This window comes from Qipengyuania sp. 902 (assembly GCF_051195295.1).
Taxonomy (GTDB): Bacteria; Pseudomonadota; Alphaproteobacteria; order Sphingomonadales; family Sphingomonadaceae; genus Qipengyuania.
Genome location: NZ_JBNJLJ010000005.1, coordinates 1 through 57,671 on the forward strand (window position 1 = coordinate 1; position 57,671 = coordinate 57,671).

Genomic DNA, 57,671 nt, shown 5'->3' on the forward strand with positions numbered 1-57,671 from the left:
CTTGCTGGCGATACAGCCCGTGCTGCTACCACCGACGAGGTAAAGGATCTGCGCCGTGAAGCGCGCGATCTGAAGGAATGCGTGGCGGACCTGACGCTGGAGAACCGTCTGCTCAAAAAAAGCATGATCGCGGATGGGGAAGACGACGAATGAGGTATCCCGCATCCGAAAAGCTCGAGATCATCCGGATCGTCGAGCAGTCGCACCTGCCCGCCAAACGCACGCTGGACCAACTCGGTGTGGCACGGCGAACCTTCTACCGCTGGTATGACCGCTACCTCGAAGGTGGGCCGGAGGCGCTTCAGGACCGCCCTTCAGCGCCGAGCAGGGTGTGGAACCGCATCGGAAACGATATCCAGGACCAGATCGTCGAGATGGCGCTGGAGCAGACCGATCTATCCCCGCGCGAGCTGGCAGTGCGCTTCACGGACGAGAAGCGCTACTTCGTGTCCGAAGCCACGGTCTATCGCCTCCTGAAGGCCCACGATCTGATCACCAGCCCGGCCTACACAGTGATCAAGGCCGCCGAGGCGTTCCACACGCAGACCACCCGCCCCAACGAGATGTGGCAGACCGACTTTACCTACTTCAAGATTATCGGATGGGGCTGGGTCTATCTCTCAACCGTGCTCGACGATTACTCGCGCTACATCATCGCATGGAAGTTGTGCACTACGATGAAGGCCGAGGACGTCACCGACACGCTGGACATGGCGCTGGCCGCCTCAGGCTGCGACCACGCCAATGTGCTGCACAAGCCGCGCCTGCTCAGCGACAATGGCCCCAGCTACATCGCCGGAGAACTGGCCGAATACATCGAGGCCAACAGGATGAGCCACGTGCGCGGTGCACCCTTCCATCCGCAGACCCAGGGCAAGATAGAACGCTGGCACCAGACGCTCAAGAACCGCGTCCTTCTGGAGAATTACTTCCTGCCCGGCGATCTCGAGACCCAGATCGAAGCCTTCGTCGAGCATTACAACCACCAGCGCTACCACGAGAGCCTCGACAACGTCACGCCCGCCGATGCCTACTTCGGCAGGGCTGCCGCCATCAACAAACGAAGAGAAAGGATCAAGCGAAAGACACTCGAACATCGGCGCTTGCAACACTGTAAGCTCGCCGCCTAAACATCAATCCGAGACGAGGCCCACACTCCGCTGATCTACGCCGCGAGTTGTGCCAAATGTTCTGACGACGGACACAGGACTCGGGTTCTGTTTCATCGCCGCGTTCACCAGAACGCGGACCTGCCCAAGTCGCAAGAAACGGAATTACCGAATGAAAATTGCCTATACCTTATCGCTTTTCGCGATCGGCCTTGGCTTCACGATCACCGCGCCCGTCGCCGCACAACAGAAAACCGGGGAACCCCGCCGTACACGCATAGCGTTGGGTCCGCAGCTGGTTCCCAGCTATCCTGGTTCCGACACAATCGCCATTCGGTCATTGATCGATGTCTCACGAGCGGATGTTGGAGAGGATTTCAAGTTCGAGGCACCTGACGAGAGCTTCGGTTTCGCGGTTATTCGCGTTAGCAATTTGTCGCTGGGCCCGTCGCTCGGCTTCGAGGGAGAGCGATCTTCCGACGATGTGGGAGGGCTGCCGGAAATAGATTTTTCGTTCGAACTGGGCGGCTTCGCGCAACTGGAAATAGGCGAGAACCTTCGCTTCCGCGCAGAGGCACGCCAAGGGGGCACCGGCCATGATGGCTTCATCTCCGTGCTGAGTGCGGACTACGTCTTGCGCGATAGCGACAGGCAGTTGCTGTCTTTTGGCCCTCGCGTGACGATCACCGACACCAATTATCAGAACGCGTATTTCGGTATTCGTCCTGGGGATTCTTCGTCTGGCCTGCCGGCGTTCGATGCGGATGGAGGAGTGCAATCGGTCGGTGCCACACTCGGGTACATCCAGCAATTCAGCCCGCGATGGGGCATCTACAGCTACGCGAAATACGATCGGCTCATCGGCGATCCGGCAGGTTCTCCGGTAGTCGCTGCGTTCGGTTCGGGCGATCAGTTCGCCGGCGGAATTGCCCTGACCTATACTTTTGGTAGAGGCATCGAATGAGCGCCAAACCCGTAACTCTCACGCCTGCCGAAGTCGATTTTATCGAACGGATGGGGATGAACGCCGAGGCGGACGGCCAGGCCCGCATTACCGGTCGCATATGGGGCTTGCTGATGGTAATGGGCCGGATGCTCACCTCGGCTGAAATCGCCGAGACGCTCCAAGTGAGCCGGGGCAGTGTCAGCACCAATCTTCGCCTGCTGGAAGGCCTCGAGATCATCGAGCGTCGGTCGAAGCCGGGCGAGCGCGAAATCTATTTCGCCATGTGCCCGAACCCCTACACATCTCTCACGAGACAGTTCGCGAAGCGGTTCGCAAACCACCGGCGCATGGTGGTCGACGCCGCGGCCAATATCGACCGGCAGGAAGGCCAGCAAAACCTCGCCAATCTGGCGCGCTTTTACGAGCTTATGGAACAGTGCCATCGTGCCCTGCTCCGCGAAATGGACGACAACGAATGAAGGCTGGGCTGGCTCTTATCCGGTTCCTGATCGCTATGATCGCGCTTGCCCTTGCATCTCTTGCAGGGGCCCAAACGCTGCCGGGAACCGAACCACTCCCAGCAGACACCGCCACAGCTCCTGCGCCCGATCCGTTCGGGCGCGAAACTCCTCGTGGAGCAATTACCGGATTGCTTCGGGCCTTGGCCGATGGGGATTACCTGCGCGCAGCTCAATATTTCCCGGCCGAGGAAAGTCCTGAGGCGGAAACAGGGAGCGAAACTTCGGATGACGGCACAGACGCCTTGGCCGCAGATGCAGATTCGCAACCGGACGTGGACCGAAGGGCAGAACTGGCGCGGAAACTGCAGATCGCGCTTGATAGCGGCGGAAGCCTCTTGGCGTTCCCGCTCCTGTCGAACGAGGCGGCAGGCGTCGTGGATGATGGTTTGGCCCAAAATCTCGAACAGGTCGGCACGCTTTCCAGTGAAGAAAACGCCGCTCCGATACTGTTGCAGCAGATCACCGCTACAGATGGCAGCATGCAGTGGCGCATAGCGCTCGAGACGGCCGAAGAAATAGCCGACTTCGTTCCGGCCGAGGCAGTTGAAGAAACCATCACGGACGAGGACATCGCAGTCGCAGGTGCGCCGCTGATCGACTGGCTGAAGCTCATCGCCCTGGCTCTGCTCGCCTTTGCCGCCTTCCGGTTGCTGACTGCGCTGCTGATGGCTTTGCTACGGCGGGCAATTGCCGAGCACGATACAAGTCCCGTTTACCGCTTTCTGCACGCGGCCATGCCGCCGCTGTCGCTCTATCTGGCCGTGCTGACCTTCTACGCAACTGCCGGCGACCTCGGCGTGTCGATCGTCGCGCGACAGACATTGCTGCGCTACGCCGCCATCGTCGCCTGGATAGCTCTGGCCTGGTTCGCGCTGCGGCTCGTCGATGCCATCGCCCGCGTCGTGACGGGGCAGATGCACCGGGCCGAACGTCGTCAGGCTGTCACGATCGTCAGCTTCCTACGCCGCGGCGCGAAGGTGTTCTTGCTGGCGATCGCGTTCGTAGCCGTACTCGATACAGTCGGGTTGGATGTGACAACCGGGATCGCAGCACTCGGCATTGGCGGCCTTGCATTGGCGCTGGGAGCGCAGAAGACGATCGAGAACCTGGTTGGTTCGGTCACGCTGATCGCCGACAAGCCCGTGCAGGTGGGTGACGCTGCTCAGATCGGCGAGGTGTTCGGGACGGTCGAGGATATCGGCATGCGTTCCACACTCGTGCGCACGCTGAATCGCACGCTTGTGTCCATTCCCAATGGGTACCTCGCCTCGGAACGGATCGAGAATTACGCGCTGCGAGACCGCTTCCTTTTTCATCAGACCATAGGTGTCACCTATGATACCGACGCCAAACAGATGGAGCGATTGCTCGGGGAGTTGCGGACCATCATCGCCGATGACGGCCACATTCTCGACGACGATGCCCGCGTGCGTTTTCACGGTTTCGGAGACAGCGCACTGCAGATCGAGATATTCGCCTACTTCAATACCCGCTCCTACCCGGAATCATTGGCGATGCAGGAAACGTTGCTCTTCGCCATCATGCGCAAGCTGGACGAACTCGGGATCGCTTTCGCATTCCCAACGCAGACTATCCATCTACAAAACGACATTGTCGGTTGACCGGATGGTTCTGCCGATATCGCGTCGCGTTTACACGCGGATCTCCAGCAGTGCATTAGCCAACACCGGATTTTCGACGCTGGGGTTGGGCGTGTCGCAGAGAATTTCCGAGCACCCCGGCATGAGCGGCATCGAATTGCTCGAGGATGGCATCGATGCGTTCGCAATCCGCAAGGTGTTGCTGGAAAATGCAGAGCGGTCGATCGATCTGCAGTATTACATCTGGCACGATGATCTGACGGGCAACCTCATGCTCGAACAGGTCCGCGCGGCTGCGGCCCGCGGGGTTCGGGTTCGGATGCTCTTGGACGATAACGGTATCGCGGGATTGGATGACGCACTCCGCTGGATGGCCGACTTGCCGAACATCGAAGTTCGGCTCTTCAATCCCTTCCGCTGCCGCCGCTTCAAGCCGCTCGATTTCCTATTCCGTTTCCACCGAGCCAACCGGCGGATGCATTCGAAAAGTTTCACGGTCGATAACCAGGTCACGATTGTGGACGGGCGCAACATCGGCGACGAATATTTCGCCGCCAAGCGCGAGGGCGTGTTTGCCGATCTCGATGCCGTCTGCATCGGTCCGGTGGTGCAGGACGTGTCAGACTGCTTCGACCGGTTCTGGAACTCGCCTCTCGCGGCGCCGCTAAAAGAGCTAATGCCCCCGATTGTCGGGGAGACGGAGCGTGAACTGACCAGTCGCAGCTCCCGGCGAAGCAGCGGGCTGGAATCCGTCAGCTACGTCGACGCAGTTGCGAAAGCTCCGCTGCTCGGGCGCATCGAGCGTGGCGAGATTGAATTAACCTGGGCGCCGGTTCAACTGGTCAGCGATCCCCCTGATAAGGTGGTTGGAACGCGTGAGGAAGGTGGTCCTCTCCTCGACGCGCTCTCTGAAATCATCGGAGAACCGGCGTCGGAATTGCTTATTGTGTCGGCTTACTTCGTCCCAACCGATAGCGGAGCTGATGCTTTGGCGGGAATGGCGCAGCGTGGCGTGGACGTTCGGGTGCTAACAAATTCCTATGCGTCCACGGACGTGGGGGCTGTCCACGCTGGGTACGCCAAGCATCGCACGAAGCTCGTGAGGGCCGGGGTGTCCCTGTTCGAAGTTCCAGCGCCCGACGACGACCCGAAAACTGCACGCAAGTTCGTGCGCACCGGTTCGCGGGAAAGAGACGGCAGCCCAGGTTCGACCTTGCATGCCAAAGCCTTTTCCGTGGATGGGGTCCGGCTGTTCGTGGGCTCGCTAAATTTCGACCCACGGTCTTTCTCGCTCAATACCGAGTTGGGCATTGTGATCGACAGCGTCGCGTTGGCGAAACAAATGCGCGAGGCTTTTGACACCACTGTTGCGCGCAACACATATCGCGTCGTTCTGGACGATGGCGAGATTGGCTGGATCGACGCGCGCGATGATGATCCGGTGATCGAGCGGATAGAACCAGGCACGACTTTCTCGTCGCGACTGCTTGTCCGGGCATTGGAACGCTTCCCGATCGATTGGCTGTTATGACCTTCGGTTAAAGCGCACCGAATGTCTTCTTTTGGGGAACAGCCTTTTGTAGCGGAATGACCGGGATGAGGGCGCAAAGCCGTCATCATTAGACGAGAGGGGAGGGAGCTTTTGCTTTTCCTGAACCGGGACATGTCCGTCTCGGCGATCAGGAGAACTCCCATGACCAAGTCCCGCCGCACTGCTTCGACTTCGCCTGCCCAGCGCATCACCGCTGCCATCATCGAAAAGCTCGAGCAAGGCACAAAGCCCTGGGTCAAGCCGTGGCGCGGTGTGCCCGTCTCGCGGCCCTTGCGCTCCTGCGGGACGCCCTATCGCGGCATGAACACCTTCTGGTTGTGGATGGTGGCCGACGGCTGTGGCTACGCCTCGCCCTACTGGATGACCTATCGCCAGTGCCAGAAGCTCGGCGGACAGGTCCGCAAGGGTGAGAAATCGACCATCGCGATCTTCTACAAGAGCTACACCAACGAAGTCGAAAATCCAGAAGGGGAAGCGGACTCCAAGAATCGGCGCGTGCTCAAGGCCTATGCGGTGTTCAACGCCGACCAGTGCGATGGTCTCCCTGCATTTTATCATCCCAAGCCACTGGTTGCCGCGCTTGAGCCCGAAGGGCGCGAAGACCGGCTCGATGCCTTCTTTGCCCATATCGGCGCAGACCTCCGCCATCGTGGTGCCCAGGCCTATTACGAACCGCTGCGCGACCGCGTCACCATGCCGCCAGCCGAGCTCTTCGAAGCTTATGACCACTACTATGCGACACTCGCGCACGAGCTGTCGCACTGGACGGGGCATTCCTCGCGGCTCGATCGCGATCTCAAGAACCGCTTCGGCAGCGAAGCCTATGCTGCCGAGGAACTCATCGCCGAGCTGTCCTCGGCCATTCTCGGGGCCGAACTAGGTCTTCCGGTCACCCACCTCGACCATCACGCCAGCTACATCGCGTCCTGGCTCAAGATCCTCAGATCCGACGAGCGCGCGATCCTGACGGCTGCAGCAAAGGCCGAGGAAGCGGCCAGCCTGTTGCTCGAACTGGGTGGCCAGCAATCTAGCGAAGGCGAGACCGACATCGATCTCGCTGATGCAGCCTGAGGAGCAGTGAGATGGGACGTTCCGTCAGCTATCCAAGCGGCTCCGTGGTAGCCTTTCGCCTGCTTGATGAGGGCGAAGACGAAGATATCGACTGGGTCTACGAGTGCCTCGTTGACGAGGTCATCGATATCACGAAGGCGACCTTTCCTTCGTTCGAGCGCTTCGATGGATGGCGCGGCCGCGAGGATCGCATCCTCCTGCGCAACGCCTTCGCCGATTGCGGCATATCGATATATTGCGGCCTTGCCGCGATCTGGCTCGCCGAGCGCGATGACGCTCGCTACTGGGAGGCGGATTTCTACAACCCACGAACGGCAAGGGCACGGCACTGGCTCGGCCAGGTGTCGGGTAGGTTCATCGACCTGTTTGGTGAGATGCGCCTGGTCGGGCGATTCTCGAATGGTGAAGCGATCTTCGAGCGCTCCCGATCCACTTGCTACACCAGGTCCTGATCCTGCCTCATCCCAGTCCGCCGGGAGAAGCCCTTGGGCCGGTCGGGGCGCGTCGCAACCTGCGGCCCGTCGGCCCGTGTTGCCCGCGCCAGCCTAGGGCCGCAGGTTTCCCGCTACGCGGTGCCTCACGCCCCTTGTCCCGGCCCTGATCGGGCTCCGGCGGACAGGACCGAGGCAATGGTGCCTCCTCTCCTTGTCCCCCGATCAGGAGACACCCCATGTACGACAGCTTCATCGACCAGTTGAGCGGCCTCGACCTCTCAGGCTTCAGCATCCGGCCAGCCCCCTTCAACGAGACCGACTTTCCCTGCGAGGACGCGATCGAGCAGACGCTTGGCGCAGTCTGGTCCGATCTCTTCGCGATGTTCTCCGATACTGCCCTGGAAGCCGATGCAGAGGACATTGCCTGGGGCATGGTCAATCTCTTCCACCGCGCAGCCAGCCGGAAGTCCGCTCAACTTGACCGGGCCATCGACGAAATCCGGGTCCTCCTCGCATCAGCCGATGGCTCCGAAGTGCATTCGAGCAATCTAGAAGAGCAGCTCGAGCGCGCGCAGGCTGCCGAAGCCAGCATGCTGGCCTTCGAGCAGATGCGCGAGGCTGCAGCAGCACTCTACCGCGACGAGACCGGTTCCTCTTGGAAGCCCGTGTCCGGCTCGCGAACGAACCATTCGCGAAAGCTCACATCGGCCGTGATCGATGCCCGCGATTTCCTACGCGCACGCGCCGAGAACCGGCGCCATGCCCTGATCCCGGAAGGAACTCCGGTCGTCTTTGCCGGTGGTCGCCAGAGCTTCGAGAGCGCCGAGGATGCGAAGCGATATGCCGACAATATCTGGGCAACGCTGGACAAGGTGCGCGATGTGGTTCCCGATCTCTTCCTGGTCCATGGCGGCGACGGCAAGGGTGCCGATCGCCTGGCAGCAAGCTGGGCCGAACGCCGCGAAGTCCAGCAACTGACCTATTCGCTCGATCGTCGGCTTGGCGCCCGCGCCGGGTTCAAGCGCAACGAGCAAATGCTCTCGCTAAAGCCGCGTTACGTCGTCGCCTTTCCGGGCAATGGCGTGACCGAACGGCTTGTCATCGATGCCAAGGCTCGCCGGATCACCGTGGTCGATCGCCGCGGTCCCTTGGGCACCTTCCCCGGGTCCTGAGGGGGCCTTCACAATCTGCATCTACATTGCCCGGATGTGCATTCGGCGCCGACCCGGCTATGGACCGGTCATGCAACTTGACGATCTGCTGCAGCGCTACTTTGCCACCACCGACATCTCAGGGGTTGCTCCCGATACCTTTGCAGCCGGCATCGAGCATTGCCGGGTCGATCTCGGCCTTGAGGAGGACCGGGGCAAGCGCTTTGCACTGTGGTCGTTCCTGCACATGTTCGGGTCCGCCCCCGACCTCGATGTGGCGTTCGAGAACGAGGAAGACCGGGAAGCAGCCCGCAACCTCATGGATCTCCTGGCGGCATCGGAGGGCGATGGAGCAAGCTGATTACAGCAGGGTCACGTGAGCCTGCAGACCCGCACCCGATACCCATCCGGCTTTCTTCGCGAACAGTCCTGAACCAGGTCAGCTGAGGACAGCAACCCGTTCCTTTCCGGCCGTGTTGGCAGCTGCGCTGCCTGCCCGCACCACCCGTCATGAACAGGTTCCCCTTCGGCCTTCCAGGCCTGCGGTGCAGTCCTCCCATGCCCTGCTTCTTCTGGATGTTCGCAAGCCGGAGATGGTCTCCGGTTTGAGGAACTGAAGGACTACCATCATGACCAATATCGCAATCCTCACCGGCCGCATCGCTCGCGATCCCGATACCCGTGAGACCAAGGGCGGCACCAATGTTACCGGAATCACCGTTGTCACCGATCGCCCTGCACGGGACAAGGACGGCAAGACCTACAAGGACGAGAACGGCTACACCGCCAAGGAAAGCGAGTTCCACCGGGTGACCTGCTTCAACGGCCTCGCCAAGACCGTCGGCCAGTACTGCTCCAAGGGCCAGCTGGTATCGGTCCAGGGCCGTATCCACTACACCCAGTGGGAGGACAAGGATGGGGTCACCCGCTACGGCACCGAGATCCTCGCCGACAAGGTCGACTTCCTCTCCCGCGGCAACGGCTCGAGCGACGACAACGACAACACCGACGCTCCCGATATCGACTGACCTCGATGCCGGTCGTCCGCCTTACGAAGAGGCTCTGCCGCAAGCGGCAGGGCCTCTTCTTCTGTGGTTACTGGGTTCCCGGCGCAGCATTCGAAGCACGGGTTGCACCGCGCCCCGTCAGCCTCTCGATCGCAGCATCCTCGCCGAGCTTCCCGAGTTCTTCGGCAACCTTCCTCAAACCCTTCTTCGAGAAGCTCTCGAGGCCGCTTCCCAAAATGATTTCGCCGAGCTCTCTGGCCGCTTGCACTTCAAGTTCGCGTTGTTTGGAGTCGAGCGCCTCGCGGTCCGCTTCGAGTTTTTGCAGGGCTGCAATCGCGCTCCTGTTTCGGGGCATGTTACTTATCCTTTTGTCCCCCTCAGATCTGCTCCCCGGTTGTTTCGATGCCCGCGTCATCGGGGTGTAGGAAAGGCAATTCGCACCCAGCAGGCGTTCGATATTGGGGCGGAGGTGGTGGGTTCTTGCTCACGGTTCTCCCAGCATGATGGCCTTGCGCCTCCCGCCTCAAGGACGGCGGGGCCCCACCATTTTGCCCGCCACCGGATTGCATCCGGCAGCGAACAAAATCGTTACCCCCACCGCCGCTATTGCGGTCGCCCATCCGGGCGATCCCTGACCCGGGATGCACAAGACCATCGCGCGCACCTCCTGTCGTCTCACGACAGAAATCAGGAGGATAATCATGGCTAAATCGGATCATTGCCCCGTTGCGTCCCGGAGCTATTTCGAGGCTCTGGAAACAGCCGAGAAGAGAGCGCTGCACAGCTTCTTCGATCAGCACGTTATCGAGGATGACGAACTCGGGTACTTTGCCCTCGACGAGGGTGACTACAACATCTTGCCAGCACATCTCGCAGCGCGGGTGGTCCACACGGTCCACGGCGGCATGCTCGACGAGTTCTGAGACTACCGACAGGGCGGGAACCGGGGACGGTTCCTGCCCTTTTTTCTTGTTCGCCGGGTAGTCCAATCAAGCACAAGAACCCGGTTCGGTCGGTCGCTCTGACGGCCGCCCACCGCACTGCGGCGGCACCCGATAAGTGGAGCGGGGCTGTGGACGCACTCTGTCCCGCGCATCTTGCGATGCGCTCCTGAGGGTGCGGCGTAATTTGTTCTTGGGCCCCGCGCGCACTTGCGAACCGGCAACGGGTCGGGCGGCGGGAAGCTAGGGCACGCGACAGGTCCCGCTTGCCTTGCTTCCCACGCGCCCTTGGCCGCTGCCTCTTTCGCAGGTGCTGTCTTCGGCTGGAGGCGTTGAACTGCTTTCTATCTGCATGCTGTGAGCTGCCAGGCCTGGTTGCTCGCGCTCCAACATGGAGATCGGGAAAAGTCGTCCTTGATCAATCCCCCTCATTGCCTGGACCACCTCGCGCACTTGGGAACGAAGGAGCACACCCTACCCCGCGATTTCGGGATTTATCTTTCTGTTATTGCTAAAGAATGTGGTTTTGGGCGAAATCAACCCGTCTGCGAGTAGAGCGGCTTTGCGCCGATCCGCTGACAACTCACATCCATCTATCACTTTGAAATATCGTCAGAATCTTTAGATTGACTGCGAGTTGTTCACGATTTATTCTCATCGGCACCTTCCGCAAGGTGAGCCAGGTTCCGTCGGCCCGACAAGGAACCTGTTTCATGACCCGACAAGATCGGCTTCAGACATTCGTGTCTCTCTCCGTTGGTAACTGGGTTCGCCAGTGTGCCGCGGACCATGGCGTCAGTGTCAGCGTCTTTATTCGTGACCTAATCGTCGCAGCGTGGCAGCGCGATAACGAGGCGAAGGACAGGCCCGCAGGGCTCGATCCCGCGCGACAGGCAATCTTCATTTCGGTGGCGCTCGATGCGCTTCTGGCCAGCCATTCTGACGCGAGTTTGCGCGACCGTACTCACGAGGCGTACCGGCGACGCCTGGAGCGTCTTGGCCTCCCCGTCAACGCAAACATGGGAGGCCAATCCCATGAAGCATAATCTCCTGAACTTCACCCGCGGGAGCCAGTTGCTCGGCCACTTTGGTTTCATGTTTGCAGCCGGCCTGAAGGGCCCCTTGATTGTCACCGGCCTGGTAGCGGTCGGCACCTGCTATTGGGAAGTGCGGTCGGCTCTGAGTGATCACCAGATCTACCTGGTCTGGATGCATATCTACGCCAGTCTCTATGCCTTCATGGAGTTCGATCCGGCCAAGCTGGTCAACCTTGAACTGCTTGACGGCGAAAGGGTCGGCCTCCCGTTTGGCATCGTTCGTGAGTTCCCGCCGATGCGCGAGGCGGTCGAGGCGTTTCGTACGGCAGTGAAGCAGGGATTGCTGGTCTCAGCGGTACTGCTGATCCCGGCCTTCGTGTTCTTCTGGTGGTTCGCCGAGCGCTTTGGCGGGCGGTCGAAGGAGCGCAAGCACGAGCGCGGCGCGATGCTGGTTTCGCTCGACGAACTCGAAGAAGAAATCGAGCGTCACAACAAGGCATTCCGGGCCGAAGAACTGGGACGCAAGTTTGGCTGGAAGTGGCGGCTTGCGAGCTCGTCGGCGCTTGCTGAAGCGGGCCATTACCAACCGGCACATCTCGCCGGTGTGAGCTGGCCGTGGCGGCTCGAGCAGAGCCACGCCATGCTTATTGGCACGACCGGAACCGGCAAGACCGTGGCGCTCACCGAACTCGTTGCCGAAGCGCGCGAGCGCGGCCAGCGCGCGGTCATTTTCGACCTGACCGGCGCATTTATCGAAACCTTTTACGACCCCGCGCGCGACATCATTCTCAATCCTGTCGATGTTCGGTGTCCGCTGTGGAGCGTGTTCAACGACTGCACGACGGAAGCCGAGTTTCACGCCGCTGCTGAAGCGCTCGTGCCCCATGACGGGGGTGGTTCCGAACAATTCTGGGTGCTTGCGGCGCGCATGCTGTTCGTCGAGATGTGTCTCCATCTTGCCCGTACCGGCGCTACAACCAACGAGGCTTTGGCACGGCGGCTGATGACCGCTGACCTGTCCGAAGTGCATAAGCTGATGCGCGGTACCATGGCCGATCCGCTGACCGCTCCGGAAGCGGCCCGCATGGCGGAATCGATCCGCGCTGTGTTCAATGCGAATGCGAAAGTGCTCAAGCTTTTGCCCTCATCCGGACCGCGCTTTTCGGTCCGCCACTGGGTCAAAGGCGACTGCCAGGCGGGCTCGATCCTGTTCCTCTCTGCCCGCTATGTCGACATGAGCATCTCCTCGCAGTTGCTGACGCTGTGGCTCGACACGGCGATGAATACGCTCATGACGCTCGAGCGCACACAGGACCTGCGGATGTGGTTTCTGATCGACGAACTCGGAGCCCTTCACCGACTACCGGCGCTTGAAAAGGGACTGCAAACCGCGCGCAATTTTGGCGGTGCGATCGTCACCGGGGTACATGCGTTTGCCAAGCTCAAGGAAGTCTACGGCGAGAACATGGCCATGACACTTTCCTCGCTTGCGCGAACCAAGCTCATTCTGGCGACGGCCGATCGAGAGACAGCGACCTGGTGCTCCGATTTCATCGGCCACCGGCAGGTGCGCGACATGGAAGAAGGCTACAGCTACGGGTACAACAATGCGCGCGATGCAGTCAGCCTGACGCCCAGGCGGCAGATCGAGCCGTTGCTTCTGCCCGACCAGTTCATGAACCTTCCGCGGCTGTCGGCCTACATCAAATTTCCTGATGGATTCCCCGCTGCGCCGGTTTCGCTCATTCCGCGGACGCGTGGCCGTATTGCCGAAGGTTTCATCGCCCGCGAGAAACCGCTCATAAAGCCTGGCCAGGGTCCTGCGGCAATGACGCCCCAAGCAAAACCGGGTTCGAAACCGAATGACGAGCATCCCGCTTCGAACGATGACGGTGCTGGTAAGCCTGTCGATACAAAGCAGCTCAAACTTGACTTGGAGGGGCAGCGCCGTGTCGCCGATGAACCGCAGGATCGGCAGGAGCCTGTGCCGCTTGAAAAGCTCAATGCAGGGCGCGCGGCTGGTGATCTCGGTGCGGAAACCCGGTCCGATACGCATCTGGATGCAGGTCCAACGCTACCTCTCGCCGCAGTGCAAACCGGTGAGGATGCACCAGCAATGGGCGCGGAACAGCATCCGTCCGAACCAGGAACCGCCGGCGATGACGCAGCTGGAAAGGGCGGTTCGACGCCCCAAGCTCGCGCGGTGACCAGTGGGCACCAATCTCTCACGCCGGTCGAGAAAGACCTGCGTGAAGGTGCGGTCGCAGATCCTCCGGAAAAGGATTTCGGCGAGTTCGAGCCCGACATGTGAAAGGCAAATGGGGAGGGATTACTCGGCCACGAGGGGAGCCGTGACGAGGACCAAACTGGATGCTTTCCGTCGCCAATGTGCGCTCCCCTTCGGCTGCCGCGAGCTATTTCGCGGCAGACAATTACTACACCGGCGCCGATGCCGATCGTTCCGGAACATGGGTCGGGAAGGGAGCGGAACGACTTGGCCTTGAGGGCCGCGTCAATGCCGAGCAGTTCGATGCCTTGCTGCGGGGAGAACTTCCCGATGGTATCCAGGTCGGCAATGCGGGCCAAGCCCACAGGCCGGGAACCGACCTCACATTCTCACTGCCCAAAAGCTGGTCGTTGCTTGCGCTGGTGGGCGGCGACCAGCGGATAATCGATGCCTATCGCGAGGCCGTCATCGAGACCTTGCGCTGGGCAGAAAAGAACGCGGCGCAGACCCGGATGGGCAGTCAGGCTGGCTACGGGAAGGTTGCGACCGATAACCTGACGATTGGTCTTTTCCAGCACGACACCAACCGCAACCAAGAGCCGAACCTGCATTTTCATGCGGTCGTGGCAAATGTCACGCAAGGCAGCGACGGGAAGTGGCGCGCGCTTCGCAATGACAAGCTTTGGTCGTTCAACACCCTGCTCAACTCGATGACCATGGCGCGCTTTCGTCTGGCGGTCGAGAAAATGGGCTACGAAGCAGAGCCGGTTGGAAAGCATGGCAATTTCGAAGCAGCGGGCATCGCCCGCGAGCAGGTCATGGCTTTTTCCACGCGGCGCGAAGAAGTCCTCGACGCGGTACGCCAGCTGGGCGAGAACACCCCGAAAACCCGCGACATTGCTGTGCTCGATACGAGGAAAAGCAAGGCGCCCGTCAGGGACCGGGAAGGCCTTCTCGATGCGTGGCGGCAGAAAGCCCAAGAAGTCGGAATTGACCTTGCCCGCTTGATCGATGCGTCGCAGATGCGGGCTGCAACGAAGGACATTCCCAGATCGAAAGAAGGGAGCCTTCTTCAGCGTGGAATTGCGAAGCTGAGAGAGTTCGCGCAGCGGATCAAGGGCGATCCGACTGATCCACTGATCCCTGCCCATGTCCTCAAGCAGGATGCACCGACCATCGCGGCCGCGCAGGCTGTTGCTTCCGCGGTGCGTCATCTCTCGCAGCGCGAGGCAGCCTTTCCCCGTGAGGGATTGCTGAAAGCGGCGCTCGATTTTGGGCTACCGACGACGGTGGATCACGTCGAAACCCGTGTGAACGCATTGGTCAGAAGCGGCGCACTTGAGCCCGGCAAAGGCGAACACAAAGGCTGGTTGGCGAGCCGCGAGGCGCTTGACCTTGAAAGCACCATTCTCGCGAACGTCGACCAGGGACGAGGTGCGGTGTTGCCCATCCTGAATCGGCCGGACGCCGCAGAACGGGTTCAGGCAGTTGCCGCGATCAACCACGGAATTTCGCTCAACGAAGGGCAGGAGGATGCGGCTGCCCTTGTCCTTTCGTCGCGGGACAGGATTGTAGCGATCCAGGGCATTGCCGGGGCGGGCAAGAGCAGCGTGATGAAGCCGGTCGCCCAATTGCTCCGCGAGGAAGGCAAGCAGGTGCTGGGACTCGCGGTGCAGAATACGCTCGTCCAGATGCTCGAGCGCGACACCGGCATCCGTTCGATGACCATCGCCCGCTTTCTCGCCCAATGGGGCAGGCTTCTACACGAGCCGGGAAATGCCTCCCTGCTTGGCGAGGCTCGGAGCGTGCTCGCAGACCATGTCCTGGTTCTAGACGAGGCGTCGATGGTGTCGAACGAGGACAAGGCCAAGCTGGTACGGCTGGCGAACCTAGCCGAAGTCCATCGTCTGGTTCTCGTCGGCGACAAGCGACAGCTAGGCGCCGTCGACGCCGGTAAGCCCTTCGACCTCGTCCAACAGGCCGGGATCGAGCGCGCCACCATGGATGTGAATTTGCGCGGCCGCGATCCCGTCCTGCGGCGAGCCCAGGCCGCCGCGCAGGAGGGACGCATCGACGATGCGCTCCAGGCTCTTGCGCCTTCAACCATCGAGGCTCGCGGGGACAGTGCGATTGTTGCTGCCGAAAAGTGGCTTTCGCTCAGCCCGGCGGATCGGGATCGGACGTCGATCTACGCGTCGGGACGGGCCTTACGGTCTGCGGTTAACGAGGCTGTCCAGCGCGGACTCAATGCCAACGGGGAGCTCGGCCCACGATCGGGCCGGCTGACCGTTCATTCTCGGGTGAATGTGACGCACGAGGAGTTGCGATACCTTCGCACATACCAACCGGGCATGGTTCTCAACTTCCGCTCGCGCGACAGCACCCAGAAACTCTCCAAAGGCGACTACACCGTCAAGACCATCGACCATGCCCGCAAGCAGCTCGTGCTTGAGGACAGGAAGGGGCGTCTTAGGAAGTTCAATCCCGCGCGATTGCGGCCGGGCGCAGACGATAGCCGGCTGTCGCTCTTCGAACGCAAATCGCTGTCCATCATCGAGGGAGACAAGATCCGTTGGACCGACAACGACCACAAGCGCGGGCTGTTCAACGCCGACCAGGCCAGGATCGTGGCCATCGACACAAAGGGCGTCTTAGTGGAGACATCAGCGGGCAAGGAGCTCCGCCTGAGCCGCGGCGACCCCATGCTCAAACGCATGGACCTCGCCTATGCGCTCAATGCGCATATGGCGCAGGGACTGACCTCGGATCGCGGGATCGCGGTGATGGACAGCCGCGAGCGCAATCTCGCCAATCGGCAGACCTTCCTGGTCACGGTCACCCGGCTTCGCGACGGGCTTACGCTGATTGCAGACAATGCCGAGAAACTCGGCCGGGCCATAAAGTCCAACAGCGGCGAGAAAACGTCGGCCCTCGAAGTAACGCAAAGGCTCAAGGCGGCAGCTGCCAAGGGCGTTTCGCAAGACAAGGATGTCGGCAGCGCTTCGCCCACAAGTGACAAGCCAGAACTGACAAAGGAAAGGGTAAAACCTTTCGAAATCGGGATCTGAGCCGACGAGAGCTCTCTATACCGCCCGCCCAAACCAGATGACACGGCCGACCACCTGGATCTCGGACCGGTCGACATCGTCCCAGCTGGGATAGGCCGAATTATCGCTGCTGATGGTGATCTTGCGGCCACCGGGCTTGAGCGTCACGCGCTTGACCACCAGCGCATCGTCGGCGCGCAGGACGTAAATACCGTCGCGTAGCCGCGAGCCCTGGTCCGACGCATCGACGAGCACTTCGTCGCCATCGCTGAGTGTCGGCTCCATGGAGTCGCCCAGGACGTGGATGATCGAAAGGCTGGCACTCTTTGCCCGGGTCAACCGGCCAAGCCAGCGTTCGTCGAAACCGAAGCGGGTATGGGCGGTCTCGCTTTCGGCAATCGCTCCGAAGCCCGCCGACGCATCGACATTGAGCACGGGAATCTCGATCAACCCGTCACGCATTGGCGCGGGCGGTCCGCCAAGCACTTGCTCGTCGACCCCGAAGAAGCTGGCAAGCGTGCGCCGGTCATCGTCATCCAGCTTTCGCGGCGAGCCGCGCTTGATGAACTGCTGAATGTAGGACGAGTTTCGTCCGATCATCCGCGAGATCGAGGAATATCCGATCCGTCGCTGCTGGATCAGGCGATCGAGCTCCTCTCTGACGTGTTCCATCGTGTCGTTCCTTCTGGCGGTCTGAGGAGAGAAGGAAATCTCCTAGACTCGATGGAACCTTCCTACTAAGAACAAAACAGGAACACAAGTGCTGACTGAGTCGAGGAAGGCCATGAAATTGCTGGATCGCATTGAGCGTCATTTGAAGGAATCGCACATGTCGGCGACGCGGTTCGGTCGTCGGGCGGTTGGCGATCCGCGCTTCGTGCTTGACCTACGAGCTGGTCGCAGGCCGCGTAGAAGGACTATCGAGAAGGTGGAGCGCTATCTTTCACATGGTCCAAGATTGAAGAAGCAGCCTGATTAGCCCTTTGTCGCGATCATTGGGCCAATCCTCTTTTGGTTCAACAGGATGTGGCGATGATGCTTTGATTTTTGTGTTTGGCTCTGGAAGAAGTGAGAGCCATGAGCACTGGATCAGAACCTGCCCGTTACAATCCATGGCTCTCTCAGGCATGGGCCCCGGCATTGAGAACGCGAACTCTGGCGGCCTTGGACCGGAGCACCAGCGAGTGTGATCGGCTTGCATTGCTTCGGACGTTGGCATGGCTGAGTGGTGGAAGATTTGAATCTGACGATCACGAGTTTTCTAGATTCAGCGATGAGGGTCTTGCACGATTTGGTCTCGCTAGGATCGGTCCAAGCGCGATCCGAATACGTGACGAGAACGGACCGTCCTGGTGGCCTCAGATCCACGTCGATTCCCAGAGTCGACGCTATCTTGAGGAAGGTGTCGGCGATGGCATTCTGCGTCGTCTGACCAGTCTTCCCGGCTATCGATCGCTTTCCCAAAAGGCCGCGGTCCGGGCTCTCTTTACTGCCCCTGCTGGATCGGGATTGCTTGTGTCGCTCCCGACAGGCGCTGGCAAAAGCTTGATGTTTCAGTTGGCAGCCCTTCACGGAAGGGAATCGCACGTGGGTTCGTGCGTAGTCGTTGTGACACCGACAATAGCGCTAGCGCTCGACCATGAGCGAACTTTGCGGGGAATCCCGGGTTTGGAGGGTAGCCGCGCGTTGATCGGAGATCTCGGCAGTGAAGGTATCCGAGATGTGGTCGATGCATTCAGGCGCGGAGAAATCCCTATCTTGCTGCTGGGGCCAGAGCTTGCACTCCGCTCAGATATTGTCAGTCGATTAGTAGAGGTCGCTTCGCCTGAAGCCGCCGCATTTGGACTTAACGGCCGCCTTACCCACTTATTTGTCGATGAAGCGCATATAATTGAGAGTTGGGGCAGAAGCTTTCGTCCCGACTTCCAACGCCTTCCCGGATTGCTCGCGGAGCTTCGTCGATCCAGCCCCGAGTTACGTGCGGTGCTGCTGTCCGCGACCATGCCACCTTCAGCACGGGCAATCCTGCGGCGCGATTGGTCGCTAACCGGCGACTGGCTGGAGATCGACGCCAGGGTCCCGCGCTACGAACATGATATTGTTGTTAGCCAGTGCAGTTCAGACGAGGAAAGGCAGGAAGCGCTGTCGTTCGTGGTCGATCGTGCCCCTCGCCCTGCAATTATTTACACGACCGAAGTGGTCGACGCAGAACGCATTTTCAAATGGTTGTCCGATAATCGAGGCTACCAAAAGATGGCTCTCTTCACGGGTGACACGGGTTCGGCAGATAGACGGCGGATCATCGAGGATTGGTCAAACAATCACTACGATCTGATCGTTGCAACGTCTGCTTTTGGTATCGGCATCGACAAGGCCGATGTCCGTTCCGTCATTCATGCGTGCCTGCCGGAGAGCGCGGCACGCTGGTATCAGGAAATTGGTCGCGCCGCGCGCGATGGTGGGCAAGCATTCGCCGCCTTGCTGTTTACTGGCTCTAGAGAAGGCGGAGATGATGTTTCAACGGCTCGACGGATGGCCGTTGGCGGCTGGTTGACGCGCGAGTTGGCCGAGAAGCGATGGGCGGCGATGCGATCCTCAGCAACGGACCAAGGCTGGGTGGGCGGCAAATGGCACATGAGCGTCGACCTCAACGCGATCAGAGAGGGCCTTCGGCCAGAATCGACAGACTATAATCGAAATTGGAACATGGCGTTGCTCACGCTTCTTCAGCGCGCTCAGGCCATTTCAATCAAAGCCGTGAAGCCAAAGGGCGGTGACGAAGCGCGCGTATGGGAGATCGAAATCAGTGACGGCGGCCTTCTGTCGGATGACCCTACATCGGCCTGGGACAAGATTTATGAGCATCGCGATCGAGAAGTGGCCAACGCACGAGACGAATTAACACCCTGGCTCAATCTCGTCCGCAAGCCGCTTGATGCATGCATGGTGAGGACAGCCTTCGAGCTCATCGAGCCCAATACCTGCCTGCCGAGTTGCGGTCGTTGTCCTCACTGCAGAGATCAGATGATCAGGCCCCCGCGGCATGTTGAGGCCATGGGCCTGGAGGCGGCCTGGCAGGACACGCCGCCCTTCGAAAACTCGAAGATCTCTCATGGCGTGCATTTGGTCGAACCCGTGGATCGTACTCTTGAGACCAATTTGCCAGCGCTGGTCCACACAATCACGAGCATCGGGATCCAGCAATTTGTGGTCGATGCAGAACTCGCCGAGGGGATTGCGGATGCCCTTGGTCAAGATCCTAAAGTGCTCGGACTTATTCTTACACTGGATGAATGGACCGAAGGCCGCAAACTTGCCAATCTGCCGACCGCATTGCTCGCCTCTCCTGATGAAAGAAACGGGTGGCACGTAGAACGCTTTGTTCAATGGGCTAAGGATGCGGCATTTACCTCTATTGTCGTTGCAAGGCGGGACAGGCAGTATCGTGGGCGTAGATTTGACCAGTGGGTTTCCCATCACGCACCAATCTCACAAGAATTTCTCATGTCTTTGGCAGGGGGCTGAGTTCTAGGAATGAGTATTCTCTCTAACCCTCAAGGTACGCCAGAGCGTGTCTGGTCTTTGATTGCGGGACTAGGCGCTCTGGGTGGGAGACTTCCGCGCGGTGAATTTTCTTCCATCTTAAACCCTGGCTATTCCGCTGGAGGGCAGCAGGTCGCGGCTCAGGCGACCAATGCCGCAAACGGAACAGGGGCCGCGACAGCGCTGGAACTGGTCGAACGCAATGGAGACGAGATCCAATTGCACGATGTGGGCGAGCTAAAGACACCGGCGCAGTTGGCGGACTACGTCCACGATTTTCTTTGCAGTCGAGATGAAGGCAATATCGAAGCGGTCATCGCCGAAGCCTATGCGTGGCTGGTGGTCGAAAGCCATTCCCGGCGTGATTTGGGCTGGCTCTATGAGTTGGGGGCTGCTGAATTCGCCGATCTCGTGGATGCTGGATTGGTCGGCGAGGACGAGGACGGGCGGCTAATGAATCCGACCAAAGTCCCTGCGTGGAGACGTTGGCTGCTCTTCATGGGACTGAGCGTCAAGATGCCTGACGCTAGGCTGGTGGATTATCCTTTGCCGGCGAGGCGGATCGAGATTGAGATGCGGAGAGCCGGCGTCGAAGAGCAAACTTCCATGCCGGCCGGAGCCTTTGTTGACCTCTTGGCGAACCGGTGTCCTTACTTGGATAGGGGGCGACTGTTTAGGCAGGCATGCGCAAGGAAAGGCTACACCGCAGACACCAGGACGCTTTCAGCGGTTTTGAGCAACGCTCTGCGGGACCTGAGTTCGGAAGGGAAGATCTCGCTCAAGCTGTCGCGGGATACCGCCGATGCAATCTCGCTTTGCCCGGATCCGACCACGCGCAGCGTAAGCTTCGATGAGGTCGAAATCTGGCCCGAGGTGAAGCACTGATGAGTGAACATCCTTTCCGCGTTTGCTGGACCGCACAACAAACGCGCTCGATGCTGGTTACAGAAGCCCTTGAGGGCGATGATGCAGTCTTTCTCGCGACACATACGCCAATCCATGGTTTCGAGGTCAGTGGCACCAGCGCGGCGGACTTGGAGGGGGCAGATGAGCAGGCGGTACTCACTTCCCTATCCGATCCCGATAGAGAGCATGCTTTTTGTGTGGTTCAGGGTGAGCCGGGATCAGGTAAGTCACACCTGATACGATGGCTCTCGGTCAATTGGCCGAAAGGTAAAGACGTAAAGCTCCTTCTGAGACGCGCAGACGGGAGTCTCGAAGGAGCTCTGCGACAGTTAAAGGACCGTCTCCCTGAAGAATTTCACGAGCATTTCGAAGGGCTCGGCACGCCCCAGCGAGCGACCCTGCAGGGGCGAGCCAATATCTTTCTGAACACGCTTTCTGCGATGATGGCCCCAGGGCATTTCGAGGAAGAGATGCCTGACGAACGGTGGTGCGAGCGCTATCGCCCAGATGAATTGCTCGGGAACAGCCAGATACGGAGCCAATGGTCTGCTCCCTCTCGGATACTGACATTGCTGGACGGAGCCGATGGCAACCGTGATCAGCAAAGCGCCTCCTTCAATGTATTCGACGTCGCTGAACTTGGAGACATCGCCTACAAATATGCGTCACAACTCCTAGGTGGAGCCAAGAAACTCGGTAGTGCTCTCGCGACCGAATCCGACAAGATCAAGAGCCTAAAGCGCGACAACTGGCTTCCCGACGAAATCGCCAGTGAAATTGCGGACGAAATTCCTACTACACTGGAGTTGATCGCGTCGCTGAATCGCCGAAGAAACGATGCAATCCAGAATGTCCTTGGCGTTTCTGCACAGGGTCTCAAGACCCTTTTCCGAAAGGTCCGACAGGCGTTGGCAACCCGGGATATGCGTCTCGTCCTTCTGCTAGAGGATATTACAAGTTGGGAAGGCCTCGATGACAGCCTGATCGACGTGCTGGTTTTCAACACTACGGCACGAGGAGACGAGGCGGAGCAGGACGTTTGTCCATTGATCTCGGTCGTTGGCCTTACGCCCGCGTACTATAGACAACTTCAGGCCAACTATCGCCAACGGATCACGCATGAGATCCGGTTGGGCGAAATGGCCGGAGGCGATGTCGACGATCTGGAAGGTAAAGAACGTGTCGCCTTCGTATCGCGCTATCTTAACGCGGTGCGTGCAGGATCCGATGCCTTGAGAGCCTGGCGAACAGCAAACCAAGATTCAAGCGGGCTCGAGCCACCGCCAAATCCCTGCAATGCCTGCGCTAAACAGGAGAGTTGTTTCAAGACTTTCGGCGATAGCGAAGGTGTTGGACTATTCCCCTTTACGGAAACAGCTCTCGCGAGGTTCTACGAAGCGCTCAAGGTGGATGATGATGGCCAGACATGGCGTACGCCGCGCGGTATATTGCAGGCCGTTGTTGTACCGAACCTCTCGCAGCCGGAACTCTTGGAACAACAGAGATTCCCTGGACCTCTGATCGAGCATTCGGCGTTTGAGCCGTCACGGAAGCCCGATATCGCTGTGGCACCCCGTCTCGGGCAGATAATTGCCGCTCAAATCGAAGACGATGATCAGGCGCGGAGATTCCGCCGGCTGGTTACCTACTGGGGAAATCCAGAATCCGCTGACACGGTCGAACTCGAAGGCGAGCTCGCTTTCGCTGGCGTTACCCGAACGATCTTCGAGGCGTTTGGGCTGCCTTGGATTGGCCAAGATGAGGCGACGATGGCTGGGCCAGCCGTCGCCCCGTCACCTGCGCCTCCCTCTCAAGAACCATCGCCAGCCACGGAGGAAACGAAGGAAACCGAAGTCGCAGAGCCAGGTGAGCAAAGGCGGCGTCTCATATCTGAGGTCACTTCGAGGAATACGAACCGGACGAGCGTCCCTCCTCGCAACCGCGGGCCCACTCGCAACAAGCGCGAGCAGATGCGGCTCGATCTCGCCAAATGGGTGCAAGGCAAAGGACTTGAGAACGCGAGCCAATGGAATGGCTTGCTGCACTTACTCGTCGATAGTCTCGATAAGCGTTCGACCGGCGTTGCTCCCTTCCTGTTCGACAAGATCATCACACAGGAGATGGTCAAGCTCCACGGCAGCACGTCCGGATCGCGCGACTATCTGGTAATTCCGCCAGAAGAGTGGGTTCGTGTCGGGCTTGAAAGTTATCTCACTCTCGATATCGACCGGGATACACTTGGTACCGAGGATCGGGCTTTCCATCTTCGGAACCTGTCAATTCTGATGCGCCGCCTGGAAACCCTCGCGGTCGATTATCTCGAACGCCGCCTGCCATTGACGGAAGACAGTAAGATCTGGTCTCCGGCCGGCGCCATGACGCAGGTTCTCCAGGCTCGGGCATGGCTGCGAGGCGTGCTCGATCCGAAGGCAGAGCCGATCGACCAACTGCGCAACATACTCAGTGATGAAGATGAAGCTGTCAGTGATCCTGGCGCGCGCTCCAAGCCGTGGAACGACTGGTTGAACGCTACCAAGAACTGGCACGAGCGCATTCGAGTCGACTTGAGGCAACTCATCTCGACGGAATCGCCTGGCTTGATCGATTCAAGCGAAACCCTGGCGGCGATCATCCAATTGAGGGACAGCGGCTTCATGGTTGAAGCGCCTGAGGCCGACCTCGGGCTGCCCGAGAACATGCGCAAAGCCAAGGAGTTGGCCGGTTACTGGAACAAGAACCGGTCTACGATCGCATCTGTTGAGCTCAAACAGGTCAAGGATCGCGCCGAAGCGCTCGACTTCTTGCTGCGAAAGGCTTCAATCGAAAGCCATCTGGATCGACTGGACAAGGCAATCACGCAGTCGTCGAATTTGCTTCCAAACGTGGCATTCGAATTGGTTGCAAGCTGGAAGGCAGAGTTGCCGCGAGCAATCGAGCGCAACTCCGAGCGGTTCCCTGCAGTCGAAGAATTGATCGACGCCTTTCTCGATGACGATGAAATTCCGGCTAAGCTTCCGCTGCGAATTGCCTGGCTGTCCGAACAGCCAGCACGCGAACTTCAGGATATTCTTGAACTCGCTCGATCAGGCGAAAAGGCTGTCCAGGAGTTGCGCGATCATGCGCGCGACTGCGTCAGTGCTTCAGGAAAGGGAGTCTCCCTCTCCGCAATTCACGAGATCGGGCGGCAAATCAAATTGGCTACCGGCCTGGACTAAGGATGTGAGCATAGTCGATGTCTGATGCACTTGCAGAACTCGAACATCTCCTGACCGATCTGCCAACAGCAGTCGAGCAGCGAAAATTCGGCGAGAACTTGGGAAAGGCGACGACAAGTCTGGCGTCGGCAGCAGAGCGGGTAAAGCGTATCGAGGCGCTGAGAGAGATCGCGACACGCCTTGACTATGCCTCTGAATCGAGACGAGCAGAGAAGCTGAGCGACGTGCTTGAGCTTGCTTGGGATGTCGGCAACCAGCTGGAGGAGTCCGCCGATGTCACGGCCCTCGATAAGGCGGTTTTCGCGTATGAACAGGATCTCAATCGCGAACTGAACGGACTGGATAGAGACCTCCGCGCCCGTTGGGATGACATTGTCCAGAGGCAATTTCGATCGCTGATACCGATTGGAGACCTACTCGATCGCTTGCTGGGGCAATCGGATCTCGGCAGCAAAATGGCGAAATGTGGCCGAGAGGCTATTGCTGTCCAAGACGGAGCAAGGGCCTCAGAATTCCTTGCGACAATTCAGCAATTGTTTGCTGATTATGAAGCCCTACAGGCTGAGCGTGAAAACGAGTTGGGCGATGGGGACGTCGCACTCTTTATCAACGCTCTGGCAAACGAACAGGCAACTTTGCAACACGTGACCGATGAAGTTTGGGCTTGGCTCGAGGAACATGGTTCTTTGGATGTCCTCAAAGTTCGCCCCATTTAGGCTAGGAAGCGTTCCAGCAGTGTCCGACTGGTGCTCGCATAGACCAGGGAGTCACCCATGAGGTCGCTCGACTGGTGTACACAAGCCCTGCAACCATCGTGACAAAGCGATGCTCCCAAACGGAAAACCTGTTCCGCGAGCCTGGCCGTGGGACTAAAGGATTCCTCGTCCGGTTCGTCGAGGAGGCCATAAGCTTCCAACAACCGCGCTAACTCGCCGCTTGCCCCACTTTCAGCATCAGTCACAGCGGCACTGGCAAGCTCCCAATCGGTCGGGATTCGTCCCATTCTCTCGATGGTCCGATCTCGCGCCTGTTCAACGTCTTCCGCGATATCATATAGGGAAAATGTCTCCGCGCCGACGCTCTCGGTTCCAAACAAGACACGGGAAATCGAAGCCGGAAGCGGCCTATCGGCGCCTGGTCTCAGCTCTTGCGATATCGCCGTTAGCGCGGATGGGTCGCGAGGGTTGAAGCTGCGCCATTGGTCGTGCTTTGAACGCAGGCTCCAGAAAACTCGAAGCATCGCGTCTTCGACTGCATTGCCACATTCGCAGAGTTGGTGGTTCGACCAGATCTGCATAAGTTTGTCCGTTTGAGAAACCGCGGATCTGATCGTGCCGTCTCCATGAGAGCCCGCTTCCGCAACCGTAATCAGATCTTCCGCATCCTGGCCGAATTGGAGGGGCAGACGAACATGCGCGAACATGCGGCCTTCATCGCCTCCGCCAAGCATCGCTACTGCTGACTTCAAACGAAGTGCAAGGCCATGCAGCAGCGAACTCCTCAGATAGCCGCGCATATTTTGCTCATCGCCAACTTCAGTCAAAATTTGATCGAGCATGTCTCGAAACCTGGCATTGGCGAGCAAGCCCGCAGTTCGCTCTACTCGGCGCTGCGTCATCATCGGATGGCAGGAAAGCACTCGCTGCCTTGCGTCCTCCAGCAGGGATGAAAAGCGCCGATCATCCCAGCGCCTACGGACTAGCTTGGCGAGTTCGGTGCGCAGCTCGGTGTCGCCGGCAGCGGCCACAAGTAAATCTGCGCCGCGACGAGCTTCGTAGGCATTAATCCCGATAGAACGGGCACGACTGTCTACTAGGTAGCGTGTGAACTGTGCGCTTCGCCAGCGGCGCTCCTGCTGGTCGCGTTCCATTTTCGCGAAAGTCTCTTCGACAGCCAGATCGATGGCGTCCTTTCCGAGTTCGAACCGAATTCCTTCAGTGGTAACCTTGTAGCCGTGCAGCAACGCACGCTGCGTCTTGGGATGCACGAAGGTCTGATTAAATGCGACTGGCTCAGTTTCTCGTGAATCGAAGCGGACTTCCGCGTCGGCCCCCCAATAAACTCTCGCAATGTCGAGACCCGAAGATTTGTTCTCGGTGACGCCTGCCAGATAGACGCCGAGCTTGCTGAGTTTGCCATTGGTATCCTCAACTGAGAGAAGTTCGGCGGGTTCGCAGTTGGCGGAAACTAGGACGAAGCCTGCTAGTTCTCCCCGGCTATCATGGCGGACAGAGGTTTCATCCCTCGTCACATCTGTCCATTGGCGAGGGTCATTTTGCTTCAGGCAGATCTCGCCGACCCATTCAGCGCCTTGCATCCGTCCGAGGCGACTGACCGTGATAGCCCTCGGCCTGAACAGAGTTTCGTGGACATCTGCCAATGCCTCTCGGGCATCGATGGGTAATTCGGTTAGAAGCTCTTCCGTCGATGCGCGCAGGCTTTGACCACCGCGCCCGAGGTAATCGCTTTCGCCGAACCACGGTGCCCTGCCTTCGTTCGGCGCAATCCAGTGGACGGCATGTCCGCTAAAGCGCCTCGTAGCGTTGCCTGGCGCGACCGTCGATAATGCCAGCGAAATGTCTTGACGCTCTCCCCCGACAACATCCTCGCCCAGGATGTCGAGTGTCGGCAAGTTGATGGTCTCGAACAGTGCTCCCGGCACCCATGTTAGAGCCATCCGAACTTGGGGGATGGTGTCACAGGTGGTGAGGTCAAGCTCCTCAGTTGCCTTTGCCCAGAGCGCCTCTGCGTCTTTTACCCCAAGTTCGTCCCAGATCGCTCCACCGAACATGACATCGAGCAAGTCCTTCGCCGATGCCAAGGCATCGGAGTTCGGCTGTCCGAATTGATTGAGCGCATTTCCACCCCTTCGTTCGAACCGAGCAAGCCCGTCAAGCAATGTCGCCACCGCCTGGCCTCGCCGGACGTACGCATTTGATGGATTGAGCGGAGCCTCGAAGCCGACAGGCGAGACCATGTCTTGAGGTCTATTGAACCACCAGTTGTCGCGAGGTGAATAGATGGAGAGCGTCACCGCAGTTGTGGGCCGGTCGTCTGCGCCCCGTCCGCCGCGGCCTTTTCGCTGCACAAAGCTGGCGAGGTTGAGCGGCGCATAGTGCTGGTAAACGAGGGTGATGTCCGGATCATCGTACCCAACCTCGAGTGAGGAGGTTGCGAACACTACATCCGAGCCTTTCACAAGGCGTTCCGCGTTACCGCCAGTACCAGAGAAGATTGGCGACGAAGCTACCGCGAGCGGTTGGCCCGGCGTTCTTCTTCCCTTCGCGCCGACTTGCCGATTGTCAGTTGCGGCAAACCACCAGCATTCCCCATCCGCGAACCTTCCGCAGCCAAGCGGCTGTCCGCAACATTCTGTCTGAGGCTCCCCGGCAGCATCATCTCCATATGCGCGGGTGCGATAAGCAGCTAGCTCTCTTCCTTCCTCAGCGTCGATAAATGCGCTGTGCAGACGCCGCATCTTGTCGATTGAATCGAAGAATACGAGGGAGCGAAAGCCGCCATCAGATCCGGTTCGTCGTCGCATGCCGTGGCCAATGCACATAAGCGATTGGATGGTCGTAGATGCACCGGCAATGTCTGCTCCGCGAGATTCAACCTCAGGTTGTACGAAGTAGAAGTATTCACGCCCTCTCGGGTTTGGTTCGGCATCTTCTTCGCTCGGTTGGATGACCTTTATCTGATCGCGGCCGATGAGCTTCGACCATGCTGACGCAGGGTCGCCAACCGTGGCGCTCATCCCGATCGCCAGCATTGGCTTTCCATCGGTTCTCGAAGTCTGCGCACGCGCTGCCAAGCGCTGGAGAGCAAGGCCCACCTGAGCCCCATGGATATGGGTGTAGAGATGGATCTCGTCTGCCAGAAGCGCACGCGGAGCCGCACAGTCCATGTCGTCGCCAAAAATGCGACCATATCTTGGATCATGAAGCCATTGGTGCAAGCTATCGGTGGTCGGCAGGAAGAGGCTAGGGGGCGTTTCGGCCAACCGAGTCTTCGAGCCGATCCACCCATCAAATGACCATTTGCAGTCGTTGCAGGCCAGGAGGTCGGCGCCCTTGGCTCCTGCGCTTGGCCGAAGGATCAGCTCATGTTGACAGCTAGGACAAGCAAAGAATGGGAAGACAAACGCGTTCGGCCCTGCAACCTTCCAAAGGGATTGAAGCCTTTCTGGAATTCGTTCGAAGTCCCAAGGAACCTCACCCACTTGAAGGCCGAGGGTAAGTTTTGGGAGTTCTTGGTCGGCTCCGAACATCGACAAGTAGTGGGCCAATCTCTGTGCCTGATTGGCGGCCAGTCGAATGCGTGGGTAGGCTAGGATCGCACGAGTGCCCATCACCCCGTCGATGCCGTCAGCCAAAGCTCCCGCGATCAGCGGCAATACTGCAGCTTCGGTCTTCCCTGACCCTGTGTCAGCGGCGATCGAAAAAGCGCCTTCTCCTTCACCGCGCCAGGCCGCAACGATACTCGTCAGGCTGTCGGCCTGGAATTTCGCTAAGGCTGCTTCCTCGCCCCAAAACTCGTGCAGAACGCGCGCCATCCCCGAAAGAGCATGTCCCATCGAGGAATCGGTGCCCTTCGAAGCCTGATCGAAAGCGCTTGCCAAACGAATGGATCGGGTGGGTTTGTTTCGCTCTCGAAGGACGGCCTTTAGGCTCCGAACCAAATAGGGGCGTGTGTCTGCATCGTCGCTGCGAAAGCGCTGCTTAACGTGCTTAAGTTCTCGTCCAATCTCCGCGAAGCGACTGCGCACTCTGCCTTCATCCGCCAGAAGCAAGTGGCCATGCGCTTCAAGCTTGGACAAGGATGCGGTCAACTGGTCGAGAGGAACCTTGAGATCTCGAGCGAGTTCGACCGTCGACACCCAGCTGTCATAGACCCCGAAATTGATGCGACTTGCTTCGAGCTCTTCCAAGCGATTGAGCGCTGCAAAATCCTCGTCGCCGAGCCCATCCAACTCTTCCGGCTCCGGCAGAGAATCGAGTTCTGCAAGTGCCTTCACAACGATCGCAAACGAGTTGCCTACAGGTTCGAGGCGTAAGAAATCTTCTTCCTCCAGGCGACTGATTACAGGAGCCAAAAGATCGTTGCGCTCCTTGTCCATCCAAGCAAAGCGATCGCGCACGTCCGTGTAAAATGCATAGCGCCTGGTCTTGGCCTCGCGCACGCACATCTCGATGCGGCTCTTGACGGTGTCGTAGTCTACACTGAAGACCTTGCGAGCTTCCTTGAATGGCTTTGCGACCCAGAAGGGTTCACCGCCATCGCGCCGGGGTTGTTGGCGTAACGAAATCCATCCGAGGTGATGAAGCAGGCACGCTTCAGCGAATGGCTCAGCCGGTAAGGCCATGGCACTCTTGACCTTTGACAAGGCTGCATTTCCATATGCGCTGTCGAGTGCGAGCCGATTGATGACTTCGAGGACACCTCGTGCCAGGTCGGTCATCTCGTGTTTCACTTCCACCGGCGGCGGATCAGGCGTCAGATCAACGTCGGCTTCGTTGTCATCGAAGCCCCTCGCCCTGATATCAATCGCTACGGAGCGTCCCGCGGGACCTTGTATCTGAGAGGTCACGATCGAGGGGCAGGAAAACACAAACTCGCGCAAGAGTTCTGCCTTATCGAGCAGTTCCTGGTCAGATGGTACGGCTTCCAGGAGGCGCTTGCTGACAATAACAATCAGCTTCTTTCCCGCTCGCGTCGCCGCAACATTCAATCGTTCAGGCGAAAATATGAATTCAGCTTCCGTGAGTGCGAATTCTGGGTCCGCCACGCAATATGATAGGATGACTGCATCCCGCTCTTTGCCCTGAATGCGATCGACTGTCTCAACAAACGCGTCGGCTCGAATGGAGTCAGGTAACCCCGCTCTAATCGCCGCATTTTGCGCCCTGTGCGGGCTGACGATCGCGAGCCGTTTGCTCCAGAGATCGGACGGCGGAGTTCCATCAGCTGTCAGGCGGTGGGCAAATGCGGCTGCAATCTCACTCGCGATCTGTGTTTCGAACGGGTTCGCGGTAGCGGCAGTGGGGCCATCATGGAGAAGGACGACGAGCGGATAATCAGGTGCTAGCGCCAAGCGTATGGTTTGTGACAAGTCAGCTTGCCAGTCCTCGCGCAATTCAAGCTTACTGGCTTCAGAACGCGACACGTATTTGCCGGGATAGAAGGTCTTCTCGGGGAAATATGTGAGAGGTTTGTTGAGACGAAAGGTCTCTTCCAGCGCAAATTCGTCGGCACCAACCGATTTCATGAACGCATAAAGCGATCCGCCCAATTCGCGACCTTCGATGGTTACCGGTCTACCGGCTCTGATGGGCGGCAATTGCTGGTCGTCTCCTGCAACCACCACGCGCCCCGCATCGGCCAGTCCAGCCATAGCAAGTAGACCGTGTCCGAGGACCATCTGCGAGGCTTCGTCAATGCAGACCAGGTCAAAAAGCGGAGCGCTCATGCCATCGCCACCCGGCGGAGTACCTGTCGTCAGAAGTCTGTAGAGAGACCAGACTGTCATCCCCGTCACAGCTTCGCCGCAATTGAGGTGGTCGATGACCTGACCTTGCTCCTTTGCGCCGTAGGTGAGCACGCCGTCCGCGAGCCCTCCTGCTGGCGGCGATCCGAGGAAAAGCGGTGGCGGTGCGCTCGGATCATGCAGCACTTGCCGATCCCGCACAGCATCAAGAACGTTTCCGATCGCGTTGCGAGTGAACGCCGTGACGAGCACTCGGGCTGGTAACCCCGCTTTACGCCGGGCCGCACAGTAGCCAGCAATCAGCCAGGAGAGCAAAAACGTCTTCCCGGTCCCGGGCGGTCCAAGGATCAATCCTGTCTTTCTGTGGGCGAGGCCTTCCCAGGCACTGACTTGAGCCTCCCGGAGATGCCTGTCTCCCTTCTCCTCGATCGAGGGGATGGCAAATTCATTGAGGCCTGCGAGCCAAACATCGCCATCGCTGACATCATCGAAGAACGCTTTCGGCTCCTGCAAGAACCGCAGCACGTCAGTGCGAACACTCATGCTGCTTCTCCAGCAAGATAGTCGATGAAGCGTGCCACCTTGGGCGAATTGAAGTCGACGAATGTTCGGTCAATCCACCACCCATCCCTGTCGAGGCGGCGCACAAGGTCTTTCATCGTTGGACTATCGAAGACAGAATTCCAGACACCGACCCTGAGCATTCCTGTGTCATCGTTCGGTCCAGGATCCATCAGCTGGCAGCTCAGGTCAGGCCATCGGCGCGGATCGAGGAGTACATCAGGGCTCCCATCGCTCAAGACGAGGCCCAGCCCACCCTCAAGATCAACGTCCATAGCTTCGGCGGGTCGTCGAAACACGAAGACTCGGCCCATTTTGGTCTTGTTGATTCCGATAAGAAAAAGCGGTCCGATTGCGTTGCCACTATCGCGCCGGGACGAGGCCGGCTTTGCGAGACGGATCAACGTATCCAGCATTCCGGCTCGATTCTCCAACAATTCCAAAGCGCGAAGGATATCGAGGTCACCGGCTTCAAGCGGGTCGAAGGTTGCCTGCAAACGGAAGGGTAGCTTGTTCAATCGCAAAGTGGGTCGCTCGCTGCGATCAGTGCGGTCGCGATTGTCTTTCTGCAGCCACTCGACGATTTCGCGAAGGGCATTCAATCGGCCTCGAACGTCATCTTCGACGTCGGCTATGGCCACATGGTCCTTGCGTCCTTCTCGGATTCCACGTGTTACTTCAATTGAAAGAAGTGAGGAAAACGGGCGATGGAATGGTTCGCTAGGGGCATAGGGCTTTGGGATGAGCCCATCGTTTGCCATCGCCTGTGATACTTGCCGCAGGTCATAGGATACCGCCGTTGGGACCGCGAATAGCTGCTCGATAACTGTCCTCACCGCAGTCGCAGGCAAATGGTTCATGCCCCTGAACTCGGGCTCTGGCACCAGTTCTTCAGGTGGAAATATGCGGACGAGATGTAAGAGACCCGTCCTGATCCTCGCGTCGGACAGATGTCTCTTCACCGCGTTCTGAAGCGCGTTCGCCTCGCTCGGCTCATAGAGATAGATATGTGCGAATAAGGCACCTGAATCATCGTCGGAGAGCGCCTGATTGTGCGCGTCAACGATTTGGAGATCGGCGATAACTTTCGAGAACACCTCGATCAGCGCATCGGCCTCCGCCTTCCTGTCAGCCGTCGGAAGAACTTTGATGGTCTCTTCAACAGTTCCATCTCGGACCAATAGATAGCCAAGCGTCGCCAGACCATCATCGACTGGATCATGATCGGCCAGCAAGTAGATTGAGACGTCAGAACGCGGAGGCATCAGAAAAGTCTGCTCTTCGGCCCCAGCTTGAATATGGCCGGCATTGATTGCGCGAGCACGGGCAATCAGTTGTTCGGCTCGCCGTGAAAGCGACCAACCGACTCCATCCATTTTGCCGATGCCTTGCGCCCGCTCTGCCAAGGATTTGACCGATCGTATGCCGTGATCGAGGAGGGCTCTCTTCCCTTCGTGTGAGAGACCCGCCACAGCAGAGACGTCCCGCTTGTTGGGCGGTCTTTCCGGATCGATTGCTGTCAAGCAGTGCGTCAAATAGGCGCATTGCTCACATTTGAAATATAGATGGAAAAAGGTCTCGTCAGTGCCAGGTGACACTTCTCGCGCGGCAATCTTGGGCAGCGTCTGCCCGACAAAGCTCTCGACGAGCCGGATGTATGGAGCAAGCGGGAAGCTGTCGACCTGGTAGCCGTCTCCAGAGGCATCCCCATTATCAGGAATTCGCCAGATTTCTCCAAACTGGGAGACGGTTCCCTCGATTTTCCTCTCGGAAAGGACCTGGCTCAACAAAATCGCGTAGTAAGCAACCTGGGTCTTGTGGAAAGACCGAGCAGCGCGGGTCGCCTTGATATCGATAACCGTGAAGCTCGGTTTGCCATCGATGAAATCTCGGCGAACGAGATCAGCGAATGTGTCTCGCAGGTTGAAATCGGCAATCTCGCCAAACACAGAGGGAATCTGTTTCGGGCGCACATTCACCTGAGCTGCAAACGTTTTGCTCCCTTCGCCTCTTAGGAAGGCATTGGTGATTGCCGTTGGGAGGCAAATCTCGGACCCATTGAGGTGAACCTGCCGCTGCCTCGCTAGTTTGGACACCACTCGATCTTCGTAGTCTACACCGAGGATTGCCCAACTCTGCTCGCGGGTATCTGATCCAATCGGGATTGAAGCCCGCTCAGTGGCATTCATGAGCTCATAGCGCGTCTTGCGCTCGCAGCGGTATTGGAACCACGATTTAATAGTCGAACCGCTGAGCCCTTTTGACAAATCTACGCCCCACGGATTGAGAGAATTTGGAGTGCCCCTTCATCGACTGAAGGTCTTTGGCAATCAAGTATATAAAGCCAAACCTCTAGGCGCAGCACCATGCTTCCGCAGTCAGCATGCGTGCTCCAAGCGAATAATTTGCACAGCTTCTCTAAAATCGGAGATCACGAAATCGGGAGGCGGCGAGGCCTCCTCGTCGTGCCAACGGGGCTTAAAGCCACCGGGGAAGTAGATTGTCTTGAGCCCCGCCTGCTTCGCTGGTGCAATGTCGCGATCAATTTGGTCACCGATCATGTAGGCGTTGGACGGAGAGCCAACTAGTTTCAGGATTCTTTGATACAGTTCGGGGCGTTTGCGGCCTTCAAGTACTCTGTCAAAGAATTGAGAGATGCTCAAAGCGTCGGCAGTTTCCCTTGCTCGCGTCACAGCAGATTCTGTGACCATCAAGATGTTCCAGTTAAGCTCCTTCATCTGCCTAAGGCCGTCTGCAACGCCCTTCTTAAGTTGTGGAAGTGCCTTCAGAGATTGAAAATAGCGGTTGAGGATTACGCCTTCTTGGTCGGCATAGATCTTTGCAGGCTCGCTTCCATGCAACGCAATTTTCGCTGCCCGAACCGGATCCATTCCATCCAGGGCCAAGCTTAGGGCACGTACGAGCAATGCAGGCGGGTAGCGCAAGCCATCATGATGTAGGGAGGCAAGCTCTTGGTCTGCTGCCCGCACGAATTGAAGACGATCTTCATCTGGCCACGTGAGTCCGAGTGACTCCTCAACGTCGTGAAGCAAGCGGAGCTGAGTGCTCGCGAACACTCTATCTGTATCCCACAGAGTGTTGTCTGCATCGACAAAAACTGTGACGAGTTCGCTCGCCCTAATCACTGCTCTGGGTCAGTCTTTTTGGTTGGAGTTGGCTGTTGAGTTGGAGTCTGCGAGCGTTCAATCAAAGCGTCCACGTGAAGAGTTCCCCCGATCATCTCAACTTCAGTCGGTTGTGGGGTGGGCTTTGTCGGTTCCACGCAGGTCAGAACATAGCCGAGCAACATTACATAGACTATCAAGCAACGTAGTGCATAAGATAAAAGACTCTGAGCAGGCTGAAGATACCGTAACTTTTCTGCTGTCTTGGCGGCAACGAGGTAAGCTTCGCTAACATAGTTTTTGAGGTACTCTACCTTCAGCATTGGGTTGATTTCTACAGTCATGGTTCCTGTAGACTCTCCAACATTTACAAAGGAATTCGCCCAACCTTCTGGGGTGACGCCAATTATTTCGCGAAAGAACAGAAAGGAGCGGGCTCTGCCTGACTGGCTATCTACTGTTGCTTCAGAAGGATATTTGAAGCGAGTGCGCGACGCATGAAAGGTAACCAGCGCCCCTCCGAGTGATAACAAGATAAAGAGGAGGAATGAGATGTAGGTGGCCGAAAGAAGCCACCATTCTGCTCCGACCTGATCTTGCAAGTTTCTTAGAGGATAATTCGTCAAAAATGACGCGAAGAATGCACCAGCGAGAGCAGTCAAAAAGGTTGAGACCGTTAGCAACCGCGTCGCTTTCTGATCCTGATATTCAGTTTGCGCCTTCGCTTCTTGGAGTGATGCTTTGGCTAGGTCGACCGCTTTATCAAGATTGGAATCATTGGGGTCGATCTTGGCCCAGGCGGCCATTACTCCATGCTTAGGATTGTAGAACCGATTGACGATTTCATCCGAGGGAACGCTGCGAACCTTAGCCTCAAGGCGCGGGTAGAAGTCTATCGGCCGATCCAAAAACGATAACACCGTCGCACGAAGCGCATGGAGGCCTGCGCCGGTCTTTACCTTTGACGGAGTGATCTCGGGCCCGCCGCTTTCATTGGTCGAAGAAGCGACTGAAGCATCGTCGGAAGTGGTGCCAGAGTCAGTCAAGACCTGGTGCCTTCGCGGAAACTCTCATATCCTCGTGCTCGAAGCTCACAAGCAGGGCACGTTCCGCAGCCATAGCCCCATTCGTGGCGAACTGTGCGTTCGCCAAGGTAGCAGGTGTGGCTATGTTCTGTGATCAGATCCAAGAGAAGGTCGCCGCCCAGATCTTGCGCCAATGCCCAGGTGCCAGCCTTGTCGATCCACATCAGGGGCGTGTGGATCACGCTTCGACTGCCCATCCCTAGGTTCAACGTGACCTGTAAAGCTTTGAGTGTGTCGTCGCGGCAGTCAGGATATCCAGAGTAGTCAGTTTCGCACATGCCGCCAATCATGTGTCGAGCCTTGCGTCTGAATGCGAGCGTCGCCGCAAGAGTGAAGAACAACAAGTTGCGGCCAGGCACAAAGGTGTTCGGCAATCCGTCTTCGCGCAGGGCGATCTCGGCGTCTCGGGTCAGTCCCGTCTCGCTGATCTGGCCGAGAACCGACAGATCGAGCGTATGGTCGGCTCCAAGCCTCTCTTTCCAGGTTGGATTGATCTCAACAATCCGCGCGAGAAGCTCTGAACGACATTCCAGTTCGATCCGATGTCTCTGCCCGTAGTCGAACCCTACCGTCTCGACAGCGCTGAATTTCTCAAGTGCCCAAGCAAGACAAGTTGCGGAATCCTGCCCGCCGGAGAAAAGGACGAGAGCCTTCTCGTCAGCAATCATGCAAGCTCTTCCTCGCCCCAGTAGGTGACCGCATCACTATTGCTGTCGCGGTAGACACTGACCTTCGAAAGCGCCGGGAACTCGGGCTTGAGCCTGTTCCAGATCCAACGGCACAGATTTTCCATGGTTGCCGGGCCAAGGTCGTTGATGTCGTCCAGAAAACGATGGTCGAGCGCGTCCCGAACGCTCTCGAGTTCTTTCTCCAGAATACCAACGTCGACAATCATACCGCTTACAGGGTCAGGCCTTCCACGGAGCGTGACCTCGCCGCGATAGCTATGACCATGGATCCTGCGGCTGGACTCGGTTTGGACGACCCGATCGAGTGTGTGAGCCGCGTCAAAGCGAAATTGTTTCGAGAGTTCGTACATCAGCGGATTCCGACTAGCTTGTGCGACTGGAGCGATAAGCGCCAGCGAGGATTTTCGAGGCAGTAATGGATCGTGTCATCGAGGCATTGGCCGGCCTCGGCGCAATCCATTGGCTGCAAGAAGAAGTGCTCGAACTCGAGGTCTTCGAAGCGTTCAGGTGGCGCGCCAACCTGCGGGAATACGAGCTTCAGTTCGTTGCCCGACCGTAAGACCAGTTCGTTTTCCCCTTTAGGGCTAACGCAGATCCAATCGATGCCTTCTGGGGCAGGACGCGTACCATTGGTCTCGACCCCGATCTCAAAACCGTGTCGATGAAGTGCATCTACCAAAGGCGCATCGACCTGCAGCAACGGTTCACCACCTGTGAGCACAACATAGCGACTCTCATTCGAGCCAGCCCATTCATCAGCGATTGTTTGTGCCAGCAATTCCGCGTCCGCAAAACGGCCCCCACCGGTCCCATCCACACCCACGAAGTCGGTGTCGCAAAAGGAGCATTGCGCGCTCGCGCGGTCCTGTTCGCGACCCGACCAAAGATTGCAGCCCGAGAAACGGCAGAAAACAGCCGTGCGCCCCGCATGAGCACCTTCACCCTGCAAGGTTTTGAATATCTCTTTGACCGCATAAGCCATGGCTATTCAGCCGCGTCTTCGAAGAGCGGGGCTGGTGCTGCTCGCCGCTTTTGTCTGAGATCGGCCTTGAGGATGCCAATGAGATAGTGCTTGAGCAGCGCAACGTCGCGATTGACATTTTGCAGCGAGTTCCAGCGCCGAACTTCGCCGCCGAGTTCCCAGTCGCCGGATGTCCACGCGGTCTTGTCCTTGAGGCATTCCATGCCTGCCTGGAAATCATCGACCGATCGGGCATCAACCCTTTGGGCCAGCACTTCCATGACATCGCCCATCGCCTGGATACCGGCGCCGTGGAGTAACCGGGAAGTCTTTGGCTTGTGACCATGCCAAGCGTCCGGGAAAACCCGTTTCACAGCTTCAAAGAAATTCGAGACAAGCCGCACGCACTTGTCTTCGCCTTTGGGCCGACCAATCAGGTCGCGCATGATGCCGTTGGCGAGCGACTCCATGATGATCTTCTGCATCACGGTGTCGGCGATGATCCCTTCCGGGCAGGTGTGTTGACGGATGTAGCCCTTGAGCGAGGTGTTCTCGAAGTTCAGCCGGGCGGTCAGGTCGGCAGCCGTCGAGCGCCTGCTGAGCCGCGCCGGAAGATCATCGACAGTAGGCAGCAGTTCATAAATCAGCGACTTGGGCAGCGGCTTGGTGTTGTTGATGAGCACGAACTGTCGACGCAGCTCTGCCTCGTCTTGGCAAATCAGGACTGACACGAAGACCTGAAAATCACGCTCCAGCGTGCTCAGGGCAGAAAGCCGCTGTTGTCCATCGACAACCAGTCCCGGTGTCCCTTTGCTTACGTCGATCGTCAGGCGCGCCGATCCATCTCCCAAATCCTCAACGCCGACATGATCTGTAAAGGCGACGACGATCGGATTGGGAAGGACCGAGTTTGGCTTGATCAGGTAGTCCTGGATTTCTCGAATGTGAGCAGCAACCTGTGGCCGTTGGAAGCCGCTGAGTTCGCCCTGTGCATCGCGGCCAATGCGGTCAATCGATGCAAACTTGAGAATGTCGGATGCCTTGGCCGCAAACACGAGGACCCGATGCTCGCTGCTCTGTTCCGCGGTCACGGCAAGGTATTGCATGGGCTTAGGTGAGGGCACGCTTCAAATCCAATCTCTCAATATGATCCTTGTAGACCGCGAGATTGTGAATCCCGCGACGCTTGTTCCGATTGCTTCCCCGGAAAATGATGACATCGACAGCCGCATGTTCGCAGATCGAGCAACTGCACTGCTTCCAAGGTTTGCTCTCAAGTGTATCGCGATAGCGCGTCGCCAGGCGAACCATGCTGGTCGCGTTCTTGCAGTCTTCAAACGGCTTTTCTTCCACGAGTGGCGCGCTGTAGACGAGGACGTTCTGGAGTGTTTCCTCAATACCGGCTTCGCCCCGATCAAACGCGCGCAAGCTCGACAATGCCGCGCTTTCCATGGTGACCAGATCTTCTGCTCGAAAGACACCGCGCTTGACCGTTCTCTGAAGGCGCGGGTTTTCCAGCGCCTGAGGTACGCGGATCGATGTGAAATAACGCAGTCCCAGACCATTGCCGGGCAGGTAGTAATTCTGCTTCGCGTCCTTAAACGCGCGAATGAGCGGCGACGTCGTGTCGAAGCTGGCGATGTCGTAACTGTGGAAGCTATCGATGTCGTCGGCCTTCGCGAAGCCAAGGATATGGAGGCGTGTCGCCGGTGGTACGACTTCTCGGATCGCCGCGAGGCACTGTTTGATCTCGGGTGATTTGAGCGGGACCATGCCGCCGAGCGCGAGGTAATCATACCCCATCGCCACCAGCCTGCGCGCAGCTTCCGCCATGCTATCGGGCGACCAGCCTTGAACAACGCCGAGCGGCTCGAACAGTGCGTCAATGGCTTTGGCTTCGCGTCGGAAAGCATCAGCATTCTCGAGCGTTATCTCGAAGCGATCTTTGGCGTCGTTCGATCCACCATCGAGCCCTTTTGCAGCAACATCGAAGTCAAAGATGATGTGGTCAACCGAGCAGCCATGTGTGAAGCCGCAATCATCGTAGAACTCAGCGATCTCGGCAGGCGAGTAGGGCGGACGCTCCTCGTTGACATAGGTGAATGCGCCGCAGTCGCCAAAGATGTCGAGATGCGCGAATTCCGGTTTGTCGAGCCTCAGGAACTTTCGCGCGCCAACCAACTCGAAGCGCCGGGCTTGGCTGGCCGTGTATTTCCCTTTGACGCGATGGTCGCCGACGATGCCTTTCGACACGAGCACCCCGTCGTAGGGCGCATAGCCAAGTATCTCGTGAGGATAGGCGTCGTCCCAATAGGGCTGCCGTTCCGCAGGACTGCGGTCGGCAATGAAGTCAAAGGCCGGATCGACATAATCCAGACTGTCGGCGAAGATGAACTTCATGAGGTTCCCCTCGCCAGGTCGCGTTCCAGGTGCATCAGATGGTCAGTGAGCTTTGAGATGTGTTGGGACGTTGACTGCACTTCATTCCACATCAGGTTGAGGGCATCCCAACGCCCTTCGGTCCAGTGGCAATGCTTCGCCAACTTCTTCAGGATGGTACGCACCGCGGCCCCGCGGTCTTCTGCGCTATCGACCCGCAACATGATCTGATCCATCAGGGCGCCCATCGCCCGGATGCCAGCGCTATGCATAAGGCGACTTTGGGTTGGCGGCTTGCCCCAGGCATCCGGGAATGTGTCGCGCACAGCGCTCCAGTAAAGAACGAGCGTTTCATACATGGCATTGGCGTCAGTGCCGTCGCCATTGCGTTTGAATTGGCCGAGAGCCCCGGACGCCGACCTTAGGCTTGTACGCATCGCTTCGATCAAGGCGGAGTCCGCAACGACACCGGTTCCGGAGCGCGCATTGGATTCCCGCTTGATCAGATTGTGAAATGGCGAGTCCTTATGCTGATTGAGCAATTCGCAGAGCGCGCTTGGCAGTTTGCGCGTAGCCAGATCCCTCGGCAGAAGAGCGCTCACTTCTGGCAGCAGTTCATCGATTAGACGTTTGGGCAATGGCCGCGCCTTGTTGACGAGAATGAACTGTTCTCGTTGAGCCTCGATCTCATCCGAGACGAAGCCGACGACTGGTACGGCGATCGATTGATCCTTTGCTTGCGCCAAGGCCAGCGATCGTTGCTGGCCATCGACGATCCAGGCCGCCCGGCGGCCTGCAGGGTAAACAGGAATGGTCAGTGTGCCAGCGTCGCCGATCTCGCAGATGTTTCCGGGCTTGCGCCCGCGTGCCGACGCGAATTCCACTTCCTCCGAAAGAGCCAGGATGATCGCGTTTGGAAAGAGGACTTTCCCGCTATCGAGAAACTGCGTGATTGCCGAAACGTGCGCCTTGATTTCGCTGCGCTGGAAGCCCTTGAGTTCCTGTTCTTCGCGCCGCAGGCGGGCGATATCGGCGATACGCATGATGTCCGCGCCTTCGAGGAAGAAGACGAAAACCGCGGTTCCGTCGCCTTGCTCGCTGCGAACAGCACGAATGGCCAATGTCTCTTTAGCCATGGCTCACCTCCGACCGTATCTCTCTTGCGAGCGATGCAAAGCGCCCCTGTTCGCAGGCAATGTCGAGTTCATCCCGAAAGAGCCTGAGCAACTTGGTCGTGCTCCCATTGGTTTCGAGCCAATGGCGGCGCATCAATTGCCTGATCTCGTCGTCGGAAAGCCGGCGGCGGGAAAATACTGGAGGTTCAGCCCAGTCCTTTGCCGCCCTTTCGACGGCGTCGGCATGTTGGTTGGCTGAGCGGTCATCATCAGAGGAAAGGATGCTGTCGACGAAGTGCAGTAGGGCGCGGGCAGCGAAATCGCTACGGGTGCCGCGGATTGGGCTGTCTGGGCCGTCAAGCCGGTCGTCATATGGCATCAGGAAAGGCTGCAATTGTACTGGAATTCGCTCTCTAGGTGTGCGCGTGAACAATCGCAGATTGCCTCGACGTCCTTCCGGAAGCGTCAGAAACTCCTCGAGCATCATCTCGATATATCCATCGGACAATGCGGCCATGATCAGGCCGGTGCGGCAATCTGCCACATCGGCTAGCTTCATCGTGTGCGGAGACACTTGGCCGAGTTCTTTCCACCAATTCGCTCTACTGAATCCCTCGGTGATAGGGGCGGCGATGCTATCGTCTGCCCCGCTGAGTACGGTGCAAGCATAGGATGGTACCTGCGTTCGTGCTCCGACCAGGCCAAGGCCCGCTGACACGATCAGCAGTTCCGCGCCGACCTTCTCGGCGGCAACCATAGAGTCCCTGAAGGACCTGCCGCCATAGAGCGAACTCGCAGGATAGGTCTGACAGGCCTCGCCTAGCCGTTCGCCCCACTCTGCCGCGACCTGGGTGATACCACCCTTCTTAAGATCACCCGCGTGCAGCCGGGAAGCCACCGGCTTTCGCTTCCTGTTTGTGCACGTGGTGATAACGATAGCCAAGATCTGTTCCTGCCGGTTGAGCATTTTTGATAGCAAGGGCGGAACAAAACGGCTACATTTAATGTGCCAATCGCGCAAAGTTTTTGTGTAAATAAATGCGCCAAAATCGAGGAGATGATCAGGCGTGATTACGATTGCCGAGTTGCTCAGGCGTTCGGATGACGCTCTAGCTGGCTTGGCGCAGCGCCATGCCGACCTCTCGCGCTATGCCTATACGGTCGACCAGCTCCATCGGACAAATGTCGACGAGGACCTTGCCTACCAACGAACCTTCAACGGCCTCTATGGGGTCCGCAGAAACGCCGACTGGCGAGGCCGTTTCTACCGGATTTTTGAACAGCAGAAGTCCAACTCGGACATCCAGTTTGGGGAGATTGTTCGGTCAATTTTCGAGAGCACCGGGAGAGTCGAAGCGTCATTCGCCTCGAAGCTGATCGCGACCGTGGATCCGACCAGAGCGGTCTATGATTCGATCGTGCGGAGCAATTTGGGACTGCGGACCCGCACTGGCTCCGGGCTCGAAAAGATTGCCGACGCTGTTGATGATTACCAAGCCATCCAGGCTCACCTCGATGCCCTGATACGTGCCGATCGCTTTCCGCTCCTGCGTCAGCGCTTCGACCTAGAATTTCCCCAATTCAAGGAATTCACTGATCTTAAGGTGCTCGATCTTTTGATCTGGCAGATCCGCTAATGTCTCGAAATCGCGACATTAACGGCAAATAGGGGCATAAGGTCTCAATTGTGCGACATTATGGGGCAGGCTTACCGAGGAATTCACAATGACGAAGCAAAGGCCTGATCAGGACGAGCACCAATGGGAGGGCTTCAAGGAAGTCGATCGTGCCATCACCGAAAATCGCCTCACGTCATACTCATGGAAGAAGGCCTGGGCCGATCGATGGGCTCGAGCAGTGATTCTCACCACTGCGTTCTTTTTGATCGGGTTCGTCGTCTTTGTGATTGTTCAGGACGTGATCCTGTAATCATCTATTACCCCACTCCTTCACCTCATCAGCCGCTTCCTCGCTTGCACCTGTGGCGCCTTCTGTTTGGCCATCCAGGTAGCCTCTCACCGTTCCGATCCGGCCACGACCTTGCCGACGAACCCGCTCGACTTCATCCGTGATGCCAGAGCGATCCGGAGCATCGGGCATTGAGGGACCACCCGCCGAGCCCACGGCTCCTCTTGCGCGTACCTGCCCAGCACTTCCGATCCCGGGGCGGCTGACAGGAGCGAAGTCCGGCAATGAAAGGTCGGCTTCGATGTCGTCCTGAAGCCGATCAGCATAGCTCTCGACAAACCGTGATTGCAGCTGCTGACCCCGCGCGCTCATCTGGAACTCGATGTCATCGAAGCGCACCGGCCCGTAATAGTCGCGATTGGCTTCCATCTCGGCCATGCCCCATTCGCGATAGGCCTGACTCAAGTTCAGCGTTCCTGCGGCGCTGTTGGCCTCGTACCAGCTGGCTTGGTTCTCGAGGCGGCTGGCCATCTCTTCGGCCCGACGCGCCTCTCGCGTAAAGCTCTCGGCTTCGGTCAGCGATCGGCTGAGACCCGACGAGTTGGTCGACACCTGCGAAACCGAACTCGAGCTCGTCTCGCGCAAGAAACCTTCACGCGTATTCGACCAGTTGCGACTATCCGAAAGCTGGCGCAGCGTTCCCATGATCCTGCCGCGGTCTTCCGAGGCGATCCCGATATCGCTGTCCGTCCATGACTGATTGCGGCCGCCTCTTGCCTTGGCGCCCACTTGCGCCACGCCAACATTGGCTCCAGCTCCACCATTGACCTCGCCATTGAGGAACCATGAGATCGTAATGTCGTCGGACGCGCGCCGGGACAGGCCGAACTGCTGCTGAAGCGTCCTCGAGGCATTGTCGACTTCGCTGAATGCCGTGCCGATGCTGTCGTTCGTGCCGACGCCGCTGACCGTGTCGGAGCTCTGACCCTGGCTGTAGGCATTGCGGATCTCGCTGAACCGGGTGAGCGCAGAGCTTGTCGATTGCTGGGCGAGGTTGGCATAGGTCTCGCTCTGCGTCCGGCTCTGGCTCGCCATCGTTCCGAGGCGGCCGGTGAAGTCCTGCCCCAGTGTCGGCGTGAACGGATAGCTTGAATTCGGGACAGCAGCGAACTCGCCATCGGGGAAGCTGGTGGTTTGCGTGCCGCTGTCGCTGAAACCACGCGTCTGTGCCGCGCCATAGGCGATGTTGGGTGCAAGATTGCCCTGCGCAAACTGGCGGGAAAACACCGTCGAATTGTCGATGTTCGAGTTGCCGAGTGAGACATTGCCGGTGCTCGCTTCGCGCGAGGCTTCCTCGGCCGCGTTCTGACTTGGGTTGAGATAACTCGTCGCCTGGCCCGAAATAGCCAGCGCACCACGTGCCACCCCGCCTGCAAGGAACGGGATCGAGGCGACAAGATAGCCCGCCAAGATGCCGATATCGCTGTTGACGTCGCTCATGCCAGCAAAGGTCGCGAGGCTGAGACCCGTGCTGCCGCCAGCGGCGGCGACATCGCCCGCGCCTTTGAACATCAGGATCATGTGCAGGATGACGAAGAGCGGTCCCCACGCCGCAAGGTAGAAGAAGCCGGTGACGTAACCTCTCAATGCAATGGGTCCGGTCCGCGGCATCAGGAACAACGGAAACAGGACAGGGAACAGCGCGTAGAACACCACCGTCAGCACGACATTGAGGATCGGGACCCATTTCATCGCGTTGTGCGCGATCGAGGAATAGGTCCGCTCGGTCTGAATATCGGCCCGGGTCTGCGCAAAGACGTCGATACTGCCCGTTCCGCTCGCCCCTGCAAAGCCATGCATGGCCTGGTTCATGGCATTGATCGTCAGCACCTGGCGGAAAATGTCGCTCGCGCTGCGCGAGATGCCGGTGAGATACTGATAGGCAATCGGGAGGTCGGCCATGAGCTTGGCCTTGGCGAGCGCTTCGGTCTGGCGCGGATAGAGCTGACGCCCCGCAACAAGAGTCATCTCGTCAATAAGGCTCGCCCATTGCCCCGACAGCGCGGTGTAGGCTTCGCGGCACGTGATGATCGAGGCCGTCACGCTGTCGTCGGCCTGCCGGGTCAGGAATTTCTGCGCGCGCGCCGCGCTGCCCGGTGCGATCGTCGTCCAAATATCGTCGCTCTCGGACAGCTCCTTCATCGAGTAGCGGCCGAGCAGCAGATCGTAGAACACGCATTGCCGGACATGCTCATCGAAGTTCGCAGCAAACTCCGGATCGGAAATGCGCAAGCTGCGCGTCGATTCAAGCAGCCGCGCGCCATAGATCATGCCGTTCTTCGAGTAGTTGAGGTCGTCCGGCAGGCCGAAGACGAGCTCGGCCGAGCGGGTCAGATAGTCCCCCGCCTGGCTGGTGAAGCTTGCCATCAGGGCGAGCCCGAGCGGGACATTGGCCACCGTTGCCGGTGCAAGGCTGGGATTGACCCGGTCGGTCACGTGGACGTCCATGCGCGGCACCATCAGGCACATGTAGATGAGCGTCGCACCGAGGAACCAGTTGAGCCAAGCCCGCCAGTCCTGGTTGAACGCGACCACGATGACCGCGAGCACCATGCCCATCACCAGCGCGACCTGAATGAGGCTCTTGTAGCCGCCCGCGCCGGTCCAGGCGGCAACGGCGTTGAGGACATTGACGATATACTCGCCGCCGCCGACCGTGAAAATCTCGACCATGCTGCCTGACCCTTATGGAACGATGGAGCGGGACTGCATCCCGCGCGACCAGTCGAGCGCGGCGGCCATCGACGGTGACATCGAGGCAGCGAGCATATTCTCGATCATCGCCGTCTTCTCGATGATCTGCATGATCGCCGAAACCCTCGCTTGCCCGGTCGCTTGCCGCTGGGCGAGGCTAGACCGGACTTCGGCGACCTGAGCGCGCCAGATCGCTAGCTTGGCTTCATCGGCCGCGATGAAACTCGCCATTGAGCGTCCGGCCTCTGCGGTGATGCGTTCAAGGATGGCATAGAGGAGATCGATGCTGGCGATCTCGGCCAGCGTGTCGCGGTCGTCGGTGGCCATCCCGCGTCCATAGGCCGCCTGCACGGTGAGGATCTTGTAGAGCGGCACCGATGCCACCTGGAGCAGCTCCTTCTCCTCGTCGCCAATCGCGGTATCGCTGCGGATGGCCTCCACCATGCTGCCGATGAGCCGGGCAACGCGCGGCCGGATGGCCTTCGCGCTCGTGAGACTCATCTGCTGGAAAGTCGGGTTGAGGCACTGGTCGGGCTCGTCGCACTGGAACACCCGCACCGATTGGCCCTGTGTCCCGTCGAGCAGCGCGGTGACGAGCGTTGAAGAGGCGTCGCCGGCGAAAGGCACGAATTTGCCGGGCTCGTCGTCGCGGGGCGGCACGTAGATCACCGTGCCGATGAGCGTCATCGCATACTCGGCAAGATCGCGGTCGAAGGTGCCACCGGGGTTGAAGAAGGCGCTCTGCTTGAGGACATGCCAGGTGTAGTTGCGCGGCACACCGGGATTGACGTCGGCATAGTCGACGCCGGCACCCTCGTTGGTCGAGGCGCGCTGGCCGCGCGTCCCGCAGCCGTGTTTGGCGGCGGCATAGTCGGTAAAGATACCTTCGGAATTGCCGATCGCTTCGCAGATTGCCTTGTCGGCGAGATCGCCCTTGGGCCAGACGCCGCCGACCAGCCCCTGCGCCATCTCGCAGGAGTTGATCGAGAGATTGTTCATGAGCTGCGCCTTCTGGCTGAACTCCTGCATGATCTTCGAGCATTCGGGGCAGACGGTGTCGATCGCGAGGCTGAAGGCGAACCCCACCGCATTGTTGGCGACGGCCTTGAGCAATGCGACCATCTCGCTCGCGTTGATGAAGGAGAAGGACCCGGCGAAGATATCGATACCGCCGCAACCAGCGCGGGCACGCGGAAGCTGGAGATTGGCGATGTTGGTCGTCTTTTGCGGGAAGCGCGTCCAGACATTGCCGAGGCTGTAATAGCCCGCCGACTGGCCTTCGAACGCGCTCGGCCCGGTGACATTGGCCGCCGCGCCCATGTCGTCCATGAAACGGTCCATGCTGTCGCCGACGTTTGCGGCGACGGGGGACGCGACCATGCCGGCGGCAGCTATGGTGAGCGCCGCATTGCGGATGCTAGTAATCATGTCCGGCTTCCTTCGAGGTGAGGAGGTAGATGCGGTCCTGCAGCTCGTCGGCCGAGAGCACGCCGTACCCGATCGGGATCGGGCGCCTGGCCACGCTGTCCCACAGCACGAGCGCCGGGGTGATGCCGGGTTCGAGCCCCATGCGCGGCCGCTGGCCGCTTTCGACCTTGTAGTCGGGGAAGTGCCGGGACGGTCCGCCATCGGTCGAGATCGCCCGGACAGCGATATGCCAGCGGTCCGCCACCGAACGCACGATCGGGCTCATCACTTCGCAAGCGCCGCAGGTCTGGGCGAAGAAGTAGAACAGGCCATAGCGCTCGGAGAGCCGGGCCATCACCGCATCGCGGTCGGCAGCGCGCGCGTCCTGCCATTGCTTCTTGGCGAGCGCGCCGACCGGCCGTTCGAGCGTGTAGTCGAGCTCGGGATCCTGCCAGATCGCGCGCTGCCAGACATCGGAGAACAGCGAAGCCCGGTCGAGCTGGGCACGCTGGAAGCGGATATAGGCGGTGACGTTTTCCGGCGTCGGATAGAGGATTGCACGCGCTTTGAGTTCGCGCAGTTCCCCCGTGACCGCGTCGAGTTCTTGCGTTGCGGTTAACTGGGCCGGTGGCTGCGCCATCTGCGGCTCCTCTGCCGGCACCGGCTTTACGCAATAGAACCAATAGCCGAGCCTGCGCTGCTCGCAGTAGAGGCTGTCTGCTGACGCAGCTGGCTCTGCCAGGCGCGCTTCCTGGGCAACTGCCCGAACGGGAAGCAGTGCAGCGAGACACATGGCCAGTGCTGGGAGGGCCAGCATCGGCAGTGATTGGCGGCGCGTCATTGGCCACTCCTTGCGTAATAGTCTTCGATTTTCTGCTGGATGAGGATGCTGGTCTCGAGCTCGTCGGGGAGCCGCGCAGCCTCGGTGAACTCGGCATAGACCTCGCTGAAATCCATCTGGCTGAGGTCGAGCCGGGCGAATTCGTCGAGCGTGAAACCCTCGCACTGCTCTTCCTTGGGCTTGTCCCACGGCTTGGGCAGTTGGCGTCGGCCCTGTTCCTGCAGGATCCGCGAAAGCTTGCTCTCGAAGCAGCAGTAGACCTTCTTCTTCGTCAGGCAGACGCCGAGGAACTTGTCCGAACAATAGGTCCCGACATAAGCGCACAGCCCTTGCGCATCGCGTTCGTGGAGCAGCACCTCCTCGCGGCTGCAGCCAAGCGCGACCAAAAGGCTGATCCCGGGGATGAGTGGGAAGCCCTTGCCCTTGCAGCAGTTGAGCACCCCGAAAACCTTGGATGAGCAGGTGTTGCGCGTGCCGCGGAACAGCGTCAGCGTCTCAGGATCGAACTGGCCGCGGGCCTCGTCCATCGCATGGAGCGCGGTGACCGCATCCTTGAACTCGTCGTTCGCAGTGCGCTCGATCGTTTCGCAGCTACCATCGATGCAATAGACATCGCCGTCGCAGACATACTGGGTGGAACTGTCGGTACCGGGAAGCGGACACTCGTAGATGCGCTCCCAGGTCTCGCAAGGGTCTTCGTCGGTAAGGCATTCCTCACGGACAAAGCGGCAGGTTCCTTGGCTTTCGAGGTCGGAGCAGTCGGTCGCCGCTTCGCGCGCAATGCAGGTGTAGCTACGTTGCCATTCCCAGCAGGGCCTGGTGACAGAGACGCCGTCGATCACGCGCGTCTGCGGATCGCTATCGGTGCAGATCTCTGCGTCCAGCGTGCAATCGCTATTGTCCGCAAGACCTGTGCACTGGCTTTCGTCAGGGGTCGTTGTGACGGTGGTCGCGGTGGTTATCCGGTAGGGCGTTTGTCCTGCGACCTCTTCGTCGCAGGTTAGCTCGGTAAGCGGATCGCCCGGCTCGGTGCACCACTTGCGCCCGCCGGACCAACCCCACTGTAGGCAAGGACCATTGCGGTGTCCGGTAACCCGGCAAAGAGCGCCCGAAAATTCTTCGCAATCCGGCTCACCTGACAGGTTGAAGCTGCCCAATGGGCTGCAAAGGTAATGATACTGCGGTTGCTGGCTGACCCTGGCGACGAGCGGGACCGTGCATTGGCCTGCCGACTGATCGATCCGTGTGCCCGTATTGCAGGTTGCGGTATATGTGCCCGCCGACCCCGAACCGGGCGGCAGCGGCACGCACGATCCCTGGCGGCCCGAAATTGCCATGCCGCTGGTGTAGTCGAGCGGCGTCTCGTTGATCGCGAGGCTGCGGGCAATCACGTCCTCGATCTCGTTCGGCTCGAACCTTGCGCGATTGGCCATGCTGTCGCGGATGGTCCGCATCGGCGTGCTGGTCGTCGCGGCGCTGCGTCCGCGGGCCTCGATCTGGTCGGGATCGCGCGCAAGATCCTGCAGGTCGCGCGTCGCTTGCGGATCGAAATTGGGAACGCGCGCCGCGTCAGGATTGGTCGTTGCGGCATCGCGCGCCTCGCCCAGCAGCTCGGTGGCAAAGTCTTTCCCATCGGTCCGGGCTTCATCGCGGGTCTGAGCGTGAAGGGAAGCCGCGCTTGTGAGGGCGACGAGTGCCGCAAGGAGATTGGCGAGGGTTCTGCCGGTCATGGCCGTTCCTCCCTGGAGAGCTGGCGCAGATGGAGGCGGGCAAGCTCGGCGCCCGGACCCTTCCCCGAGGCAAAGGTCTCGAGGACTTCGCCTACGCTGATGTTGCCGGCGATCCGGTCGTGCGGCGGCACCTCGCTGGTGCAATCGAACCCATCGCAGGGACTGAACTCGGTGCTCAGCATGACGAAGCTCGGTGCGGCATCGATGTTGAACGCGCGGAACAGCCTTGGATCAATCCCGAGCGAACCGGCCTCGTTGCGGGTGCTCCAGATGGCAGCCAAACGCTTCTTGAACGCCTCGCTGTTTCCTTGCGGGAAGCCGCGCAACACGGTGACGCCTCCCGCCCTGGTCATGTCTTGGACCAGTGCTTTCAGCGCCTCGGGCGGCATCGACAGGCTGGCAAAGGCAATGAAGCGCGGGGCTCCCCCGAGCGATGCCTTCTCGGCGGCAGCTTGCCCCGCGATCATCGCGTCGAAGTCGAGGACGGCGTCGGTCTCGGTTGCCTCGATGCTGTCCGCATAGGCTGCGCGATTGGCCTGCGCTTGCGCCTGGATAGCCTGTGCATCCTCGGTCAGTGCCTCGGCGCGCTGGCGGACATTGGTGCTGAGCGCCTGCGCATCGTCGGCGTGTTCGGCCGCGCGCTCGCGGATCGCTTCGAGATCGATGCCTTCGGGCGCGCTCTGGGCGAGAGCGAGGCCACCGAGGGTGACGGCAAGGCCGACGGGCAAAAGGAGGAGGTGCTTGTTCATAGCGCGCAGCAGTTCCGCTTGCGCCAGACGAGATATCCCATGTCTTCGCCGATGGCGGGGATGACCTGTCCGGCCGATTGAAAGGTGGTTGAGGCGCCGACGGGCGGGCAGGCGTAACGGCCCGAGGTCGCCGGGTTTGGGTTGGTGGCCTGGAAGCGGTATTGCTGCTTGCGCATCACCGGCATCAAATATTTGCCGCACAGGCCCTTGGACCCCATCGTCCCCCACGAGACGAGTTCGCGGTGGAGCTTGTAGGCAAAGCGCGAAAGCACGAGGCGCGAGGCCTGGACGTGGCCTATGCTGGCCGAGACATTGCCGTTCATCGGGTACATCGACCCCTGGCAGCCCGCGCACCAGAACATCTCGTCGATCGGCAGCTTCGCGGTCGAGGCGACGCAGTCGGCCGCACAGGCAGCGAGCGCCAGCGGGTTGGCGAAGAGCACGGCCTCGGGGTTGATGATCGCGGTGAGCTCGGAATCCTGCCACAGCGGATCGATCTCGGAGATGTAGAGGATGTCGATCGAGCCCGATTCCAGGCACAGAAAATCGGCGACGATCTCCATCCAGTAGATCAGCGGATAGGCATACCAGTGGACGTGCCAGCTCGAATAATACTGGCTCGCGCCGCCCACTGCTGATGGACCCGAGATCGAGCGGAAGCCGATATCGAAGCCGGGATCGAGCTTCATGCCGCCGAGGTTCACGAAGCACCACGGCTTCATGCTGACATCGGCAAGCCGCACGGGCTCCCAGAAGCCCATCGCAATTCCGGGCCTCAGACCGCACAGGCACACCGGCAGGTCGGGGTTATCGGGATCGGGCCGGCTCGAGGGCCAGATGTCCAGCCCGCCGATCGAGATCGGGAACAGGCACGACCAGCAGATGTCGGTGATCGGGTTGACAAAGCTTCCGGTGCAGCGTCCCGGACCGGCATCGGCCATCGCGGGCGTTGCAGTGGCGAGACCAAGAATGGCGGCCAGCATGAGCGCCAGCTTTCTTAAGTGCGTCATTGGGCCGTCCTCCTTTTCGGTGGCAGCGCGATTTCGCTGATCTCGAGCAGGCGGCCCTGCTGGCGCACGCGTGCGGGCACCGATCTGATCCCGAACCTCTCCGTGAGCTTGCCGCCCTGGTCGAAATAGAAGCGGCGCTGGCGGGCCTTCATCAGCTCGAGCGGCGCACCCTTCACCAGGATCAGCTTGGCATTGGCGGCCTGCTTGAGCGCCCAGGCGAGCTGGTCGGGATCGTCGCCGTCGAGGAAGAGAAGTTCGGCGCGTAGCTGCACGCTGTCGAGCGGATTGACCCTCGTGCCAGCGGCATGGATCAGCTCGCCTTTTGCCCCGCGGATATCGGCAGCGAGCGTGATCGTCGGATCAAATTGCCAGCGACGGGCTTCGCTGGCCCGGACGATTCCGGCGACGGGGTCGGGCCGGTTCACGCGCGCGATCGTGCGGCGCTTCAGGTCTTCATTGAGCCGCGCGGTCTCCCCCGAACGTTCCATCTGCGTCAGGCGCGAATGAATCTGCTCGAGGAGGTCGCGCTCGATCACGGGAAACACCGTGCCGCGCTGGCCATAGTCGCGCGCCAGCACCTCGGCAGGGCAGAGCAGGACTGCAAGTAGGGCCGCAGGGAGGATGAGCTTGCTCACAGGATCGCCCTCCCGCTGCCCAGGATCTGGCCGCGGCAGACGAAGCCGATCTCGGCGTAGCGGCTGTCGAGGCCGCGCTGATGGCTGGTCCCGGTGTAGAAGCAGCCGTCGGGGATCGGGCCTTCGGGGCCTTTGTGAAGCGCAATGCCGAGACGGGTCTCATCGAGCCGCGCGGCGATCTTGCGACCGTTGATGAAGACCTCGTGGCCACGGTGGCTCACGACATCGCCCGGCACGCCCAACACCCGCTTGCCGAAGAGCTGCGCGCCTTCTCCGAAATGCGCTTCGACGAGTCTGCTCGCCGGCGGCTCGAAGAAGATCAGGCTGCCGCGCTCGATCCGCGCATGCTTGTCGAGCCAGAAGGCCCAGTTGGGCAGGCTCGGGCTGGCGTTAATGAGGAAGGCATGGTCTTTCGCGAAGGCGTCGACCGCGCCCCATCCGAGCGGCAGCAGCACCAGGCCGGTCAGGACAAGCGGTCGTTTGATCGTGCGGACAAGACGAGAGGCAAAATGCGTCACTGACCGCCTCCCTGCCCAAGCTGGCGAGCGATCCGCACGCGCAGTTCATCGGTAGCATCGGGGGCATCGCCCGCGAGCACTGCTTCGCCGACCAGCACCACGCGGCCATCACTCCCCATTTCTGCAACAGCGCGCTCGGACGCCTGGAGGAAGGCGAGCACGCGCGCCTGGCTGGCTTCGGGGTCCTGTGCCCCGCGCGCTTCGGCATCGACGAATGCGGCGATGGTCTCGGCAAGCCGGACGGTGACGATCTGCTGGCGCGGCTCGGACAGCTCGCGGCTGACCCAGGCTGCCCAGAGCAGTGCGGCCACGAGCGCGAGCACGGCGAGAATTCTCAGCAACAGCGGGCGACTGAAGGATGGTAGTCTGCGCGTCTCAGTCACGGTTTGCCTCCCGAGCCGGATGGTTGTCGAGATCGGCCGCGAGCCGCTTCAGGAAGCGCGGCATGCGAAACAGCGTCACAGCGCCAGCGAGGACGAGGAAGCAGCCCTTGAGGTCCTGGCTGAACAGGCTGCGGCGCAGGCCGTCGGCTTCGAGATAGCGGTCCGATAGGTTGGCGAGCTGCGTGAAGAGGCCGCCAAGGTCCCAGCCCGCCACGAACAGGAACAGCGCAAGCGGCAATCCCAGCACGATCAGCAGCGAGGTCGCAGCAAAGCGTGCGGTCTCGATGAGGACGAAGCAGCTTCCTTGCAGGAACGGCAGCAGGCTGCGCAAGTTTGCCGGAGGGGTCCGGTCGGCGAGATGCGAGACCATCATTGTCCGCCTCCCGCCACGATGCGGATGGCATCGGCGAGGCTGTGTCCGCGCCGCTCGCTGTCCTGGATCGCGGAATAGGTGTCGGGATCGGAGGAGTAGATCGTCGCCGAGAAGGGATCGAGCACGAGCCGCCCGACCGCCTCGGTCTCGGGGCCCTTGATGAAGACCTCGCTATACTCGGTCCCCGAACGCTTGAGGCTGCGGATCAGCGTCTCGGTGCGGTCGTCCATGTCGAGCCGCGCGTTCGCCCTGAAATCGGCAATCGTCTCGGCCTTCTGCTGGAGCACCAGCATCCAGTCGCTGTTCTCGAGCGCGGCGCGCGCGCCGTCGGATTTGTAATAGTCATTGAGGGACTGCGTTGCGGTGGCGAGCGCGCCGCCGTACTTGCGCGCGGTGCGGGCATAGGTCTCGACGAACTCGCCCATCGAGCCGCCCTTGAGCATGGCCCAGGCCTCGTCGATCAGCAGCAGCTTCTTGGTCGCCCGCGATGAGCGCGTCATCGCCTGGCTGGTCATGAACATGATCGCCGAAAGGACGACGCTGCGCAGTTCCTCGCGGCTTGCGAGATCGCTCATCTCGAAGACGGTGAAATCATCATCGAGCGCGAAGCTCGCCTTGCCTGCAAAGAACCCGCCGTAGCTGCCGCCGCGGCAGAAGGGTGCGATCGCGGTGGCGAGATCGCGACCGGCCTCGCTCTCCGAATTGTGAAGCGCATGTGCGACATCGTCGACCGATGCGCCGCTTCCCAGGGCCTCCCAAGTCGCGGTCACGGCCCGGTCGATCAGTCCGCGTTCGGTGTCGCTCGGCGCGGTGCCGGGACGCGCCATCTGGCCAATGATCGCCTTGATCATCGCAAAGCAGTCGAGGCGGTAGTCCTCGTCTTCGTGCGCGCGGGCATCGTCGACCATCGAGAAGGGGTTCAGGGAAAAGCCCGAGGCGAGCGTGAACTCGACGAAGCGTCCGCCCTGCAGTTTGACCGAATGCTCGAAGCTGCGCCCGTCGTCGATCACCACGACCTTGGCGCCTGCGCCGCGCAAGGCAGCGCATAGCTCCTGCAGCAGCACCGACTTGCCCGAGCCCGACTTGCCGCAGATCGCGATATTGTGGTTGCCGGCAGTGTTTTCGAACGGTGACCACCAGAAGGGCTGGCCGCGGCGGCCAACGAGCAGGAGGTGCGGGATCACGCCGCCGAGGTACTCGCCCTGCATCGGCGCGATATGCGCCGCCGTCGTCGAGAGCATGGTCTTGAGGCGCTTCAATCGCGCCATGTCGTCGGCGAGGCCATCGGCAAGGCTCAAGGGAAAGGCAGCGACAAGGCCCTGCAACTGGAGGAAGCGCTCATCGGCAAGGTCCCAGCCCGCCGCCTTGTAGATCGCCTTGATGATGCGTTCGTGCGCGTCTCCCTGGCCGAGCGGCGAGATGCTGGTGAGCCCGTAGAACAGCTTCACGAGCTTCTTGCCAGCCTGGAGTTCGGCCTGGACGTGGCGCCACTCGGCCGACTGTTCGGCAAGCTTGGGCAAGAAACGCGCGCTCTTGGTCTGGCTGAGGCTGGTCGTGCGCATGAACTTGAAGCCCGCACGCGCCGAAGCGGCTTCCTGGTCGGGGTAGACGAGGCACAGCATGGTCGCCGTCGGACAGGGGAAGCGCAGCTTGTCGGTGAACATGTCGCCAATGAGCCGCGCGCATTCCCAAGGTGCCCAGCGCTCAGGGGTAGAGCGCACGGCATAATGCCGCACGTCGAAATGGTCGGGATAGCATTCGCCAACTTCGGGATTGCCCTCTTCGTCGCGGCCGGTCTCGCGAAAGCGCTCGGTCCTGAGGATCAGGCGATCGTCGCCGACCTCGAGTTCGATGTCGCGGCGGATCGCCTGGACATCGAGTGTGTCGTGCGGGTTCCACGCATGGATGTCGGTCTCGTGCGCGGTGGTCGGCGAAGTAAGCTCGTCGATCAGCGCCAGCAATCCGCCCGGACGCAGCTCTTGCGCGTGGAGTCCGAGCGAATGGAGCATGCCCATCAGCCCTTCGCGGCATTCGGAGAGTTCGGCATCGGTCACACTGCCGGGCACTGGCACGCCGAGCGAGACGATCAGCCGGACGTTGCGAGCATGGAAGGGCGCATGCGCCGAGCCCGAGCTCCAGACGAGATCGTAAAGGCGTCTGGTGCGTGCCCTGGCGATGGCCTCGTAGATCCCGCCCTGCTCGTAGCGCGGAGCGAACCAGGGGCCAACCACGCTGCCGATCCGCGGAGATGCGAAGTTCAGGACCTGGAGGCAGGCGCCCTGCGGCAGGCCTTCGGAGAAGAACTGGCCGAGGATCTCGCCGGTCCGTTCGTCGGCCCCGATCAGCGGGGTGACTTCGAGCACGAAGCCCTTCGAGCGGGCGTTGCGGTAGAGCTTCGCCCCCTCGTCATAGACCCGGTAGGGCAGCCAGTCCGAAAGCATGTCGAGCCCGAAATGCGCCGGCGGCTTTTCAGGACGGGCCGTGTCGGCAAACAGGCCCCGCGAGAGCGCGTCGCGCGCGGCAGCAAGGGATAGCGTCACCGGCTCTCTCCTTCAGGTGTTTCACGGTGGGGGACCGGCTCGCGGGGAGGGGAAAACGAGCCAGGTCCCCCGGGTTCCGGCGCGTCAGCGCCGGGCATCGCCGGAACGGGCTGCGAGGGGATGAACAGCTGTTCCGGCAATGTGTCTGCCTCTTGGGTTTTTGGCGGTTGGAAATCGGGTGCGGGGTTGCCCTCGCGCGTCGCGGCAATGGTCGATGCCAGCGAGCGCAGGACTTCGCGGCGGCCTTGCGGGGCGCGCCAGCCTGTCCCTGCCTGTTCGGGCAGCGTCAGGTGAACGACGCGCGCCTCATGGTCGCGGCCCGCCGCATCGCGGTAGGGCGTCAGCACGATCTGCAGGCGGCGAACCGCTTCTCCGGTCGGGGTCACCGTCCGATGCGCGTGAGACGCGTCAGCCTTTTCGAAGCCGGTTGCCCCGGCATCGATTGTGGAGGTCGGCGCGCAAGTCCCTTCCGGAGCGCGGCAGGCGAAACTGCCTTTGACGTTTCCGCCAAGGCTGGCGCAGCCACTGGCCAAAAGGAGCGGCGCAGCAAGCACCACGGCGCGAAGGATCGGAAGCCGGCTCATTGCGGCTCTCCCTTGCCTTCGGCGACGAAGCGGCGGATCGCCGCGGCATCGCGGTAGCCATGAAGCACCGCCCCATCGCGGGCGCGCACGATGACCGGAGTTCCGGCAAACCCGTTGGCCTTCGCGAAGGCTTCGTTGGCATCGAGTGCCTTGGCCTCCTTGCAGGTCTTATCAGTCGCCAGAGCCTGGCCGGAATAGGCCGCATGGAGTGCCTTTGCCGGATCCTTAGCGCACAGCACCGCCTCGGAAATCTTGCGGCTCGCCGCGCCAAAGATCGAGATCGGTCGCTCTTCGACATGGACCTTGGCCTTGGCGAGTTCAGCGGTCAGGCGTTGGCAGTAGCCGCACTGGAAATCCGAGAAGACGACCAGGCGTTCGCCCTTGAGGTTGCCCCAGTGGATCGCGCCGGCAGCCGGAAGCGACGAGAGGTCGACATGGTTGGCGGCCGCCTGGACAGGCGTTTCGTCGCGTCCCGCCGGCGCGTCACTGGCTACGCGCGCCGCACCGGCCGCGAGCAGATCGGGATTGAGTTCGAGCAGGCGGGCGGCAGTGACGTCGCGCCGTTCTTCCATGTCGTAGAGACGGCCTACGAACAGGTAGCGGGCGGTCTCGTCGATGTAGAACAGCGTGTCACCCGAGACGACTTCGCACCAGGGCCCGAGCGTGTCGCAGCTGATCGCATCGATCGGGGTCTTGGGCAGCCGCAGTTTCAGCGCCTGCGCGACATCGCTCGCCATGCCCGCGGCGCTCGCAGGCATCGCAGTGACGGCAGAGACGCCGAGCGTCAGCACGGCGGCGGCGCTCGAGAGGGCAAGGGCAAGGTGGGCGGCGCGCGCCTTCAGGCTTGGCGGCGAGTCATTGTAGTTCATTTGGAGGGGCTCCTGACGTGGACGCCGTCGAGAAAGACGATCTCGACCTCGATGCCGGTCGGCATCTCGACGACGGGTTGGTATTGTTCGGCGCGTTCGATGAGGTATCGGCTGACGGTGTCGGCAGCCTCGCCGGCACCCTGGCCAAAGCCACCGGCAAGAATGTCGGTCGGCGACAGCGCCTCGCGCTGACCGTTGGCGCCGACCTGGCCGGTAAAAATGCCGTTGGCGTTGGCGGAAAATCCGCGGCCGAAGCCGCCCACAATCCCGGCGAGCAGCGCCTGGCTGACAAGGCTGCCTTCGCGGCTGACCACGCGGCCGCGCACGCCCGACTTTCCGGCAAAGGAGATGAACCCCTTGACCTCGCTCACCGCGAAGCGCCCACCGGGCTGTGCGCAGGTCATGCGCACCAGCTTGACGTAGACCTTCTCCGCCGAGAGGTCGCCGCGCGCCGCGCCATTGACGAGACAGCCGGTGATGTCGGTGGTGAGCAGTTTGTTGCCGCGCATCACCGAGCGGGCCGGACCGGTGATCCGGAGCACCACGGGAAGCGGATCGCTCTGGCTGGCAACGCCGGTCGAGGCATCGACACCCACGATGACCGTTGCCGGTGCGTAGCTGTTGGGCGGAAGGTAATCGCGGCTCGCTTCGAGCAACAAG

46 protein-coding genes and 1 pseudogene (1 of these 47 running past the window's edge) are annotated in these 57,671 nt (G+C 60.0%); 20 read left to right on the top strand and 27 right to left on the bottom strand.

What is annotated here, in order from left to right; translation table 11 throughout:
• From ACSH0F_RS13830 to ACSH0F_RS13875, 10 genes and pseudogenes are all read left to right on the top strand, one after another.
• Positions 1-1,130: pseudogene (locus ACSH0F_RS13830) on the top strand (IS3 family transposase); the annotation flags it as partial.
• A 151-nt stretch (positions 1,131-1,281) separates the two neighbouring features.
• The gene (locus ACSH0F_RS13835) at positions 1,282-2,073 is read left to right on the top strand and encodes a MipA/OmpV family protein (protein ID WP_435203741.1); all 792 of its coding nucleotides are present in this window, start codon (positions 1,282-1,284) and stop codon (positions 2,071-2,073) included.
• Positions 2,070-2,534 carry a GbsR/MarR family transcriptional regulator gene (locus ACSH0F_RS13840; RefSeq protein ID WP_305933594.1) on the top strand — a complete coding sequence of 155 codons (465 nt, stop codon included), beginning with the start codon at positions 2,070-2,072 and terminating at the stop codon, positions 2,532-2,534. The genes ACSH0F_RS13835 and ACSH0F_RS13840 overlap by 4 nt, the downstream gene beginning before the upstream one ends.
• Entirely contained in the window at positions 2,531-4,198 is a 1,668-nt protein-coding gene (locus ACSH0F_RS13845) for a mechanosensitive ion channel family protein (RefSeq protein WP_305933593.1), read from the top strand. The genes ACSH0F_RS13840 and ACSH0F_RS13845 overlap by 4 nt, the downstream gene beginning before the upstream one ends.
• Complete coding sequence (locus ACSH0F_RS13850; RefSeq protein WP_435203742.1) at positions 4,188-5,708, top strand: phospholipase D-like domain-containing protein; 1,521 nt, start codon at positions 4,188-4,190, stop codon at positions 5,706-5,708. The genes ACSH0F_RS13845 and ACSH0F_RS13850 overlap by 11 nt, the downstream gene beginning before the upstream one ends.
• A gap of 162 nt (positions 5,709-5,870) precedes the next feature.
• On the top strand, positions 5,871-6,800 hold the full coding sequence (locus ACSH0F_RS13855) for an ArdC family protein (RefSeq protein ID WP_305933591.1): 930 nt from the start codon (positions 5,871-5,873) through the stop codon (positions 6,798-6,800).
• A gap of 11 nt (positions 6,801-6,811) precedes the next feature.
• Positions 6,812-7,252 (top strand): hypothetical protein, encoded by a 441-nt coding sequence (locus ACSH0F_RS13860; protein ID WP_305933590.1) that lies wholly within the window; start codon positions 6,812-6,814, stop codon positions 7,250-7,252.
• A gap of 218 nt (positions 7,253-7,470) precedes the next feature.
• Positions 7,471-8,406, top strand: a complete 936-nt coding sequence (locus ACSH0F_RS13865; RefSeq protein ID WP_435203743.1) for a DUF2493 domain-containing protein — start codon at positions 7,471-7,473, stop codon at positions 8,404-8,406.
• A gap of 70 nt (positions 8,407-8,476) precedes the next feature.
• Positions 8,477-8,746, top strand: coding sequence for a hypothetical protein (locus tag ACSH0F_RS13870; protein ID WP_305933588.1), 270 nt, complete (start codon positions 8,477-8,479; stop codon positions 8,744-8,746).
• Positions 8,747-9,014: 268 nt separating this feature from the next.
• A complete protein-coding gene (locus tag ACSH0F_RS13875; protein ID WP_259963171.1) occupies positions 9,015-9,413 on the top strand; it encodes a single-stranded DNA-binding protein in 399 nt (132 codons plus the stop codon).
• 67 nt (positions 9,414-9,480) lie between these two features.
• Here the strand turns inward: ACSH0F_RS13875 and ACSH0F_RS13880 are convergent, their stop codons facing one another.
• The gene (locus ACSH0F_RS13880) at positions 9,481-9,807 is read right to left on the bottom strand and encodes a DUF6437 family protein (protein ID WP_435203744.1); all 327 of its coding nucleotides are present in this window, start codon (positions 9,805-9,807) and stop codon (positions 9,481-9,483) included.
• Positions 9,808-10,093: 286 nt separating this feature from the next.
• Here ACSH0F_RS13880 and ACSH0F_RS13885 point away from each other — a divergent pair, with 286 nt between their 5' ends.
• The 4 genes from ACSH0F_RS13885 (at position 10,094) to mobF (ending at position 16,665) form a co-directional block, all read left to right on the top strand.
• Positions 10,094-10,315, top strand: a complete 222-nt coding sequence (locus ACSH0F_RS13885) for a hypothetical protein (protein WP_305933586.1) — start codon at positions 10,094-10,096, stop codon at positions 10,313-10,315.
• 731 nt (positions 10,316-11,046) lie between these two features.
• Positions 11,047-11,379 carry a hypothetical protein gene (locus ACSH0F_RS13890; protein ID WP_089217209.1) on the top strand — a complete coding sequence of 111 codons (333 nt, stop codon included), beginning with the start codon at positions 11,047-11,049 and terminating at the stop codon, positions 11,377-11,379.
• A complete protein-coding gene (locus tag ACSH0F_RS13895) occupies positions 11,369-13,681 on the top strand; it encodes a type IV secretion system DNA-binding domain-containing protein (protein WP_435203745.1) in 2,313 nt (770 codons plus the stop codon). The genes ACSH0F_RS13890 and ACSH0F_RS13895 overlap by 11 nt, the downstream gene beginning before the upstream one ends.
• A gap of 59 nt (positions 13,682-13,740) precedes the next feature.
• Positions 13,741-16,665 carry a MobF family relaxase gene (mobF, locus tag ACSH0F_RS13900; RefSeq protein WP_435203746.1) on the top strand — a complete coding sequence of 975 codons (2,925 nt, stop codon included), beginning with the start codon at positions 13,741-13,743 and terminating at the stop codon, positions 16,663-16,665.
• A gap of 15 nt (positions 16,666-16,680) precedes the next feature.
• On the opposite strand, the gene ACSH0F_RS13905 is transcribed toward mobF, so the two are convergent.
• On the bottom strand, positions 16,681-17,316 hold the full coding sequence (locus ACSH0F_RS13905) for a S24 family peptidase (protein ID WP_435203747.1): 636 nt from the start codon (positions 17,314-17,316) through the stop codon (positions 16,681-16,683).
• A gap of 405 nt (positions 17,317-17,721) precedes the next feature.
• On the opposite strand from ACSH0F_RS13905, the gene ACSH0F_RS13910 reads away from it, so the two are divergent.
• From ACSH0F_RS13910 to ACSH0F_RS13925, 4 genes are read left to right on the top strand one after another with little or no spacing between them, the layout of a single operon-like run.
• Positions 17,722-20,169 carry a helicase-related protein gene (locus ACSH0F_RS13910; RefSeq protein WP_435203748.1) on the top strand — a complete coding sequence of 816 codons (2,448 nt, stop codon included), beginning with the start codon at positions 17,722-17,724 and terminating at the stop codon, positions 20,167-20,169.
• A gap of 9 nt (positions 20,170-20,178) precedes the next feature.
• Positions 20,179-21,072, top strand: coding sequence for a hypothetical protein (locus tag ACSH0F_RS13915; protein ID WP_226792113.1), 894 nt, complete (start codon positions 20,179-20,181; stop codon positions 21,070-21,072).
• Positions 21,072-24,308 carry a hypothetical protein gene (locus ACSH0F_RS13920; protein ID WP_435203749.1) on the top strand — a complete coding sequence of 1,079 codons (3,237 nt, stop codon included), beginning with the start codon at positions 21,072-21,074 and terminating at the stop codon, positions 24,306-24,308. The genes ACSH0F_RS13915 and ACSH0F_RS13920 overlap by 1 nt, the downstream gene beginning before the upstream one ends.
• 17 nt (positions 24,309-24,325) lie before the next feature.
• Positions 24,326-25,024 carry a hypothetical protein gene (locus tag ACSH0F_RS13925; protein WP_226792107.1) on the top strand — a complete coding sequence of 233 codons (699 nt, stop codon included), beginning with the start codon at positions 24,326-24,328 and terminating at the stop codon, positions 25,022-25,024.
• On the opposite strand, the gene ACSH0F_RS13930 is transcribed toward ACSH0F_RS13925, so the two are convergent.
• The 11 genes from ACSH0F_RS13930 to ACSH0F_RS13980 form a co-directional block, all read right to left on the bottom strand.
• Entirely contained in the window at positions 25,021-31,338 is a 6,318-nt protein-coding gene (locus ACSH0F_RS13930) for an AAA domain-containing protein (protein WP_435203750.1), read from the bottom strand. The two genes, ACSH0F_RS13925 and ACSH0F_RS13930, sit on opposite strands and share 4 nt — an antisense overlap.
• On the bottom strand, positions 31,335-33,623 hold the full coding sequence (locus ACSH0F_RS13935) for a hypothetical protein (RefSeq protein ID WP_435203751.1): 2,289 nt from the start codon (positions 33,621-33,623) through the stop codon (positions 31,335-31,337). Before ACSH0F_RS13935 ends, ACSH0F_RS13930 begins: the two co-directional genes overlap by 4 nt.
• A gap of 111 nt (positions 33,624-33,734) precedes the next feature.
• Positions 33,735-34,502 (bottom strand): HAD family hydrolase, encoded by a 768-nt coding sequence (locus ACSH0F_RS13940; RefSeq protein WP_299310420.1) that lies wholly within the window; start codon positions 34,500-34,502, stop codon positions 33,735-33,737.
• Positions 34,499-35,527, bottom strand: coding sequence for a hypothetical protein (locus ACSH0F_RS13945; RefSeq protein ID WP_435203752.1), 1,029 nt, complete (start codon positions 35,525-35,527; stop codon positions 34,499-34,501). The genes ACSH0F_RS13940 and ACSH0F_RS13945 overlap by 4 nt, the downstream gene beginning before the upstream one ends.
• Positions 35,524-36,234, bottom strand: coding sequence for a 7-cyano-7-deazaguanine synthase QueC (gene queC, locus ACSH0F_RS13950; protein ID WP_435203753.1), 711 nt, complete (start codon positions 36,232-36,234; stop codon positions 35,524-35,526). Before queC ends, ACSH0F_RS13945 begins: the two co-directional genes overlap by 4 nt.
• Positions 36,231-36,605 carry a 6-carboxytetrahydropterin synthase gene (locus ACSH0F_RS13955; protein WP_224812447.1) on the bottom strand — a complete coding sequence of 125 codons (375 nt, stop codon included), beginning with the start codon at positions 36,603-36,605 and terminating at the stop codon, positions 36,231-36,233. The genes queC and ACSH0F_RS13955 overlap by 4 nt, the downstream gene beginning before the upstream one ends.
• Positions 36,605-37,237, bottom strand: a complete 633-nt coding sequence (gene queE / locus ACSH0F_RS13960) for a 7-carboxy-7-deazaguanine synthase (protein ID WP_435203754.1) — start codon at positions 37,235-37,237, stop codon at positions 36,605-36,607. The genes ACSH0F_RS13955 and queE overlap by 1 nt, the downstream gene beginning before the upstream one ends.
• Positions 37,238-37,239: 2 nt before the next feature.
• Positions 37,240-38,322, bottom strand: coding sequence for a DGQHR domain-containing protein DpdB (gene dbpB, locus ACSH0F_RS13965; protein WP_299306780.1), 1,083 nt, complete (start codon positions 38,320-38,322; stop codon positions 37,240-37,242).
• A gap of 4 nt (positions 38,323-38,326) precedes the next feature.
• Positions 38,327-39,616, bottom strand: a complete 1,290-nt coding sequence (dpdA, locus tag ACSH0F_RS13970; RefSeq protein ID WP_435203755.1) for a tRNA-guanine transglycosylase DpdA — start codon at positions 39,614-39,616, stop codon at positions 38,327-38,329.
• Positions 39,613-40,731, bottom strand: coding sequence for a DGQHR domain-containing protein DpdB (gene dbpB / locus ACSH0F_RS13975; protein ID WP_435203756.1), 1,119 nt, complete (start codon positions 40,729-40,731; stop codon positions 39,613-39,615). Before dbpB (ACSH0F_RS13975) ends, dpdA begins: the two co-directional genes overlap by 4 nt.
• A complete protein-coding gene (locus ACSH0F_RS13980; protein ID WP_435203757.1) occupies positions 40,724-41,653 on the bottom strand; it encodes a hypothetical protein in 930 nt (309 codons plus the stop codon). The genes dbpB (ACSH0F_RS13975) and ACSH0F_RS13980 overlap by 8 nt, the downstream gene beginning before the upstream one ends.
• A 124-nt stretch (positions 41,654-41,777) precedes the next feature.
• Here ACSH0F_RS13980 and ACSH0F_RS13985 point away from each other — a divergent pair, with 124 nt between their 5' ends.
• Both ACSH0F_RS13985 and ACSH0F_RS13990 read left to right on the top strand, forming a co-directional pair.
• Positions 41,778-42,347: a hypothetical protein gene (locus tag ACSH0F_RS13985; protein ID WP_435203758.1), complete on the top strand. Its 570-nt coding sequence runs from the start codon at positions 41,778-41,780 to the stop codon at positions 42,345-42,347.
• Positions 42,348-42,435: 88 nt separating this feature from the next.
• Positions 42,436-42,639: a hypothetical protein gene (locus ACSH0F_RS13990; protein ID WP_435203759.1), complete on the top strand. Its 204-nt coding sequence runs from the start codon at positions 42,436-42,438 to the stop codon at positions 42,637-42,639.
• Here ACSH0F_RS13990 and ACSH0F_RS13995 read toward each other — a convergent pair whose 3' ends face one another.
• The 14 genes in view from ACSH0F_RS13995 to ACSH0F_RS14060 are tightly spaced (at most 12 nt apart) and all read right to left on the bottom strand, a layout consistent with a single transcriptional unit that may run on beyond the window.
• Positions 42,640-45,351 carry a conjugal transfer protein TraG N-terminal domain-containing protein gene (locus tag ACSH0F_RS13995; protein WP_435203760.1) on the bottom strand — a complete coding sequence of 904 codons (2,712 nt, stop codon included), beginning with the start codon at positions 45,349-45,351 and terminating at the stop codon, positions 42,640-42,642.
• A gap of 12 nt (positions 45,352-45,363) precedes the next feature.
• Positions 45,364-46,800: a conjugal transfer protein TraH gene (locus tag ACSH0F_RS14000; RefSeq protein WP_435203761.1), complete on the bottom strand. Its 1,437-nt coding sequence runs from the start codon at positions 46,798-46,800 to the stop codon at positions 45,364-45,366.
• Complete coding sequence (locus ACSH0F_RS14005) at positions 46,790-47,620, bottom strand: conjugal transfer protein TraF (RefSeq protein WP_238474057.1); 831 nt, start codon at positions 47,618-47,620, stop codon at positions 46,790-46,792. The genes ACSH0F_RS14000 and ACSH0F_RS14005 overlap by 11 nt, the downstream gene beginning before the upstream one ends.
• On the bottom strand, positions 47,617-49,350 hold the full coding sequence (locus tag ACSH0F_RS14010) for a conjugal transfer protein TraN (protein ID WP_435203762.1): 1,734 nt from the start codon (positions 49,348-49,350) through the stop codon (positions 47,617-47,619). The genes ACSH0F_RS14005 and ACSH0F_RS14010 overlap by 4 nt, the downstream gene beginning before the upstream one ends.
• On the bottom strand, positions 49,347-50,099 hold the full coding sequence (gene trbC / locus ACSH0F_RS14015; protein ID WP_435203763.1) for a type-F conjugative transfer system pilin assembly protein TrbC: 753 nt from the start codon (positions 50,097-50,099) through the stop codon (positions 49,347-49,349). The genes ACSH0F_RS14010 and trbC overlap by 4 nt, the downstream gene beginning before the upstream one ends.
• Positions 50,096-51,109: a conjugal transfer pilus assembly protein TraU gene (gene traU / locus ACSH0F_RS14020; protein ID WP_221556785.1), complete on the bottom strand. Its 1,014-nt coding sequence runs from the start codon at positions 51,107-51,109 to the stop codon at positions 50,096-50,098. The genes trbC and traU overlap by 4 nt, the downstream gene beginning before the upstream one ends.
• On the bottom strand, positions 51,106-51,744 hold the full coding sequence (gene traW / locus ACSH0F_RS14025) for a type-F conjugative transfer system protein TraW (protein WP_082835680.1): 639 nt from the start codon (positions 51,742-51,744) through the stop codon (positions 51,106-51,108). The genes traU and traW overlap by 4 nt, the downstream gene beginning before the upstream one ends.
• Positions 51,741-52,262, bottom strand: a complete 522-nt coding sequence (locus ACSH0F_RS14030; RefSeq protein ID WP_435203764.1) for a S26 family signal peptidase — start codon at positions 52,260-52,262, stop codon at positions 51,741-51,743. The genes traW and ACSH0F_RS14030 overlap by 4 nt, the downstream gene beginning before the upstream one ends.
• Positions 52,259-52,645 (bottom strand): TrbI F-type domain-containing protein, encoded by a 387-nt coding sequence (locus ACSH0F_RS14035; RefSeq protein WP_435203765.1) that lies wholly within the window; start codon positions 52,643-52,645, stop codon positions 52,259-52,261. Before ACSH0F_RS14035 ends, ACSH0F_RS14030 begins: the two co-directional genes overlap by 4 nt.
• Positions 52,638-53,018 carry a hypothetical protein gene (locus ACSH0F_RS14040; protein WP_221586487.1) on the bottom strand — a complete coding sequence of 127 codons (381 nt, stop codon included), beginning with the start codon at positions 53,016-53,018 and terminating at the stop codon, positions 52,638-52,640. Before ACSH0F_RS14040 ends, ACSH0F_RS14035 begins: the two co-directional genes overlap by 8 nt.
• The gene (gene traC, locus ACSH0F_RS14045) at positions 53,015-55,558 is read right to left on the bottom strand and encodes a type IV secretion system protein TraC (protein WP_435203766.1); all 2,544 of its coding nucleotides are present in this window, start codon (positions 55,556-55,558) and stop codon (positions 53,015-53,017) included. The genes ACSH0F_RS14040 and traC overlap by 4 nt, the downstream gene beginning before the upstream one ends.
• Complete coding sequence (locus tag ACSH0F_RS14050; RefSeq protein ID WP_305930432.1) at positions 55,555-56,142, bottom strand: hypothetical protein; 588 nt, start codon at positions 56,140-56,142, stop codon at positions 55,555-55,557. Before ACSH0F_RS14050 ends, traC begins: the two co-directional genes overlap by 4 nt.
• The gene (locus ACSH0F_RS14055) at positions 56,139-57,011 is read right to left on the bottom strand and encodes a DsbC family protein (protein WP_435203767.1); all 873 of its coding nucleotides are present in this window, start codon (positions 57,009-57,011) and stop codon (positions 56,139-56,141) included. The genes ACSH0F_RS14050 and ACSH0F_RS14055 overlap by 4 nt, the downstream gene beginning before the upstream one ends.
• Positions 57,008-57,671, bottom strand: partial view of a TraB/VirB10 family protein gene (locus tag ACSH0F_RS14060; protein ID WP_006834211.1) — the 3' portion only. 653 nt of this gene lie beyond the right edge of the window; the window shows 664 of its 1,317 coding nt (coding positions 654-1,317); its start codon lies beyond the right edge, outside the window — the gene reads right to left on this strand; its stop codon occupies positions 57,008-57,010. Before ACSH0F_RS14060 ends, ACSH0F_RS14055 begins: the two co-directional genes overlap by 4 nt.

Coding starts and splice junctions, on each gene's coding strand:
- ACSH0F_RS13925 (WP_226792107.1), top strand. CDS start 24,326: ATGTCTGATGCACTTGCAGAACTCGAACATCTCCTGACCGATCTGCCA.
- ACSH0F_RS13915 (WP_226792113.1), top strand. CDS start 20,179: ATGAGTATTCTCTCTAACCCTCAAGGTACGCCAGAGCGTGTCTGGTCT.
- ACSH0F_RS13920 (WP_435203749.1), top strand. CDS start 21,072: ATGAGTGAACATCCTTTCCGCGTTTGCTGGACCGCACAACAAACGCGC.
- ACSH0F_RS13905 (WP_435203747.1), bottom strand. CDS start 17,316: ATGGAACACGTCAGAGAGGAGCTCGATCGCCTGATCCAGCAGCGACGG.
- ACSH0F_RS14055 (WP_435203767.1), bottom strand. CDS start 57,011: ATGAACTACAATGACTCGCCGCCAAGCCTGAAGGCGCGCGCCGCCCAC.
- ACSH0F_RS13845 (WP_305933593.1), top strand. CDS start 2,531: ATGAAGGCTGGGCTGGCTCTTATCCGGTTCCTGATCGCTATGATCGCG.
- ACSH0F_RS14040 (WP_221586487.1), bottom strand. CDS start 53,018: ATGATGGTCTCGCATCTCGCCGACCGGACCCCTCCGGCAAACTTGCGC.
- ACSH0F_RS13835 (WP_435203741.1), top strand. CDS start 1,282: ATGAAAATTGCCTATACCTTATCGCTTTTCGCGATCGGCCTTGGCTTC.
- ACSH0F_RS13870 (WP_305933588.1), top strand. CDS start 8,477: ATGCAACTTGACGATCTGCTGCAGCGCTACTTTGCCACCACCGACATC.
- trbC (WP_435203763.1), bottom strand. CDS start 50,099: ATGAACAAGCACCTCCTCCTTTTGCCCGTCGGCCTTGCCGTCACCCTC.
- ACSH0F_RS14050 (WP_305930432.1), bottom strand. CDS start 56,142: ATGAGCCGGCTTCCGATCCTTCGCGCCGTGGTGCTTGCTGCGCCGCTC.
- ACSH0F_RS13995 (WP_435203760.1), bottom strand. CDS start 45,351: ATGGTCGAGATTTTCACGGTCGGCGGCGGCGAGTATATCGTCAATGTC.
- ACSH0F_RS14000 (WP_435203761.1), bottom strand. CDS start 46,800: ATGATTACTAGCATCCGCAATGCGGCGCTCACCATAGCTGCCGCCGGC.
- ACSH0F_RS14010 (WP_435203762.1), bottom strand. CDS start 49,350: ATGACCGGCAGAACCCTCGCCAATCTCCTTGCGGCACTCGTCGCCCTC.
- ACSH0F_RS13910 (WP_435203748.1), top strand. CDS start 17,722: ATGAGCACTGGATCAGAACCTGCCCGTTACAATCCATGGCTCTCTCAG.
- queC (WP_435203753.1), bottom strand. CDS start 36,234: ATGATTGCTGACGAGAAGGCTCTCGTCCTTTTCTCCGGCGGGCAGGAT.
- ACSH0F_RS14005 (WP_238474057.1), bottom strand. CDS start 47,620: ATGACGCGCCGCCAATCACTGCCGATGCTGGCCCTCCCAGCACTGGCC.
- ACSH0F_RS13955 (WP_224812447.1), bottom strand. CDS start 36,605: ATGTACGAACTCTCGAAACAATTTCGCTTTGACGCGGCTCACACACTC.
- mobF (WP_435203746.1), top strand. CDS start 13,741: ATGCTTTCCGTCGCCAATGTGCGCTCCCCTTCGGCTGCCGCGAGCTAT.
- dbpB (WP_299306780.1), bottom strand. CDS start 38,322: ATGCAATACCTTGCCGTGACCGCGGAACAGAGCAGCGAGCATCGGGTC.
- ACSH0F_RS13865 (WP_435203743.1), top strand. CDS start 7,471: ATGTACGACAGCTTCATCGACCAGTTGAGCGGCCTCGACCTCTCAGGC.
- dbpB (WP_435203756.1), bottom strand. CDS start 40,731: ATGGCTAAAGAGACATTGGCCATTCGTGCTGTTCGCAGCGAGCAAGGC.
- ACSH0F_RS13840 (WP_305933594.1), top strand. CDS start 2,070: ATGAGCGCCAAACCCGTAACTCTCACGCCTGCCGAAGTCGATTTTATC.
- traU (WP_221556785.1), bottom strand. CDS start 51,109: ATGACGCACTTAAGAAAGCTGGCGCTCATGCTGGCCGCCATTCTTGGT.
- dpdA (WP_435203755.1), bottom strand. CDS start 39,616: ATGAAGTTCATCTTCGCCGACAGTCTGGATTATGTCGATCCGGCCTTT.
- ACSH0F_RS13855 (WP_305933591.1), top strand. CDS start 5,871: ATGACCAAGTCCCGCCGCACTGCTTCGACTTCGCCTGCCCAGCGCATC.
- ACSH0F_RS13875 (WP_259963171.1), top strand. CDS start 9,015: ATGACCAATATCGCAATCCTCACCGGCCGCATCGCTCGCGATCCCGAT.
- ACSH0F_RS13990 (WP_435203759.1), top strand. CDS start 42,436: ATGACGAAGCAAAGGCCTGATCAGGACGAGCACCAATGGGAGGGCTTC.
- ACSH0F_RS13890 (WP_089217209.1), top strand. CDS start 11,047: ATGACCCGACAAGATCGGCTTCAGACATTCGTGTCTCTCTCCGTTGGT.
- ACSH0F_RS13885 (WP_305933586.1), top strand. CDS start 10,094: ATGGCTAAATCGGATCATTGCCCCGTTGCGTCCCGGAGCTATTTCGAG.
- ACSH0F_RS13930 (WP_435203750.1), bottom strand. CDS start 31,338: ATGAGTGTTCGCACTGACGTGCTGCGGTTCTTGCAGGAGCCGAAAGCG.
- ACSH0F_RS13880 (WP_435203744.1), bottom strand. CDS start 9,807: ATGACGCGGGCATCGAAACAACCGGGGAGCAGATCTGAGGGGGACAAA.
- queE (WP_435203754.1), bottom strand. CDS start 37,237: ATGGCTTATGCGGTCAAAGAGATATTCAAAACCTTGCAGGGTGAAGGT.
- ACSH0F_RS13895 (WP_435203745.1), top strand. CDS start 11,369: ATGAAGCATAATCTCCTGAACTTCACCCGCGGGAGCCAGTTGCTCGGC.
- ACSH0F_RS13860 (WP_305933590.1), top strand. CDS start 6,812: ATGGGACGTTCCGTCAGCTATCCAAGCGGCTCCGTGGTAGCCTTTCGC.